The organism is Pseudomonas sp. B16(2017), from assembly GCF_002113205.1.
GTDB lineage: Bacteria > Pseudomonadota > Gammaproteobacteria > Pseudomonadales > Pseudomonadaceae > Aquipseudomonas > Aquipseudomonas pharyngis.
On sequence record NZ_NEKA01000003.1, the window covers coordinates 1 to 56,398 of the forward strand.

At 61.4% G+C, this 56,398-nt stretch carries 53 protein-coding genes (1 of these 53 cut by a window edge); 20 read left to right on the top strand and 33 right to left on the bottom strand.

Annotated features, from left to right (window positions below; all coding sequences use genetic code 11):
• Positions 1–284: 284 nt before the first annotated feature.
• The 9 genes from CAG25_RS05275 to CAG25_RS05315 form a co-directional block, all read right to left on the bottom strand.
• Positions 285–1,325, bottom strand: coding sequence for an AI-2E family transporter (locus tag CAG25_RS05275; protein WP_039772850.1), 1,041 nt, complete (start codon positions 1,323–1,325; stop codon positions 285–287).
• A 70-nt stretch (positions 1,326–1,395) separates the two neighbouring features.
• The gene (locus CAG25_RS05280) at positions 1,396–2,202 is read right to left on the bottom strand and encodes a DUF4892 domain-containing protein (protein ID WP_085610692.1); all 807 of its coding nucleotides are present in this window, start codon (positions 2,200–2,202) and stop codon (positions 1,396–1,398) included.
• 127 nt (positions 2,203–2,329) lie between these two features.
• Entirely contained in the window at positions 2,330–3,184 is an 855-nt protein-coding gene (locus CAG25_RS05285; protein ID WP_085610693.1) for an alpha/beta hydrolase, read from the bottom strand.
• Positions 3,181–3,987 carry an alpha/beta fold hydrolase gene (locus CAG25_RS05290; protein WP_085610694.1) on the bottom strand — a complete coding sequence of 269 codons (807 nt, stop codon included), beginning with the start codon at positions 3,985–3,987 and terminating at the stop codon, positions 3,181–3,183. The genes CAG25_RS05285 and CAG25_RS05290 overlap by 4 nt, the downstream gene beginning before the upstream one ends.
• 118 nt (positions 3,988–4,105) lie before the next feature.
• Positions 4,106–4,549 carry a hotdog fold thioesterase gene (locus CAG25_RS05295; protein ID WP_085610695.1) on the bottom strand — a complete coding sequence of 148 codons (444 nt, stop codon included), beginning with the start codon at positions 4,547–4,549 and terminating at the stop codon, positions 4,106–4,108.
• A gap of 31 nt (positions 4,550–4,580) precedes the next feature.
• Entirely contained in the window at positions 4,581–6,236 is a 1,656-nt protein-coding gene (locus tag CAG25_RS05300) for an AMP-binding protein (RefSeq protein WP_085610696.1), read from the bottom strand.
• Positions 6,237–6,317: 81 nt separating this feature from the next.
• Positions 6,318–6,770 carry a phosphohistidine phosphatase SixA gene (sixA, locus tag CAG25_RS05305; RefSeq protein WP_007957806.1) on the bottom strand — a complete coding sequence of 151 codons (453 nt, stop codon included), beginning with the start codon at positions 6,768–6,770 and terminating at the stop codon, positions 6,318–6,320.
• Entirely contained in the window at positions 6,767–7,114 is a 348-nt protein-coding gene (locus tag CAG25_RS05310; RefSeq protein ID WP_039772859.1) for a DUF4389 domain-containing protein, read from the bottom strand. Before CAG25_RS05310 ends, sixA begins: the two co-directional genes overlap by 4 nt.
• A gap of 18 nt (positions 7,115–7,132) precedes the next feature.
• A complete protein-coding gene (locus CAG25_RS05315; protein WP_085610697.1) occupies positions 7,133–8,158 on the bottom strand; it encodes an NAD(P)H-dependent glycerol-3-phosphate dehydrogenase in 1,026 nt (341 codons plus the stop codon).
• A 196-nt stretch (positions 8,159–8,354) separates the two neighbouring features.
• Here CAG25_RS05315 and CAG25_RS05320 point away from each other — a divergent pair, with 196 nt between their 5' ends.
• The 6 genes from CAG25_RS05320 (at position 8,355) to CAG25_RS05345 (ending at position 15,887) form a co-directional block, all read left to right on the top strand.
• Positions 8,355–10,478: a TonB-dependent siderophore receptor gene (locus tag CAG25_RS05320; protein ID WP_085610698.1), complete on the top strand. Its 2,124-nt coding sequence runs from the start codon at positions 8,355–8,357 to the stop codon at positions 10,476–10,478.
• Complete coding sequence (locus CAG25_RS05325) at positions 10,479–11,411, top strand: hypothetical protein (protein WP_064598631.1); 933 nt, start codon at positions 10,479–10,481, stop codon at positions 11,409–11,411.
• On the top strand, positions 11,408–13,309 hold the full coding sequence (locus CAG25_RS05330) for an ATP-binding protein (RefSeq protein WP_085610699.1): 1,902 nt from the start codon (positions 11,408–11,410) through the stop codon (positions 13,307–13,309). The genes CAG25_RS05325 and CAG25_RS05330 overlap by 4 nt, the downstream gene beginning before the upstream one ends.
• A gap of 247 nt (positions 13,310–13,556) precedes the next feature.
• Positions 13,557–14,072 carry a 3-hydroxyacyl-[acyl-carrier-protein] dehydratase FabA gene (gene fabA, locus CAG25_RS05335; RefSeq protein WP_003227150.1) on the top strand — a complete coding sequence of 172 codons (516 nt, stop codon included), beginning with the start codon at positions 13,557–13,559 and terminating at the stop codon, positions 14,070–14,072.
• Between the two features lie 11 nt (positions 14,073–14,083).
• The gene (gene fabB / locus CAG25_RS05340) at positions 14,084–15,304 is read left to right on the top strand and encodes a beta-ketoacyl-ACP synthase I (RefSeq protein WP_007957797.1); all 1,221 of its coding nucleotides are present in this window, start codon (positions 14,084–14,086) and stop codon (positions 15,302–15,304) included.
• A gap of 394 nt (positions 15,305–15,698) precedes the next feature.
• Entirely contained in the window at positions 15,699–15,887 is a 189-nt protein-coding gene (locus CAG25_RS05345; RefSeq protein WP_039772867.1) for a hypothetical protein, read from the top strand.
• Positions 15,888–15,985: 98 nt separating this feature from the next.
• Here the strand turns inward: CAG25_RS05345 and CAG25_RS05350 are convergent, their stop codons facing one another.
• The 7 genes from CAG25_RS05350 to CAG25_RS05380 form a co-directional block, all read right to left on the bottom strand.
• Complete coding sequence (locus CAG25_RS05350; RefSeq protein ID WP_011335479.1) at positions 15,986–16,528, bottom strand: DUF2058 domain-containing protein; 543 nt, start codon at positions 16,526–16,528, stop codon at positions 15,986–15,988.
• A 26-nt stretch (positions 16,529–16,554) separates the two neighbouring features.
• Positions 16,555–17,397 carry a nucleoside triphosphate pyrophosphohydrolase gene (gene mazG, locus CAG25_RS05355; RefSeq protein ID WP_085610700.1) on the bottom strand — a complete coding sequence of 281 codons (843 nt, stop codon included), beginning with the start codon at positions 17,395–17,397 and terminating at the stop codon, positions 16,555–16,557.
• On the bottom strand, positions 17,394–19,637 hold the full coding sequence (relA, locus tag CAG25_RS05360; protein WP_007957789.1) for a GTP diphosphokinase: 2,244 nt from the start codon (positions 19,635–19,637) through the stop codon (positions 17,394–17,396). Before relA ends, mazG begins: the two co-directional genes overlap by 4 nt.
• 88 nt (positions 19,638–19,725) lie before the next feature.
• Complete coding sequence (rlmD, locus tag CAG25_RS05365) at positions 19,726–21,111, bottom strand: 23S rRNA (uracil(1939)-C(5))-methyltransferase RlmD (protein WP_085610701.1); 1,386 nt, start codon at positions 21,109–21,111, stop codon at positions 19,726–19,728.
• Entirely contained in the window at positions 21,111–22,013 is a 903-nt protein-coding gene (gene cysM / locus CAG25_RS05370; RefSeq protein WP_085610702.1) for a cysteine synthase CysM, read from the bottom strand. Before cysM ends, rlmD begins: the two co-directional genes overlap by 1 nt.
• Before the next feature lie 169 nt (positions 22,014–22,182).
• The gene (locus CAG25_RS05375; protein WP_085610703.1) at positions 22,183–23,607 is read right to left on the bottom strand and encodes a sensor histidine kinase; all 1,425 of its coding nucleotides are present in this window, start codon (positions 23,605–23,607) and stop codon (positions 22,183–22,185) included.
• Complete coding sequence (locus CAG25_RS05380) at positions 23,594–24,316, bottom strand: response regulator transcription factor (protein ID WP_085610704.1); 723 nt, start codon at positions 24,314–24,316, stop codon at positions 23,594–23,596. Before CAG25_RS05380 ends, CAG25_RS05375 begins: the two co-directional genes overlap by 14 nt.
• A 216-nt stretch (positions 24,317–24,532) precedes the next feature.
• Here CAG25_RS05380 and CAG25_RS05385 point away from each other — a divergent pair, with 216 nt between their 5' ends.
• Both CAG25_RS05385 and CAG25_RS05390 read left to right on the top strand, forming a co-directional pair.
• Positions 24,533–27,286 carry a response regulator gene (locus CAG25_RS05385; protein WP_085610972.1) on the top strand — a complete coding sequence of 918 codons (2,754 nt, stop codon included), beginning with the start codon at positions 24,533–24,535 and terminating at the stop codon, positions 27,284–27,286.
• A gap of 83 nt (positions 27,287–27,369) precedes the next feature.
• Positions 27,370–28,359, top strand: coding sequence for a 2-hydroxyacid dehydrogenase (locus CAG25_RS05390; protein ID WP_085610705.1), 990 nt, complete (start codon positions 27,370–27,372; stop codon positions 28,357–28,359).
• A gap of 10 nt (positions 28,360–28,369) precedes the next feature.
• Here CAG25_RS05390 and CAG25_RS05395 read toward each other — a convergent pair whose 3' ends face one another.
• Positions 28,370–28,810: a hypothetical protein gene (locus CAG25_RS05395; protein ID WP_064598651.1), complete on the bottom strand. Its 441-nt coding sequence runs from the start codon at positions 28,808–28,810 to the stop codon at positions 28,370–28,372.
• A gap of 133 nt (positions 28,811–28,943) precedes the next feature.
• Here CAG25_RS05395 and CAG25_RS05400 point away from each other — a divergent pair, with 133 nt between their 5' ends.
• Both CAG25_RS05400 and CAG25_RS05405 read left to right on the top strand, forming a co-directional pair.
• On the top strand, positions 28,944–29,378 hold the full coding sequence (locus tag CAG25_RS05400) for a hypothetical protein (RefSeq protein ID WP_085610706.1): 435 nt from the start codon (positions 28,944–28,946) through the stop codon (positions 29,376–29,378).
• Positions 29,378–29,782, top strand: coding sequence for an META domain-containing protein (locus tag CAG25_RS05405; RefSeq protein WP_039772881.1), 405 nt, complete (start codon positions 29,378–29,380; stop codon positions 29,780–29,782). Before CAG25_RS05400 ends, CAG25_RS05405 begins: the two co-directional genes overlap by 1 nt.
• A 60-nt stretch (positions 29,783–29,842) precedes the next feature.
• On the opposite strand, the gene CAG25_RS05410 is transcribed toward CAG25_RS05405, so the two are convergent.
• Positions 29,843–30,310, bottom strand: a complete 468-nt coding sequence (locus CAG25_RS05410; RefSeq protein WP_085610707.1) for a TlpA disulfide reductase family protein — start codon at positions 30,308–30,310, stop codon at positions 29,843–29,845.
• Between the two features lie 114 nt (positions 30,311–30,424).
• On the opposite strand from CAG25_RS05410, the gene arsC reads away from it, so the two are divergent.
• Genes arsC through CAG25_RS05425 form a run of 3 tightly spaced genes read left to right on the top strand, consistent with a single transcriptional unit; the run spans position 30,425 to position 31,798 of the window.
• Complete coding sequence (gene arsC, locus CAG25_RS05415; RefSeq protein ID WP_085610708.1) at positions 30,425–30,778, top strand: arsenate reductase (glutaredoxin); 354 nt, start codon at positions 30,425–30,427, stop codon at positions 30,776–30,778.
• Positions 30,775–31,371 carry an NAD(P)H:quinone oxidoreductase gene (gene wrbA, locus CAG25_RS05420; protein WP_007957765.1) on the top strand — a complete coding sequence of 199 codons (597 nt, stop codon included), beginning with the start codon at positions 30,775–30,777 and terminating at the stop codon, positions 31,369–31,371. The genes arsC and wrbA overlap by 4 nt, the downstream gene beginning before the upstream one ends.
• Position 31,372: 1 nt before the next feature.
• Positions 31,373–31,798, top strand: a complete 426-nt coding sequence (locus CAG25_RS05425) for a DUF2069 domain-containing protein (protein WP_085610709.1) — start codon at positions 31,373–31,375, stop codon at positions 31,796–31,798.
• An 81-nt stretch (positions 31,799–31,879) separates the two neighbouring features.
• On the opposite strand, the gene CAG25_RS05430 is transcribed toward CAG25_RS05425, so the two are convergent.
• Positions 31,880–32,554 (bottom strand): DNA-3-methyladenine glycosylase I, encoded by a 675-nt coding sequence (locus tag CAG25_RS05430; RefSeq protein ID WP_039772888.1) that lies wholly within the window; start codon positions 32,552–32,554, stop codon positions 31,880–31,882.
• A gap of 68 nt (positions 32,555–32,622) precedes the next feature.
• Positions 32,623–33,447, bottom strand: a complete 825-nt coding sequence (ttcA, locus tag CAG25_RS05435; RefSeq protein ID WP_064598661.1) for a tRNA 2-thiocytidine(32) synthetase TtcA — start codon at positions 33,445–33,447, stop codon at positions 32,623–32,625.
• Positions 33,448–33,736: 289 nt separating this feature from the next.
• Here ttcA and CAG25_RS05440 point away from each other — a divergent pair, with 289 nt between their 5' ends.
• The gene (locus tag CAG25_RS05440; protein ID WP_007957761.1) at positions 33,737–34,339 is read left to right on the top strand and encodes a Yip1 family protein; all 603 of its coding nucleotides are present in this window, start codon (positions 33,737–33,739) and stop codon (positions 34,337–34,339) included.
• 160 nt (positions 34,340–34,499) lie between these two features.
• Positions 34,500–34,994 carry a SprT family zinc-dependent metalloprotease gene (locus CAG25_RS05445; RefSeq protein WP_007957760.1) on the top strand — a complete coding sequence of 165 codons (495 nt, stop codon included), beginning with the start codon at positions 34,500–34,502 and terminating at the stop codon, positions 34,992–34,994.
• A gap of 37 nt (positions 34,995–35,031) precedes the next feature.
• Here CAG25_RS05445 and CAG25_RS05450 read toward each other — a convergent pair whose 3' ends face one another.
• Entirely contained in the window at positions 35,032–36,213 is a 1,182-nt protein-coding gene (locus tag CAG25_RS05450) for a CaiB/BaiF CoA-transferase family protein (RefSeq protein WP_085610710.1), read from the bottom strand.
• Between the two features lie 145 nt (positions 36,214–36,358).
• Complete coding sequence (locus tag CAG25_RS05455) at positions 36,359–37,693, bottom strand: dicarboxylate/amino acid:cation symporter (RefSeq protein ID WP_085610711.1); 1,335 nt, start codon at positions 37,691–37,693, stop codon at positions 36,359–36,361.
• Between the two features lie 353 nt (positions 37,694–38,046).
• On the opposite strand from CAG25_RS05455, the gene CAG25_RS05460 reads away from it, so the two are divergent.
• Positions 38,047–39,045 (top strand): AraC family transcriptional regulator, encoded by a 999-nt coding sequence (locus CAG25_RS05460; RefSeq protein ID WP_085610712.1) that lies wholly within the window; start codon positions 38,047–38,049, stop codon positions 39,043–39,045.
• A gap of 159 nt (positions 39,046–39,204) precedes the next feature.
• Positions 39,205–40,266, top strand: coding sequence for a S8 family peptidase (locus CAG25_RS05465; protein WP_085610713.1), 1,062 nt, complete (start codon positions 39,205–39,207; stop codon positions 40,264–40,266).
• Between the two features lie 105 nt (positions 40,267–40,371).
• Here CAG25_RS05465 and CAG25_RS05470 read toward each other — a convergent pair whose 3' ends face one another.
• The 3 genes from CAG25_RS05470 to CAG25_RS05480 all read right to left on the bottom strand — a co-directional run bounded on the left by CAG25_RS05470 (position 40,372) and on the right by CAG25_RS05480 (position 43,102).
• Positions 40,372–41,718 carry an ATP-binding protein gene (locus tag CAG25_RS05470; protein ID WP_085610714.1) on the bottom strand — a complete coding sequence of 449 codons (1,347 nt, stop codon included), beginning with the start codon at positions 41,716–41,718 and terminating at the stop codon, positions 40,372–40,374.
• Positions 41,715–42,392 (bottom strand): response regulator transcription factor, encoded by a 678-nt coding sequence (locus CAG25_RS05475; RefSeq protein WP_039772894.1) that lies wholly within the window; start codon positions 42,390–42,392, stop codon positions 41,715–41,717. Before CAG25_RS05475 ends, CAG25_RS05470 begins: the two co-directional genes overlap by 4 nt.
• Before the next feature lie 104 nt (positions 42,393–42,496).
• On the bottom strand, positions 42,497–43,102 hold the full coding sequence (locus tag CAG25_RS05480; protein WP_064598671.1) for a hypothetical protein: 606 nt from the start codon (positions 43,100–43,102) through the stop codon (positions 42,497–42,499).
• Between the two features lie 142 nt (positions 43,103–43,244).
• Here CAG25_RS05480 and CAG25_RS05485 point away from each other — a divergent pair, with 142 nt between their 5' ends.
• A complete protein-coding gene (locus CAG25_RS05485; protein WP_085610715.1) occupies positions 43,245–44,036 on the top strand; it encodes a dienelactone hydrolase family protein in 792 nt (263 codons plus the stop codon).
• A gap of 152 nt (positions 44,037–44,188) precedes the next feature.
• A complete protein-coding gene (locus tag CAG25_RS05490) occupies positions 44,189–44,914 on the top strand; it encodes a 4'-phosphopantetheinyl transferase (protein ID WP_085610716.1) in 726 nt (241 codons plus the stop codon).
• 6 nt (positions 44,915–44,920) lie between these two features.
• Here CAG25_RS05490 and CAG25_RS05495 read toward each other — a convergent pair whose 3' ends face one another.
• Entirely contained in the window at positions 44,921–46,531 is a 1,611-nt protein-coding gene (locus CAG25_RS05495; protein ID WP_007957745.1) for an ATP-binding protein, read from the bottom strand.
• Positions 46,528–47,250, bottom strand: coding sequence for a response regulator (locus tag CAG25_RS05500; protein WP_064598677.1), 723 nt, complete (start codon positions 47,248–47,250; stop codon positions 46,528–46,530). Before CAG25_RS05500 ends, CAG25_RS05495 begins: the two co-directional genes overlap by 4 nt.
• A gap of 736 nt (positions 47,251–47,986) precedes the next feature.
• Here CAG25_RS05500 and CAG25_RS05505 point away from each other — a divergent pair.
• The gene (locus CAG25_RS05505; RefSeq protein ID WP_011335505.1) at positions 47,987–50,881 is read left to right on the top strand and encodes a ribonucleoside-diphosphate reductase subunit alpha; all 2,895 of its coding nucleotides are present in this window, start codon (positions 47,987–47,989) and stop codon (positions 50,879–50,881) included.
• A 708-nt stretch (positions 50,882–51,589) separates the two neighbouring features.
• Here CAG25_RS05505 and flgE read toward each other — a convergent pair.
• The 6 genes from flgE to CAG25_RS05540 form a co-directional block, all read right to left on the bottom strand.
• Positions 51,590–52,903: a flagellar hook protein FlgE gene (gene flgE, locus CAG25_RS05515; protein ID WP_039772113.1), complete on the bottom strand. Its 1,314-nt coding sequence runs from the start codon at positions 52,901–52,903 to the stop codon at positions 51,590–51,592.
• A 30-nt stretch (positions 52,904–52,933) separates the two neighbouring features.
• Positions 52,934–53,662, bottom strand: coding sequence for a flagellar hook assembly protein FlgD (gene flgD, locus CAG25_RS05520; protein ID WP_085610718.1), 729 nt, complete (start codon positions 53,660–53,662; stop codon positions 52,934–52,936).
• A gap of 15 nt (positions 53,663–53,677) precedes the next feature.
• Positions 53,678–54,121 carry a flagellar basal body rod protein FlgC gene (flgC, locus tag CAG25_RS05525; protein ID WP_007960329.1) on the bottom strand — a complete coding sequence of 148 codons (444 nt, stop codon included), beginning with the start codon at positions 54,119–54,121 and terminating at the stop codon, positions 53,678–53,680.
• A gap of 3 nt (positions 54,122–54,124) precedes the next feature.
• Positions 54,125–54,532 (bottom strand): flagellar basal body rod protein FlgB, encoded by a 408-nt coding sequence (gene flgB, locus CAG25_RS05530; RefSeq protein WP_007960328.1) that lies wholly within the window; start codon positions 54,530–54,532, stop codon positions 54,125–54,127.
• A 237-nt stretch (positions 54,533–54,769) separates the two neighbouring features.
• A complete protein-coding gene (gene cheR, locus CAG25_RS05535) occupies positions 54,770–55,597 on the bottom strand; it encodes a protein-glutamate O-methyltransferase CheR (protein ID WP_085610719.1) in 828 nt (275 codons plus the stop codon).
• 47 nt (positions 55,598–55,644) lie between these two features.
• Positions 55,645–56,398: the 3' portion of a chemotaxis protein CheV gene (locus CAG25_RS05540; RefSeq protein WP_011335509.1), read on the bottom strand. The gene runs 179 nt beyond the window's last position; only the last 754 of its 933 coding nucleotides appear in the window; the start codon falls outside the window, past its right edge; the stop codon is at positions 55,645–55,647.

Sequence of the window (56,398 nt, forward strand, 5' to 3'; positions counted from 1 at the left end):
CTTTATGAGGATGCCAGGAAAGCTAATCCGAGCCGTTGGAGCACTCGGACACGCAACTGGAAACTAGCTGATGCGGTGTATTTAAACCCAGAGCGCCCTAACTTTAAGGGCTCAACTGGCTAACAACGATTGGAACAAGGCGACAGGTGCCTTGACACGCACCGCGCTTGTAAAAAAGTGAGTCGCCGTAAGGGCGAAACCATAAGCCGCCGTTACCGAAGAAACGGATATGTACACAGTCAACCCAAAACCTGGTCGGCCCAAAGGCCGCCAAGTCCAAAGCCTCAAACCCGAGCCTGACTCTTACTCCAATCCGTCAACAAACTATAAGCAACAGCCAAAAGCGTAGGCCCAATAAACAACCCGATAAACCCAAACGCAATCAAGCCGCCAAACACCCCAAGCAACACAATCACCAACGGCAGATTCCCACCCCGGCTGATCAGATACGGCTTGAGCACGTTATCCACGCCACTGATGATGAACGTCCCCCAGATCCCGAGAAACACCGCCATCCCGTACTCGCCCTTCCAGGCCAGCCATGCCGTGGCCGGAATCCACACCAGCGGTGGCCCCATCGGAATCAGACTGAGCAGAAACGTCACGATCCCCAGCACCAGCGCCCCCGGCACCCCGGCAATCAGGAACCCGATCAGCGCCAGCACCGCTTGCGCCGCCGCTGTACCAATCACCCCGTTGACCACCCGTTGCACGGTACCGGCCACCAGATCGATGTAGTACCCGGCCCGGTCACCGATCAGGCGTTCCAGCAGACTGTGCACGAATGCCGCCAGGCGCGGCCCGTCGCGGTAGAAAAAGAACACGAAGACAATGCTCAGGGTCAGCTCGAGAATCCCGCTGCCGATCTGCGCACTGCGCGCCAGCAACCAGTTGCCGACCTGCCCCAGATAGGGTTTGACCGTCACCATCAGCGCCGCGCCCTGCTGATCGATGCTGTTCCAGATCCCCACCAGCCGTTCGCCCACCAAAGGCACGCCACCCAGCCAGCTCGGTGCCTCGGGCAGCCCGTCGACCTGCACATCCTTGATGAACGCCGTGGCATCACGCACGTGATCGGCCAGGTTAAAGCCGAGCCACACCAGCGGCCCCGCTACCAGCAACATCCAGCCCATGGTCAGAACCAGGGCCGCCAGCGATTCCCGGCCATTGAGCCAGCGGGTCAGCAAACGCATCAGCGGCCAACTGGCGAACGCCAGCACCGCGCCCCAGAACAGCGCCGACCAGAACGGCGCCATCACCCAGAAACTGGCACCAAACAGCACCAGCAACAGGATCTGCACCAGCAGACGATCATTATTGGGCATGTGAAATCTCGAAAAAAATCAGTCAGGCAAAGAGTAGGCGAACACGTCGAGCGTGTCCGCCAAAGACACCTTATCGCAACAGATCGATGCGCAGACCTTCGCCGTCGACACTGCCGGTTTCCATTCGCGCGGCGCGCACGCCCTGCCCGATCAGCGCCTGCCGCCAGGCCTCGGCTTTCGGCCCGGACACTGTCACCCGCAAGGTGGTGTCGAGGTTCAGTCCACGGGACAGCAAGCGCAGCCAGGTGTCATCCGGATCGCCGGCGAGCTTGGGAAAGTCCAGTTCGCCGGTGCTTTTCAGCTCCCGCAGCAGCGTGGCCGAAGTCGGCAGCAAGTCACCGAGCGGGGCCAGCGCCTCGAACTGTTCAACGTGCAGATAGGCTTTGCGATTGCCGCGGGTGATGCTGTACAGCGCCACCAGCGTGTTGTCGCGCGGGGCCGCGAGCCTCAGCAGCAGATAGGCCTGCTGCTCGTCGGCACCGTACAGCTTGGCGTTGCCGAACACCTCGTTGGCCCACAGGCTGCTCTCGCCGCAATCCCGGGCCTGGCACCAGAACAACAGCTGGGCCTCCTGCTTTTGCAGGGCTTCGCGGGCAAGGGTAAAGGCTTCGGTGGCGGAATGCTCCGGCGGTAATTCATAGGTCACCGAGGTGGTTTGCCCCCGGGCGCTGACCTGGCCGTCGAAACGCAATTGACCGCTGATCTTGCGGATCGAGCCGAGCGGGTAGATCCGCTCCAGCTCCACGGCGGGGCGATAGTCGACGATCTGCGCATCGGCCACACGCGGCACAATCGGCAGATCCTGACTGCCCGGCAGATCGGCAGCGATTAGAAAGGGACTGAAACAGCACAGCACCAGCAGACTGATAGATCGCATGGACAGGCTCATCGCAGGGACATGGCCTGGATGCCTTGGGGGCAGTTCGAAGTCGCAGCGGTGTAGAAATCCATCTTGGTTGTCTCCCATTTCAACCCGCCCAGCCTCGACAGTTGCCGGGAGCAAGTCAAGGAATGGCGAAGAACCGATTGAAACAGTCTGCGACAAGCTCGGCCCCGGCCTCATCGTTCAGGTGCAGATGGTGCCCGCCCGGCAGCTGTTCCCAGGCAAAGGGTAGACGTTCCAGCAGCTCGGGATGTTTGGCCAGCATGCCATCGGCGGCGACCACCAATTGTGCGGGGCAGGCAATGCGCTGCACGAACGCCATCGCCTGTTCCTGGGTCAGACGCAGCGGCGAAGGCAAAGTCAGGCGGTTGTCGGTGCGCCAGGTGTACCCACCGGGCACCGGCATCAGTCCGCGTTGCGCCAGCAGTTCGGCGGCTTCGCGACTGACCGCCACCAGCCCTTTCATCCGCGCTTCGATCGCCCGGTCGAGGGTGATGTAGACCGGTTTGCGCTTTTCCCGAAGATCGAGCTGCGCCTGTAAGGCCATGCCCATGCGCTCGGCGGCATTTTCGCCTTTGTCGGTAGGAGGAATAACCCCGTCGATCAACGCCAGATGGGTGATGCGTTCGGGCAACGACCCGGCCAACACCAGCGAAACAATGGCGCCCATGGAATGCCCGAGCAACCCGAAACGTTTCCAGCCCAGTTGCTCGGCAACCTGCAGCACGTCATGGGCGTAGTCCCACAGCGCGTAACCGGCGCCGTTCGGACGGTGCCCGGAATGCCCGTGACCGGCCATGTCCAGCGCCACGATGCGCAAGCCTTTGAGCTTCGGCGCCAGTCGGGCGAAGCTGTTGGCGTTGTCCAGCCAGCCATGCAGGGCGATTACCGGCACCCCGTCTTCCGGGCCGAACAGGTGCGCCGCCAGTTCGATATGCGGCAGGCTCAGGCGCACTTCTTCGACGGCCGGGTTCATGCGCAGTCCTTGTCTTGCCGGCGTTCCCAGCGATTGAACAGGTTTTTCAGTAATTGTGCGGTGTCCTGCGGACGCTCAAGCGGAAACATGTGCCCGCCGGGCACGGTCAGCGACTCGCCCTGAGGCAGGCGTGCGACAAATCGGGTGTGGTGGTTCATCACCACGCGGCTCTTGTGTCCACGTACCACCGCCAGCGGCACTTTCAATTGCCGGGTATGCGCAGGACTGGTGTGCGGCACGCCGCGATAGATGCTGATCTCGGTCGCAGGATCGAAGCGCAGGCGCAGCTTGTCGCCGACCTTGTGCAGACCGTGCTGCAAGTAGGCATCGAAACATTCCGGATCAAAGCTGCGGAACAGGGTCTTGCCAGCGAAATAACCACGGGCACTGTCCAGATCGGCAAATTCTTCGCGCCGTCCCAGCGTGCGGCCGGCCGGGGTCAGTTTGTCGATGAAACCAAAACGCTTGGCGGCCCGGATCACCCATTGATCGGTGCGGGTCAGCACCGGCGAGTCGAGCATCACCACGCCCCGATACAGTTCAGGGCAACGCAGCGCGGCGTGCAAATGCAGCATGCCGCCGAAGGAATGGCCCACGCCCCACACCGGCTCGTCTTGCTGTTGAAGATGATGGATGAGTTCATCGACCAGGTGATACCAGTTATCACCTGCCGGGAAACGCGGGTCATGGGCATGTTGTTCCAGATGCGCGACCCGGTACTCGGGCGCCAGCGCCGCGAACAGTTTGCCGTAGGTACCCGAAGGGAAACCGTTGGCGTGGGCGAAGAAGATCGGTTGCGACATACCGGCAAATCCAAGAGCGGAAAACAGGCGTTGATTGTCCGTAAGACCACGTCCTACAGCAATGACCGTAACTGCCAGGAATGATGACAGTCCGGTCAGGGCTATGACGCTGCGGCCATTAACGCGCTGGCGGTTGTTCTCCCAGCGGCACCACCGCCATGGTCAGGCGCGACACACAACTGGCCTTGCCTTCATCGCTGGTCAGGCGGATATCCCAGACGTGGGTGGTGCGGCCGATGTGGATCGGTTTGGCCACCGCCGTCACTCGTCCGCTGCGCAGGCCGCGCAAGTGGTTGGCGTTGATTTCCAGGCCCACGCAATAGAACTTGCTGGCGTCGATGCACAGGTAACTGGCCATCGAGCCGACCGTCTCGGCCAGCACCACCGAGGCTCCGCCGTGCAACAGGCCGTAAGGCTGATGGGTGCGATGGTCGATGACCATGCTGGCCGTCAGCGATTCCTCGTCGAAGGCCTCGAAGCGGATGTCCAGCACTTCGCCGATGGTGTTTTTCTGGATTGCGTTCAACTGCTCGATGTTCGGAGTGGTGCGCCACAAGGTCATCGCTGGCTTCCTTTGTTGTTTTGATCGACGCTCAATCCTGCCACAGCACCGCCTCGCTGCGCTCGCTCCATTCTTCGAAACGTGCTCCGTAGGTGTCTTCGATGATGTTGCGTTTGATCTTCAAGGTCGGCGTGAGGAAGCCGTTCTCCACTGCCCAACTGTCCTTGACCACCACCAGCCGGCGCAGGCGCTCGTGCTTGTCGAGGACGGCGTTGACCTCCTCCAGCAGTTTTTCCAGGCTCGAATGCAGCGGTGCGCGGGGCTCTTCCCGGCCCACCGCCGAGAGCACGCACAATCCCAGCGGCGCACTCAGGCCATCGCCGACCACGCAGACCTGTTCGATCCGCGAATGCACCGCCAGACGGTTTTCGATCGGCGCCGGGGCGACGTATTTGCCCTTGCTGGTCTTGAAGATTTCCTTGAGCCGCCCGGTCAGGCGCAAACGCCCTTCGGCGTCCTGTTCGCCCTTGTCGCCGGTGCGCAGGAAGCCATCTTCGGTGAGGGTCTCGGCGGTTTTCTGCGGTTCCTTGAAATAGCCGAGCATGTTCGCCTGGCTGCGCACCTGCACTTCGCCGGACTCGTCGATCCGCACTTCCACGTCAGGACACGGCCGGCCGATCCAGCCTTCCTTGTATTGCCCCGGCAGGCAGATGTGCGAATAACCGCAGCTTTCGGTCATGCCGTAGACCTCCAGCACGTCGAGCCCGAGTTTCTGATACCAGCGCAATAAGGTCAGCGGCACCGGCGCCGCACCGGACAGCGCCACGCGCAAGGCATCCAGACCCAATCCGGCCAGGACCTTGTGGCCGATCCGTCGGCCGATAAAAGGCAGACCGAGCAGCAAATCCAGGCGTTTCGCCGGGATCTTGCTGTAGACGCCCATCTGGAACTTGGTCCAGATCCGCGGCACACCGAACATCGCCGTCGGCCGTGCCCGCTTGAGATCGGCAAGAAAGGTGTCGAGGCTTTCGGCGAAAAACACCGTCTGCCCGGTATAGATCGACGCCAGCTCGACGAACATCCGCTCGGCGACATGACACAGCGGCAGATACGAAAGCAGCCGGTCGTTCTCATTGAGGCCGAACAGCTGCGTACCGCGCGTCGTCGCGAAGCCGAGGTTGGCAAAACTGTGCATCACGCCCTTGGGCAGGCCGGTGGTGCCGGAGGTGTAAATGATGGTCGCCAGTTGCTCGGCGGCGGGTCGCGGGTCGTCCTGGATCGGTGAGCTGCGCTGCAAATCATCCCAGTTGAAATCGAACGTGCCCGGCGGATGCAGCGGCAGGCTGACGGTGGTCAGGCCGGCCGGTATGCCCGCTGACATGCCCGGCCAGTCATCGAGTTTGCCGATGAACGCCAGCACGCTTTCCGAGTGGGTCAGCACCTGATTCACCGATTCGGCGGTGAGGTTCGGATAGAGCGGCACCGAAACGTGCCCGGCCATCCAGATCGCCAGGTCGGCGATGATCCAGTGCGCGCAATTTTTCGAGATCAGGGCGATGTGGCTGCCTGGCGGCCACTCCCGGGAGCGCAGCCAGTGCGCCGCGCAGCGAGCCTGATGGCCGACGTCGGCCCAGGTCAGTGTCTCGACCTGCCCGCCGCCGATCGGCTGCACCAGAAAACGCTGACGCGGGTGCCGGGCCTCGCGTTCGTAAAACACGTCCAGCGGCAAACGGAAGGCGGAAGACATTCGACTCGCTCCTGTTTTTTGGTCTGGAGCAAGCGTAGTCAACCAAGCAAGTGCTTGGTTGACTATTTCATACAAAAAATTTCAGGGATGTTTAAGGCTGTTGAGCGTCATCGAGCCGATCAGCAACTCGCTGTGTTCGAGCTCGGCCAGCCCGGCGGTGCTGACTTTTTCCGGTGGGTAGCCCGCACCGTGTTGCAGGTAGCTGAGCAGATTGCCCACCAGCGGATTGTGGCTGACCAGCAGCACGTTGCTCACCGACACCAGTTGCTCGGCCACGCGGTCCGGGTCAACTTCCGGGGTCAACCACTCGACTGTACGGATTTCCGGCTCGAAGCCGAGCGCCTCGCGCACCAGTTGCGCCGTCTGCTGCGCCCGCAGGTACGGGCTGGCGTAGATGGCAGTCAGCGGCTGGCCCATCAAACGGGCTGCGCTGCTCAACACTTCCTTGCGACCGTGGGCGGTCAGTTCCCGCTCGGAGTCGGGGCGCGAGCCATAGGGCTCGGCCTCACCGTGACGCAATACCCAGAGTTTCATAGCTTGGGTTCCTCATCCCGGGCCGGATGCGGTGCCGGCGCAACAACGTGTGGCGCTTCACCTTCCGGCGTACGCGGCGCCGGCCAGTCGGCGAACGGCCAGGGTTTCTGGTCGCTGTGGAAGCTGCCGAAACGGCCGATCTGCGCCAGAAACTGGCTCAGGCTGTCGCCGAAATTCATCAGGCTGGCGCTCGGGGCGCCATAGAACAAACGATAGATCAACTGCACCAGCACCACCGCGCCGAGGATGAACTGCGCCACCTGCCAGACCAGGATGTAAACAATCATCCACAACACCCGCAGGAGGATGGATTCATATTTGGCTTCGGTTTTCGGATCGTTCATGGCCTGCTCCCTGCTGAATCAGTTGAAACCACTGGTGGAAATAAAGTCGACATCGGTTTTCGGTTCGGCACGCATCAGCAGACCGATCACCTGCTCAAGCGTGCGCCCTTCGAACAGGATTGCATGCAATCCGGCGACCAGCGGCATGTACACGCCAACCTCCTGAGCCTTGGCCTTGAGCACTTTCAGGGTGTTGACGCCTTCGGCCACTTCACCCAGGCGCGACACCGCTTCGTCGAGGCTCAAACCCTGACCGAGGGCGAAACCGACCTGGTAGTTGCGGCTTTTCGGCGACGAGCAGGTGACGATCAGGTCGCCGACACCGGCCAGACCGAGGAAGGTCATAGGGTTGGCGCCCTGATTCACCGCAAACCGGGTCATTTCGGCCAGCGCCCGGGTAATCAGCATGCTCTTGGTGTTCTCGCCCATTTCCAGCGCCACCGCCATGCCGGCGATGATCGCGTAAACGTTTTTCAGCGCCCCGCCCAGCTCGACGCCGAAACGGTCGGCGCTGGCGTAGACGCGGAAAGTGCGGCCATGCAATGCGGCCTGCACGGCTTTGCAGAGTTCTTCGTCTTCGCTGGCGACCACGGTGGCGGTCAGTGCGTGCTCGGCGATTTCCCGCGCCAGGTTCGGCCCGGACAGCACGCCGATACGCGCCTGCGGGGCGATCTCTTCGAGGATCTGGCTCATCAGTTTGAAGGTGTGGGCTTCGATGCCCTTGGTCAGGCTGACCAGCATCTTGCCGCTCAGGCGTTCGGCGTGCGCTGCCAACACCGTGCGCAGCGCGCTGGACGGCAACGCGACGAAACACAAATCGCAGGCGTCGAGGGTTTCCTGCAGGTCGGTGACCGCAGTCACGCCCGGCAGAATCTTGATGCCTTTGAGGTAACGCGGGTTCTCGCGATTGACCCGGATGGCCTCGGCCTGCTCGGGGTCACGCATCCACTGCCGGACTTGATGGCCGTTCTCGGCCAACAGATTGGCCACGGCGGTACCGAAACTTCCGCCTCCCAGGACCGCAATCGGGCGCTGTTCAGTCATATGTAATCCGTTAATCCATACCAGTGGCGATGCCGGCATTATACGGAGCGTCCCCTTCTCGGACAGCCCCGGCGTCAATTACCCGCACTTGTAGGAAGAAGACCAATAAAACCGAGGAAAATGCCTGCAACGTGACTGGAAAAGTCGTCGACCTCGGTTAACATGCGCGCCAATTCTTTGCTATCAAGGCTGCGTCGTGTTTTCTGGCCCCCCTTCCCCGCGTTCGTCCCTGCTGCTGGCGCTGCTGTTCAGCCCGGTGCTGTTGGCGGACGACCTGTTTGTCGACAGTGAGGCCTTGCCGCAGATCCTGACCGCCACGCGCCTGAAACAGTCGCCGGCGGAAGTCCCGGGCAGCATGACCGTACTCGACAGCGAACTGATCAGCGCCAGCGGTGCCCGGGACATCAGTGAACTGCTGCGCCTGGTGCCAGGGATGATGGTCGGCAACATCAGCGGCAATCAGGCGGCGGTGAACTATCACGGGACCAACGCCAGCGAAGCCCGGCGCATGCAGGTGTTGATCGACGGCCGCTCGGTGTACCGCGCCGGTCTGGCGACCGTGGACTGGAGCGATATCCCGGTGGCCATGGAAGACATCGAGCGCATCGAAGTCTTTCGCGGCCCGAACACCGTCAGCTACGGCGCCAACGCGCTGATGGCGGTGATCAACATCATCACCCGCAACCCGGCGGACAGCCACGGCACACGACTGAAGCTGACCCGCGGCCAACGCGGCATCAATGATTTCTATGCCAGCCAGAGCACCGGCTGGAATGGCGGCGACCTGCGTCTGTCGCTGTCCGGCCAGGAGGACGACGGTTTCGACAGCGACCGCACCGGCGCCGACTACCGCGACAACCGCCGCTTGAACCGCTTCAACCTCGCGGTCAGCCAGACCCTGAGCGACAACCAGAGCCTGGACTGGCAGGTCAACGCCAAGGACGGGACCAATCAGCGGCCTTACACCTACCGCCCGGTGTTCTCCGGGATTACCGCTGCCGGGAACAATTCCGACGTGGTAGCCAAGGACTACGCCGGCTCGGTGCGCTGGAACCTCGACCTCAATCCCGATCACAGCCTTTACGTGCAAGGCTCGGCACAACACTGGGATCGCCAGCAGACCTGGCGCGCCTGTGACGCCGAAGTGTCGTTCAGCCCGCAATTGACCGAGCTGTGGCAACTTAACCCGAACTACACCGAGCGCCTGGCCCGCAACATGACCCTGTTCACCGGCCCCGGCGCCCCCGCCGGTACACCGCAGGAAATGACCCTGGCCAATCAGGTGCTGGATCAGTGGCGCAACGGCGCGCGCCAGACTCTGTGCGGTGACATCGACCAGAGTGCCCGGGAATCGCGCTACGACCTGGAGTTGCAGGACACCCTCAGCCTGTCCGATAGCCTGCGTCTGGTCAGCGGTCTGAACTATCGTTACGACCGTGCCGACTCCGAGACCTACTTCAACGGCACGCTGGACGACACCACCTGGCGCACCTTCGGCCAACTGGAATGGCGCGCCAGCGAACACTGGCTGTTGCAGGGCGGCGCCATGTTCGAAGACACGCAATTGATCGGCAGCTCGCTGACGCCCCGGTTTGCGGTCAACTACCTGTTCAATCCGCGGCACAGCCTGCGCGCGGTGTATTCGGAAGCCATCCGTTCGCCGGACATGTTCGAGAACAACGTCAACTGGAGTTATCAGGTGACCAACCTGCGGCCCGCCGCCTATGGCCAGTCTTCGGCCCGCTACTTCGTCAAGACCCGGGGCCCCGGCGATCTGGACCAGGAACACATGCGCTCGCGGGAACTGGGCTACAACGGCTTTTTCCCGGAATGGGGCCTGGCGCTGGACGTGAAGCTGTTCTACGACGAAATCACCGGGATGATCAGCGAGCCGCTGCGCAACAATCAGTACATCGCCAGCAACGCCAACGATTCGCGCTTTCGCGGCACAGAGACGCAAATGGACTGGCGCCTGAGTGCGGCCGACCGCTTGCGCCTGACCTACGCCTTCGTCGACGCCGAGGCGAGCAATCCGCTGGATCAGCAATTCACCGCGCGCAACAGCGGTTCGGCGGGCTGGCTGCGCGATTGGGGCCACGGCTGGAACAGCGCCCTCTTCTATTACGGTGACAACGCGCTCAACGGTTACCGCTTCGAGCGGGTCGACACGCGGATCGCCAAACGCATCGCCCTGGGCAAGGCCCAACTGCAACTGGCCGGCGTGCTGCAACAACGCCTCGACCATGAGCCGACCACCTTCGTCGACAACAATTACGACGAACGCCGCGTGGTGTATTTCAGCGCCGAGCTGGAGTTCTAGATGCGTTACGCCATGTCACGGAAGATGCCAACGCTCGGCCAATGGCTGGCCGGGCTCTGTCTGTTCCTGACAGCATGGCTGCATGGCGTGGCGGTGCAGGCGGCCGACATTCTGCTGACCGGCGCCGAGGAAAGCCCCGGTGTGCAGTCCTTCGTTCAGGCCCTGAGCGAACTGCGCCCCACCGACCGCGTGCATTTCCAGCCACTGGCCAGCCTGCCAGCACCGGGCAAGTTGCCATCGAGCCTGCGCCTGATCCTGCTCGATTTGCCGAGCCTCGACTGGCGCATGCAGGAAAGCCAAGGCCCCGCGACTTTGGTCCTGCGCATCAGCCGCTTGCAAGCCCGACAACGCTTCGGCGACGCGCAGCCACCCCACTTGAGCCTGCTGTGGGCCGATCCGCCGCTGAGTCGTCAGTTGCAACTGATCCGCCGGATTCTGCCCCAGGCCGGGCGCGTCGGCGTGCTGTTCGATCAGCACAGCGAGTTCCTGCTCAAGGAGCTGCAATCGGCCGCCCAGCCGCTGAATCTGCAAATCGTCCCGCAGCGCTGGGACAACACCCACGACAGCCGACCCTTGCAGACCGTGCTGAAAAACAGCGACGTGCTGCTGGGCCTCGACGACCCTGACCTGTACAACCCGAAAACCGCAAAAAACCTGTTGCTCAGCAGTTACTCTCGGCAACTGGCACTGGTCGGGCCGAATGTCTCGTTCGTTCGCGCCGGCAGCCTGGCCAGTACCTACAGCGATCAGAACGACTGGCTGGCCGTCCTCGACGAATTGCTGGACCGGCCACCGGCCACCTGGCCGCGCACGCTCTACCCCGGGCGTTTTAAAGTCTCAAGTAATGCGCAGGTGGCTCGTTCCTTAGGGATAGAACCGATCAATGAAGCGTCTGTCGCCGCAGAACTGGCCGAAGGAGAGCGCCGCCCATGATTTTCCGCCGTTGGGACATCAACACCCGCACTCAGTTGATCAGCCTGGGCCCTGCGCTGTTGCTGACCTTGCTGCTGATCAGCTTTTTCACCTTCGTGCGCATTCAGGATCTGCGTCAGGAGCTGAATCACACCGGCCAGTTGATCGCCAACCAGCTCGCACCGGCCACCGAATACGGGGTGATTTCCGGCAATAACGAAGTCCTGGAAAGCCTGCTCAAGGCCACGCTGGCCACGCCGAACGTGCGGTTTCTGGAAGTGCAGGACAGCGCCAACCGGATTCTGGCCTACGTCGAACAGCCGGCGGATGCGCACAATCGCCCGCATCAGGTCGAAGTGTTCCAGGCGCCGGTGCGGCTGCAACGCATCGCCCTGCACAACGATTTCTTTCAGGACGGCAAGAGCAGCCCCGGGGTGGCCAGCGAGGATTATCTGGGGCGGGTGATCGTCGGTCTGTCCAACGATGCCTTCAGTCAGCGCCAACAGGAGATCCTGCTCAAGGCCGGGATTCTGGCGTTGTTCGCCCTGCTCTTCACCTTTGTGCTGGCGCGGCGACTGGCCGGCAGCCTGTCGCAGCCGATCCGCGACATCGGCAATGCGGTCAAGGCGATTCAGGAGGGCGACTACAAGACCCCGCTGCCGATCGTCGATGACACCGAGCTGGGCGCACTGTCCCAGCACATCAACAACCTGGCCCAGGCACTGGAGCAGGCCAGCCGCGAACAGCATCAGGCGATGGCGCAACTGATCCAGACCCGCGAAGAGGCGGAAAAGGCCAACAACGCCAAATCGGATTTCCTGGCGATGATGAGCCATGAACTGCGCACCCCGATGAACGGCGTGCTGGGCATGCTGCAATTGCTGGAAACCACCGACATGACCGAGGAGCAGGTCGAGTACGCGGCGCTGGCTTCCGAGTCCACCGAGCACTTGCTCAAGGTGATCAACGACATTCTGGATTTCTCGCGCATCGAACGTTCGGAGCTGGAGCTGGAGCACATTCCGTTCAACCTCGCCGACCTGATCGGCGCCTGCGCCCATTCCTTCCAGCACAGCGCGGCGCAACGCGGGCTGGCCCTGCAGCTGCGGATCCCCGATGACATGCACGACTTGCAGGTACAGGGCGATCCGACGCGGATCCGGCAGATTCTGGTCAACCTGGTCGGCAATGCACTGAAGTTCACCGAGCAGGGGCGCGTCAGCATCGAGGCGCAATGGCAATCGCTGGATCACGAATTGCTGTGGTTCACCTGCGCGGTACGTGACAGTGGCATCGGCATTTCGCCGGAAAGCCTGGAGCTGATGTTCAACGCGTTCCAGCAGGCCGACAGCTCGATTTCCCGTCGATATGGCGGCACCGGTCTGGGCCTGCCGATTGCCCGCACGCTCGCTGAACGGATGGGCGGCACCTTGCGCGCCCAGAGTGAAGAAGGTCGCGGCTCGGTGTTCACCCTGGAAATACCACTGGCCCTATATAAGCAGACGCTGCCCGTGCTTGCCGCACCGCGCACATTGAACGGTGCAAGTCACGGCGAAGGCCGAAATGTGCTGCTGGTCGAGGACAACCCGGTCAACCAGACGGTGATCGAAGCGATGTTGCGCAGCCTGGGCTTTACCGTCAGCGTCGCCACCGATGGCGTGCAGGCGGTGCGCAGTGCCGGGGACAGCCGTTTCGAAGCGATTCTGATGGATTGCCGCTTGCCGCTGATCGACGGTTACGAAGCGACCCGGCGGATCCGGCAGCTGCCCGGCTGCGGCCAGGTGCCGATCATCGCCCTGACCGCCAATGCTTTACAGGGCGACCGGGAAAACTGCCTCGCGGCGGGGATGAACGATTACCTGGCCAAGCCATTCAAACGCAATGACCTGCAGCAGATTCTGCAGCGCTGGGTGCAGTAGAGAGGCCCTTTCGAGCATCTGCGACTGGCGTGAAAAGCGAAAGTGCGGCAGTCTTAGGCACCCGAACGGGCCTCAAAAGGGGCTTGATTAAAAATTTCAGTGCACAAGTGTACATTCATGTCCTTGGTGCTGTGACTTTCACCACAACGCAATAGTCTATGAGTAGGCTGCCGGTTCGAGGCATGAACGCGTCGATCGGCCGGGAAGATTTGCCCCACCTGCCGCATGGGATTATTGAGGAGCTCGCATGACCAAACAAAACGCCTTTACTCGGGAAGACCTGCTGCGCTGCAGTCGCGGTGAGCTGTTCGGCCCAGGTAACGCGCAACTGCCCGCCCCGAACATGCTGATGGTGGATCGCATCACCCTGATCAGCGAAGAAGGCGGCAAGTACGGCAAAGGTGAATTGGTCGCCGAGCTGGATATCAACCCTGACCTGTGGTTCTTCGCGTGCCACTTCGAAGGCGATCCGGTGATGCCGGGCTGCCTGGGTCTGGATGCCATGTGGCAATTGGTCGGCTTCTTCCTGGGCTGGCAAGGCCTGCCGGGCCGTGGCCGTGCGCTGGGTTCGGGCGAAGTGAAATTCTTCGGCCAGGTCCTGCCGACCGCCAAGAAAGTCACCTACAACATTCATATCAAGCGCGTCCTCAAGGGCAAGCTGAACCTGGCCATCGCGGACGGTTCGGTGACTGTCGACGGTCGCGAAATCTACACCGCCGAAGGCCTTCGCGTCGGCGTGTTCACCTCCACTGACAACTTCTAAGGGTTATTCGCATGCGCCGCGTCGTTATCACTGGTCTGGGCATCGTTTCGTGCCTGGGCAATGACAAAGAGACCGTCTCCGCTAACCTGCGTGCAAGCCGCCCTGGCATCCGGTTCAACCCGGAATACGCCGAAATGGGTCTGCGTAGCCAGGTTTCCGGCTCCATCGACCTCAACCTTGAAGAGCTGATCGATCGCAAGATCTATCGCTTCGTCGGCCACGCAGCGGCTTACGCCTACCTGGCCATGAAAGACGCCATCGCCGACTCCGGTCTGACCGAAGAGCAGGTGTCCAACCCGCGTACCGGCCTGATCGCAGGTTCCGGCGGCGCATCGACCCTGAACCAGATGGAAGCGCTGGACATCCTGCGCGAGAAAGGCGTCAAGCGCGTCGGCCCATACCGTGTAACGCGGACCATGAGCAGCACCGTTTCGGCTTGCCTGGCCACCCCGTTCAAGATCAAGGGTCTGAACTACTCCATCGCTTCTGCCTGCGCCACCAGTGCTCACTGCATCGGTACCGCCATGGAACAGATCCAGATGGGCAAGCAGGACATCGTGTTTGCCGGTGGCGGTGAAGAAGAGCACTGGAGCCAGTCGTTCCTGTTCGACGCGATGGGCGCCCTGTCCAGCAAGCGTAACGACACCCCGGAACAAGCTTCCCGCGCCTACGACGCCGACCGTGACGGTTTCGTCATCGCCGGTGGTGGCGGCATGGTGGTGGTTGAGGAGCTGGAACACGCTCTCGCCCGTGGCGCGAAGATCTACGCGGAAATCGTTGGCTACGGCGCGACTTCCGACGGCTACGACATGGTGGCTCCAAGCGGCGAAGGCGCGATCCGCTGCATGCAGCAGGCGCTGTCCACCGTCGACACCCCGATCGACTACCTGAACACCCACGGCACTTCGACTCCGGTCGGCGACGTCGCGGAAATGAAAGGTGTGCGCGAAGTGTTCGGCGACAAAGCCCCGGCCATCAGCTCCACCAAGAGCCTGTCGGGTCACTCCCTGGGCGCCGCCGGCGTTCACGAAGCGATCTACTGCATGCTGATGATGGAAGGCAACTTCATCGCCGGTTCCGCCAACATCGACGAACTGGACCCTGAAGTGGCCGATCTGCCGGTGCTGACCAAGACCCGCGAGAACGCCACCATCAACACCGTGATGAGCAACAGCTTCGGCTTCGGTGGCACCAACGCCACCCTCGTGCTGAAGCGCTGGGAAGGCAAGTAATTCCCTCCCGCTGAGCCGCACATGAAAACGCCCCGACTGGTTCGGGGCGTTTTTTTTCGCCAGCCATAAACACAACCTGCTGTGGGAGCGGGCTTGCTCGCGAAAGCGGTGGGTCAGTCGACAAAAATGTTGAATGTTAAATCGCATTCGCGAGCAAGCCCGCTCCCACAGGGTCGGTGTATTGCTTGAAAATCGCCGTCAGAAACATGAAGCTTTTGTCATGGAACTCAATGCCCTGCGACTGAATGTCGCGGTTTCTGCGGGCTCCAGCGCTGTTGCAGATTTCGCAAGAATACATTGCACGAATCGGGCGTTTACTTAGCAGGCTAACAAAATCTATAACAGAGTCCTGCACACGCCTTGCTGCAGATAACTTGAGATTTGGAGCTAGCAGATGACTGTAAAAGTAACTGAACGCGACGATTCACACATGTCCCATGAAGGCGTAGCCGCCGGCGTACGGATCTGGGATGTGCATCAACAAGACTTGCTGGTCGGCATGTTCCACAACGAGATCGACGCCCACAACTACAAGGCCGAACTGGAACTGCAGGAACAGCAGCGGGATCGGAAATCCGCCTGAAACAAAACCACAGCATTGAAAACGACAAACCCCGCCATGAGCGGGGTTTGTCGTTTTGGGGATTTCAGGGCCGCTTCGCAGCGCCCGGCGAGACCCGATTACCACATCAGATCATCAGGGATCACATAGGCCGCGTACGGATCGTCCTCGGCATTGACCTCTTCGACCTTCTCGTTGAGCTGGACGATGCGCTGTGGATCGCGCTCCTGAATCTTCAGGGCCGCCTCACGAGGAATCACTTCGTAACCGCCAGCGTGGTGCACGATCGCCAGCGAGCCGCTGCTGAGCTTGTTGCGCATCAGCGTGTTGACCGAGATGCGCTTGACCTTCTTGTCGTCGACGAAGTTGTAGTAGTCCTCGGTCGTCAGCTTCGGCAGACGCGAGACCTCGATCAACTGCTTGACCTGCGCGGCGCGGGCCTTGGCTTCCGCCTTCTCCTGCTGCTGGCGGTTCAGCTCCTGGTCGCGCTTGACCTTCTCGGCCATGGCTTCCTGGGCAGCACGCTGCTGGGAGTCGTCCAGTTCGATCTGACCTTTGTGGGCCAGGCGCTGTTGTTTCTGTTTGTCTTTGCTGACCTGCTTGGCCTGCTTTTGGTTGACCAGTCCTGCCTTGAGCAACTGGTCGCGAAGGGAAAGGCTCATTGATGCTTACTCACTTGGGCAACGGCTCAGCCACAGCTGGGCGAATTCTTTTCCTGACGTTTGGCTTCGCCCCACAGGGCGTCCAACTCTTCGAGGGTGCAATCTTCCATGGGGCGGTGGGTATCGCGCAATGCCTGTTCGATAAAACGGAAACGTCGTTCGAACTTGGCGTTGGCGCCACGCAATGCGGTTTCCGGATCGACCTTCAGGTGCCGGGCCAGATTGACCACCGAAAACAGCAGATCACCGATCTCGTCGGCCACCGCTTGCGGGTCATTTTCGGACATGGCTTCGAGCACTTCATCGAGCTCTTCACGGACCTTGTCCAGCACCGGCAAGGCATCCGGCCAGTCGAAACCGACCTGACCTGCGCGCTTCTGCAACTTGGCCGAGCGGGATAATGCCGGCAACGCAGCAGGCACATCGTCGAGCAGTGACAGTTGCTGCGGCTCGGTGGATTTCTCGGCGCGCTCCTCGGCCTTGATTTCCTCCCAGCGCTGCTTGACCTGCTCTTCACTCAGACGCGGCACGTCCAGCGACGCATACAGATCGCCAGTGGGGAACACATGCGGATGACGACGGATCAGTTTGCGGGTGATGCCGTCGACCACGCCGGCGAATTCGAATCGCCCTTCTTCCCGGGCCAACTGGCTGTAATACACCACCTGAAACAGCAGATCGCCCAACTCCCCCTGCAAGTGATCGAAGTCGCCGCGCTCGATGGCGTCGGCGACTTCGTAGGCCTCTTCAAGGGTGTGTGGAACGATGGTCGCGTAAGTCTGCCTGATATCCCACGGGCAACCATACTGCGGGTCACGCAGACGGTTCATCAGGTGCAGCAGGTCGTCAAGGCTGTAGGTCGGTTTCATGGAGTCCGGTTACGCCGCGTTTCGATAATGTTCGGCAACTGGGAAATCCGCCCCAGCAATCGCCCCAGCGCGTCCAGACCCGGAATCTCGATGGTCAGGGACATCAGCGCGGTGTTGTCTTCCTTGTTCGAGCGGGTGTTGACCGCCAGCACGTTGATCCGCTCGTTGAGCAGCACCTGCGAGACGTCACGCAGCAGACCGGAACGGTCGTAGGCGCGGATGACGATGTCCACCGGATAGGTGAGCACCGGCACCGGGCCCCAACTGACCTGGATGATCCGCTCCGGCTCGCGCCCGGCCAGTTGCAACACCGAGGCGCAATCCTGGCGGTGAATGCTCACGCCACGGCCCTGGGTGATGTAACCGACGATCGCATCGCCCGGCAACGGCTGGCAGCAGCCGGCCATCTGGGTCATCAGGTTGCCGACGCCCTGGATCTGAATGTCGCCGCGCTTGCCCGGTTTGTAGCCGGTGGCCTTGCGCGGAATCAGCTCCAACTGTTCGTTGCCGCGTTCAGGCTCGACCAGTTGTTGCGCCAGATTGACCAGTTGCGCCAGACGCAGGTCGCCGGCACCGAGGGCGGCGAACATGTCTTCGGCGGTTTTCATGTTGGCCTTGTCGGCCAGCTTGTCAAAATCCACCGCTGGCAGGCCGAGGCGATTGAGCTCGCGCTCGAGCAGGGTCTTGCCCGCCGCGACGTTCTGGTCGCGCGCCTGCAACTTGAACCAGTGCACGATCTTCGCCCGCGCCCGGGACGTGGTGACGTAGCCCAGGTTCGGGTTCAGCCAGTCGCGGCTCGGAGTGCCGTGCTTGCTGGTGATGATCTCGACCTGTTCACCGGTCTGCAGGCTGTAGTTGAGCGGAACGATGCGCCCGTTGATCTTCGCGCCACGGCAGTTGTGGCCGATTTCGGTGTGTACGCGGTAGGCGAAGTCCAGCGGCGTCGCGCCCTTCGGCAAGTCGATGGCGTGACCGTCCGGGGTGAAGATGTAGACCCGGTCCGGCTCGATATCGACCCGCAGCTGTTCGGCGAGACCACCGATGTCGCCCAACTCCTCGTGCCACTCGAGGACCTGACGCAGCCAGGAGATTTTCTCTTCGTAGTGATTGGAGCCGGACTTGACGTCGGTGCCCTTGTAGCGCCAGTGCGCGCAGACACCGAGTTCGGCCTCTTCGTGCATCGAATGGGTCCGTATCTGGACTTCCAGCACCTTGCCTTCCGGGCCGATTACCGCCGTGTGCAGCGAGCGGTAGCCGTTCTCTTTCGGGTTGGCGATGTAGTCGTCGAACTCTTTCGGGATGTGCCGCCACAGGGTGTGGACGATACCGAGCGCGGTGTAGCAGTCGCGCATTTCCGGCACCAGCACGCGCACCGCACGCACGTCGTAGATCTGGCTGAACTCCAGACCCTTGCGCTGCATTTTGCGCCAGATCGAATAGATGTGTTTGGCCCGGCCGCTGATGTCGGCTTCGACGCCGGTGGCCTGCAGTTCGTCCTTGAGCTGGGTCATCACGTCGGCGATGAAACGCTCGCGGTCGAGCCGCCGCTCATGCAGCAGCTTGGCAATCTGTTTGTATTGATCGGGCTCCAGGTAACGGAAGGACAGGTCCTCCAGTTCCCATTTGATATGACCGATGCCGAGTCGATGCGCGAGCGGCGCATAGATGTCGAACACTTCCCGAGCGACCCGGTTACGTTTTTCGTCGTCGGCGGTTTTCACCGCGCGGATCGCACAGGTGCGTTCGGCGAGCTTGATCAGCGCGACACGCACGTCGTCGACCATCGCCACCAGCATCTTGCGCAGGTTTTCCACCTGGCCCTGAGTGCCAAGCACCATCGACTGGCGCGGGCTGAGGCTGGCACTGATCGCCGCCATGCGCAGCACGCCGTCGATCAGCTTGGCGACCACCGGGCCGAAGCGCTGGCTGACCGCTGCGAGTTCAATCTGGCCTTCGCGTACGCCGCGATACAGAACCGCGGCAACCAGCGAATCCTGATCGAGCTTGAGGTCGGCGAGGATCTCGGCGATCTCAAGGCCCGTGCTGAAACTGCCGCTGCCTTCGGACCAGAGATTCTTCGCGGCATTGGATTGCTGCTCGGCCTGGCGAGCGTACTCGCAGGCCTCTTTCAAGGCTTCGCGATCCAGTGCCAGATCGACACTGACCGCGTGATCGAGCCAAGCCTCGAGATTGATACTGCCGTCAGTGTTGATCGGCTGGTGTGCTCTCACCTGTACCATCTTGCTTTACCTTCCCTACGACGCAGATTCAATGCGTCAAATCACTGACCGTCAATGCCCGTTCGCGCTCGCGGGGCCAAGGCGAGCGCTACGGACGACCAGTCGGATCAGACGAGCCATCCTGGCTCGCTTCAAATAACGCCATGGCCTCGACATGTGCCGTCTGAGGAAACATATCGAGAATCCCGGCACGTTTTAACCGGTAGCCCTGCTTGATCAATTCGACCGTATCGCGCGCCAGAGTTGCAGGGTTGCACGACACGTACACCAACCGTTTGGCGCCCAAGGCCGCCAGCTTGCGCACCACCTCGAAAGCACCGTCGCGCGGTGGGTCCAAGAGTACCGCAGAAAAGCCGTTTCCGATCCACTGGGCATCGGTCAAAGGCTGGGATAAATCGGCCTGAAAAAACTTTGTGTTATGCAAATTGTTGCTAGCGGCATTGGCCGCCGCGCGATCGACCATGGTCTGCACGCCTTCGACCGCCACCACTTCACGCGCGGCTTTTGCCAGCGGCAAGGCAAAGTTGCCCAGACCGCAAAACAGGTCGAGCACGCGCTCATCGCTCGTCGGTTTCAACCAGTCCAGCGCCTGGGCGACCATGGCCTCGTTGACCCCGGCGTTGACCTGGATGAAATCTCCCGGCCGATAGGCCAGTTGCAGGTCCCATTGTTCCAGGCGGTAACCGAGCGACTGTGCATCATCCACCGGCTGCGGTTCGCCTTCGCCATGCAGCCAGAGCTGCGCTTCATGGAATGCGCAGAAATCCTTGAGGATCGTCAGGTCGGCCTCGGACAGCGGCGCCATGTGACGCAGCAGGACGGCGAGTGACGAGCCGCTGAACAGTTCGACATGCCCCAGCGCCTGAGGCTTGCTCAAGCGCCGCAGCATCTCCGGCAAGCGGGTCATGATCGGCTGCAAGGGCTGTACCAGCACCGGGCATTCGCTGATCGCGACGATGTCCTGACTGCCGGCGGCACGGAAACCGACTTCAAGCTGTTTGGCCTTGCTGTCCCAGCGCACGGCGATCCGGGCGCGACGACGGTAGCCGAATTCGGGACCGGTCAACGGCGCCGCCCACTCCTCGGGCTCGGCACCGGCGACTCGCGACAACTGCTCGGCGAGCATGCGCTGTTTCAGGGCAAGCTGTTCGTTGTGGGGCAGATGCTGAACGCTGCAACCACCGCAACGTCCGGCATGCTGACAAGGTGCGGGACGACGCAATTGACTGGCGCTGAACACGCGCTCGGTACGCGCCTCGACCACTTTGCCGTGGGCGCCGAGCACCCGCGCTTCGACCTCCTCACCCGCCAGAGCGCCGAGGACGAACCAGGTTTTGCCTTCAAAAAACGCGATGCCGCGACCGTCATTGGCCAGGCGCTCGATGCTCAGGCGCTGTTTTTTGCCGGTCGGGATTGGCGCGGCCTTGCTGCCGCCGGTGGGCTGGAAGCGCAGGCCTCTCTCATGCTTGGCCATCAGTTGGGCGCGTCGAAAATGCCGGTCGACAGGTAACGGTCGCCACGGTCGCAGATGATCGCGACGATCACCGCGTTTTCAATTTCTTTGGACAGGCGCAGCATCGCTGCCACCGCACCGCCCGAGGACACGCCACAGAAGATGCCTTCTTCGCGGGCCAGACGCCGGGTGACGTCCTCGGCTTCGCTTTGCGCCATGTCGACGATGCGGTCAACGCGGTCGGCCTGGTAGATCTTCGGCAGGTATTCCTGCGGCCAGCGGCGGATGCCGGGAATGGCCGAACCTTCCATCGGTTGCAGGCCGACGATCTGCACGTTGTCGTTCTGCTCCTTGAGGTAGCGCGACACGCCCATGATGGTGCCGGTGGTGCCCATGGAGCTGACGAAATGAGTGATGGAGCCTTGGGTCTGACGCCAGATTTCCGGGCCGGTGGTGGTGTAGTGCGCTTCAGGATTGTCGCCGTTGGCGAACTGATCCAGCACCTTGCCACGGCCTTCGGCTTCCATCCGCTGGGCGAGATCGCGAGCGCCTTCCATGCCCTCTTCCTGGCTGACCAGAATCAGCTGCGCGCCGTAAGCGGTCATCGCCGCCTTACGCTCGGCGCTGGAGTTGTCCGGCATGATCAGGATCATCTTGTAACCCTTGATCGCGGCGGCCATCGCCAGGGCGATCCCGGTGTTGCCCGAGGTCGCTTCGATCAGCGTATCGCCTTCGTGGATCTGCCCGCGCAACTCGGCACGGGTGATCATCGACAGCGCCGGACGATCCTTGACCGAACCCGCCGGGTTGTTCCCTTCGAGCTTGAGCAAAAGGGTGTTGCTGGTGACACCGGGCAGGCGCTGCAAACGCACCAGCGGCGTGTTGCCGACGCAATCGGCGATGGTTGGGTACTGCAAGGTCATGGCGTTTTTCGCAATCCGGACAGCGGGGGCGCCTATCATACCGGCAAACCTGCGCAGGCCATATCACGCAAAGTGTGGTGCTTATGGTTTCTTGGAATAAGCAATAAAAGTCGCGCCAGTGGTGCGACTTTTAAATAGTGTCAGCAGCGCTGACACTTTCTTGTGCAGCTCAAACGATCTGCGGGCGGCTCATGTCCACTGTGGCAGCTGGCTTGCCAGCGAAAACGTCAGGACTGACAGCACTGTCATCCGCCACCAACCGCAGATTCAGTCGCAATCCCGATGGCCCGTTCTCGGCCCACAGGGTTCCGCCCTGGCGTTGCACCGCGTTCCTCGCGATGCTCAGCCCCAACCCAAAACCACCGTCCCCCGGCCGCGAGCCATCGAGTCGGATGAAGGGCGAGAAGATCCGCTCAAGGTCCGCTTCGGCCACGCCGCCGCCCTCGTCCTCCAGCCACAGGTGCCAGTAATCGCCATCCCGTCGACCGTCGAGCCGCACGATGCCGCCCGGTGGCGAATGTCGAATCGCATTGCGCAGAATGTTTTCCAGTGCCTGGGCCAGGGTGTTGAGATTGCCGCGCACCCAGCATGAGGCCTCCACCCCGCACTGCAACTGCCCCATCGGACAGCAGCTTTCGTAGCAGGCGTTTTCCGTGAGCATTTCCCACAGTGCCTGAATCTGGATCGCTTCGTCCGGCAACGGCGCGCGTTCGGTGTCGAGCCAGGCCAGTTGCAGGGTGTCCTCCACCAATCGCTGCATCACGTCGACTTCGCGACCGATACGTTCGCGCAGCGGTTGCAGCTGCTGCTCGCTTTCGCTGGCGACCCGCAACCGACTCAGGGGCGTGCGCAGTTCGTGGGACAGGTCGCGCAACAGTTGCTGTTGCAGGGCCACGGTGGATTGCAGGCGTTCGGACATCGAGTCGAAAGCACGGGCCAGTTCGCCAAGCTCATCGGGCCGCTGGGTGATGCCGCTCGACAAGCGCACATTCAATTGATCGGCACGCCACGCATTGGCCTGCTCGCGCAGATTGTTCAGCGGCACCACCAGCAGGCGATACAGGCCGACGCACAGCAGCAAGGTGAACAGACCTGGAATCACCCCGTTGGTGATGACCCGCCAGAAGACCCGGTATTTGCCCGGCAGAAATCGCTCGGGCAACTCGATCACCAGACTGCCGGCGGTCGGGTCAGTGGGAAATGGAACCCGCAGCCACGGCCGGCCCTTTTTGTGAATCGGCCAGTCAAGGCCGCGCAGGAAGGTCAGGCGTTGAAGCTCTTGAGCGTTCAACGGCTGGCTGCCCAGCGACTGCAGGTTGCCGCCGATCACGCCGACCCAGCCGGCTTCGCGCAACTCCATGCTCTGTAACCAGCTATCGATGCCATCGCGCCCGCCCTGCTGCCAGGCGCGCTCGGCCTCGGCGGCATAACGGCTCAACGTGCGACGGGCGTCGCCGGAGAGGAACTGGTTGCGCTGCTCCATGTACCGGCCCCAGGACCAGCTCAGCCAGATCATCAACAGACAGAACGCCACCAACAGGCAGGCGAGTTTCCAGAACAGCGAGTGCCGGCCCGGCAGGTCAGACACTTTCATCGATGGCACTCAGGACGTAACCCTTGCCCCACACCGTGCGCACTTCCCGCTCGGTGTAGCCGACCGACTTGAGTTTGCGGCGGATCTGGCTGATGTGCATGTCGAGGCTGCGGTCGTGGGCCGCATAGCCGCGTTGCAGAACGTGCTGATAAAGGAAGGCCTTGCTCAGTACTTCCTCGTCGTTGCGGTTGAGGGTTTCCAGCAGACGGTATTCGCTGCGGGTCAGGCCGGCCGGTTGATTACGGTAGAACACATCGCACTGCTCGTCGTCGAAACGCAGTCCGCCGACCGGCACCACCGGAGCGATGGCCGCCGGACGACGGTCGAGGGCGACCCGGCGCAGGATCGCTTCGATCCGCACATGCAGCTCGGCCATGCTGAAGGGTTTGGGTAGGTAGTCGTCGGCGCCGAGGCGGAAACCGCTGATACGGTCGGCCTCGGCACCCAGCGCCGACATCAGCAGCACCGGCGTGGAATGGCTCTGACGCAGTTGAGTCAGGACATTCAATCCATCCAGCCCCGGCAACAGAATGTCCATCAACACCACATCGAACGGCTGGCGCCGGGCAATGCTCAGGCCTTCGCTGCCGTTCTGGCACCAGGTCACCTGGAAGCCGCTGCGGCCCAGTTGTTCATGGACATAGGCACCGAGGACGGGATCGTCTTCGATGGAAAGAATGCGGGGTTGGCCAATAGAGACAGGAGTCATGACTATCTGCAAATAATTCTCAGTTGGGCGATTATTCAAGATTGCCCGGCGCCCGGCAACCCAAGCTTGACCTGTCGGACAGATGACCGGCCTGAGAGTGAACAACCACGACATCATTTTTCCCAAGATTGCCCGCAAGCAAATCGCTACACTGCGCCGATACCGCGTGCCGGACGCACGTGTGAGTCAACGATCAGCGGGATGCAGGAGAAAGGCGTGCTCAAGAAACTGGGAATCAAAGGTCGCGTATTGTTGCTGACCCTGTTGCCGACCAGCCTGATGGCACTGGTGCTGGGCGGGTACTTCACCTGGACGCAGCAATCCGACCTGCAAGCTCAACTGATGCAGCGCGGCGAAATGATCGCCGAGCAACTGGCTCCGCTGGTGGCACCGGCCATGGGCCACGGCGATGCCGAACTGCTCGAGCGCATCGCCACCCAGTCCCTCGAACAACCAGACGTGCGCGCCGTGACCTTCCTCGCGCCCGACCGCTCTCCTCTCGCCCACGCCGGCCCGACCATGCTCAATCAGGCGCCGAGCGGTGACAGCGCGCACCTGCTGCGACGCAGCGGCAACGATGCCACCCGCTATCTGCTGCCAGTCTTCGGCAAACACCGCAACCTCGCCGGCGAGCTGATCCCGCAAGAGTCCGACCGTTTGCTCGGCTGGGTCGAACTGGAGCTGTCGCACAACGGTATGTTGTTGCGCGGCTATCGGAGCCTGTTCGCCAGTCTGTTGCTGATTGGTGCGGGGCTGGCCGGCGCCGCGCTGCTGGCCTTGCGCATGGGCCGCACGATCAACCGCCCGCTGAGCCAGATCAAACAGGCCGTCGCCCAGCTCAAGGACGGTCATCTGGAAACCCGCCTGCCACCGCTGGGCAGTCAGGAACTGGATGAACTGGCGTCCGGCATCAACCGCATGGCCGGCACCCTGCAGAACGCCCGGGAAGAATTGCAGCACAGCGTCGATCAGGCCACCGAAGACGTGCGCCAGAACCTGGAAACCATCGAGATCCAGAACATCGAGCTGGACCTGGCCCGTAAAGAAGCGCTGGAAGCGAGCCGGATCAAATCCGAATTCCTCGCCAACATGAGCCACGAGATCCGCACGCCGCTCAACGGCATTCTGGGGTTCACCCACCTGTTGCAGAAAAGTGAACTGACCCCGCGCCAGCTCGACTACCTGGGCACCATCGAAAAGTCCGCCGACAGCCTGCTGGGGATCATCAACGAGATCCTCGATTTCTCGAAGATCGAGGCCGGCAAACTGGTGCTCGACCATATTCCGTTCAACCTGCGCGACCTGTTACAGGACACCCTGACCATCCTCGCCCCCGCCGCCCACGCCAAGCAGCTGGAACTGGTGAGTCTGGTGTACCGCGATACGCCGCTGTCGCTGGTCGGTGATCCGCTGCGGCTCAAGCAGATCCTGACCAACCTTGTGAGTAACGCGATCAAGTTCACCCGCGAAGGCACCATCGTCGCCCGCGCCATGCTCGAAGAAGAAAACGACGACAGCGTGCAGTTGCGCATCAGCATTCAGGACACTGGCATCGGCCTGTCGAACCAGGATGTGCGCGCGTTGTTCCAGGCTTTCAGCCAGGCCGACAATTCGCTGTCGCGCCAACCCGGTGGCACCGGCCTGGGGCTGGTGATTTCCAAGCGCCTGATCGAACAGATGGGCGGCGAAATCGGCGTCGACAGCACCCCGGGCGAAGGTTCGGAATTCTGGATCAGCCTGAACCTGCCCAAGACCCGCGACGATGCCGAAGACCTGCCCGCCGCGCCGTTGCTCGGGCGCCGGGTGGCGGTGCTGGAAAACCATGAACTGGCGCGCCAGGCCCTGCAGCATCAACTGGAAGACTGCGGCCTCGACGTCACGCCGTTCAACACGTTGGAAAGCCTGACCAATGGCGTTACCGGCGCCCATCAGACCGATCAGGCCATCGATCTGGCGGTGCTCGGCATCACCAGTAACGACATGCCGCCGGAGCGCCTCAACCAGCACATCTGGGACCTTGAGCACCTCGGTTGCCGGGTGCTGGTGTTATGCCCGACCACCGAGCTGACGCTCTATCACCTTTCGGTGCCCAACCCTCACAGTCAGTTGCAATCGAAACCGGCCTGCACCCGCAAACTGCGCCGGGCCTTGTCGGACATGGTCAACCCGCGCCAGCAGCGCAGCGAACCGGGCGAACCGTTGTCGAGCCGCGCGCCGAAAGTGCTGTGCGTCGACGACAACCCCGCCAACCTGTTGCTGGTGCAGACGCTGCTCGAAGACATGGGCGCCAAGGTGCTGGCCGTGGAAAGCGGTTATGCCGCAGTCAAGGCGGTGCAGAACGAAACCTTCGATCTGGTGCTGATGGACGTGCAGATGCCCGGCATGGACGGACGCCAGAGCACCGAGACGATTCGCCAGTGGGAAAGCGAGCGGCACTGCACGCCGCTGCCGATCGTCGCCCTCACCGCCCACGCCATGGCCAATGAAAAACGCGCGCTGCTGCAAAGCGGCATGGACGACTACCTGACCAAGCCGATCAGCGAGCGGCAACTGGCGCAGGTGGTGCTGAAGTGGACCGGCCTGGCGCTGCGCAATCAGGCGCCGGACCGGGGCGGTGAAAGCCTGCTGGGCAATCAGGAACTGCCGATTCTCGATCACGAGGAAGGTTTGCGCCTGGCTGCCGGCAAGGCGGATCTGGCGGCGGACATGCTGGCGATGCTGCTGGCTTCGCTTGAAGCCGACCGCGAAGCCATCCGCACCGCCCGCGACCATCAGGATCAAAACGGTCTGCTCGAACGGGTGCACCGCCTGCATGGCGCCACTCGCTACTGCGGTGTGCCGCAATTGCGCGCCGCCTGCCAGCGCAGCGAAACCCTGCTCAAGCAGCAGGACCCCAAGGCCTCGACCGCGCTGGACGAGCTGGAACGGGCGATCAATCGTCTGGCAGCCCAGGCGAAGATCAGCGCCTGATCCACGGCAATGCCGGTCAACGCCGACGCGGCTACAGTTGTCGCGGGTGAATTGCGCCCGCGTCGATGCTCCAGGAGGATTTCATGCGCACGATCGTTTTCAGCAGCCAGACCTACGACCGCGACAGTTTCCTCGCCGCCGACTGCCCGGCCGGGATCGAACTGCACTTCCAGCCGGCCCGGCTCAGCCTCGATACCGCAGCGCTGGCCGAACATCACGAGGTGGTCTGCGCCTTCATCAACGATGACCTGAGCGCGCCGGTGCTGGAACGTCTGGCGGCCGGCGGCACTCGCCTTATCGCCTTGCGTTCGGCCGGCTACAACCACGTGGATCTGACCGTCGCCAAACGTCTGGGGCTGGCCGTCGTGCGTGTACCAGCCTACTCGCCCCACGCGGTGGCCGAGCATGCGGTGGCGTTGATCCTCGCCCTCAACCGGCGCCTGCATCGCGCCTACAACCGCACCCGCGAAGGCGATTTCAGCCTGCACGGTCTTACCGGTTTCGATCTGGTGGGCAAAACCGTCGGCATCGTCGGCACCGGGCAGATCGGCGCGACCTTCGCGAAAATCATGCACGGCTTTGGCTGCGAACTGCTGGCCTACGACCCTTATCCGAATCCCGCCGTCGAAGCGTTAGGCGCGCGCTACCTGAGCCTGCCGGATCTGCTGGCACAGTCGCGGATCATCAGCCTGCACTGCCCGCTCAACGAACAGAGCAGACACCTGATCAACCGTGATTCGCTGGCGCACATGCAACCGGGGGCGATGCTGATCAACACCGGGCGCGGCGGTCTGGTGGACACGCCAGCGCTGATCGACGCCTTGAAGGACGGCCAGCTCGGTTATCTGGGACTGGATGTGTATGAAGAGGAAGCGCAGCTGTTTTTCGAGGACCGTTCCGACCTGCCGCTACAGGACGACGTGCTGGCGCGGCTGCTGACGTTCCCCAATGTGATCGTCACCGCGCATCAGGCGTTTCTGACCCATGAGGCGCTGGGCGCGATTGCCGCGACCACCCTGCACAACATCGCGACCTGGGCGGCGGGTGCGCCGCAGAACCAGGTCGAAGGCTGAACGATCGGACTCAGACCGGAGGCGGCGTCGGGGTAATCGCTACGCACAGGATCAACAGCGCCAGCCAGCCGAACCCCAGTAAACGCTGCTTGAGGGAGTGCCCGTTACGCAGCAGGAACCAGACAAACACCAGCGGCATCAGAAACGCCATGATCTTCAGCCAGCCTTCCACCGGGCGCGAGCCATCCGGGTTCAACACCGGCTCGACCGGCTGCGAACGACGGCGTCGCCCCGCAGCGGCCGGCATGATCTTCGGCCGCTCGGGTGCCGGCGGCGGAACATAAGCCTCGGGCACGGCCTTGTTGCGCGGCAGGCTGCCAAAGGAAATTGTCGACGTGCCCGTCTGGGCGTGCGAAGCAGGCGCCTCTGCCAGCGGGGCCCCGCAATGAATGCATGCCGTGGCTTCGGAGCTGATGCTCCGCTTGCATTCATAACATTCGATCAGCGCCATGTTCCGTTCCTTGAAAATGAAGGCGGCAGTTTGCCACGACTGCGGTGTCGATTTGAACCGGATCGAAGGTCGCACGCGCGCATCATTCTGCAATCAAGCCCGTGCTAGCATGTCGCGCATATTTGGAGGACCCATGGTCGAACACGATTTCCGCTACACCCTGATGAACCCGCAACACACCCTCACCGAATGCCGCGCCCTGGTTCCGGGCCGTTATCAGGTCACCGGCAACGGTGGCTCGATCCGCATCGGCGACGTGCTGGTCGTAACCCTCAAAGGCAGCAAGGACTTGTCCATGCGTCTGACCGTCGACACCGTCCGCCACCTGATCAACCCGCCGGGCCAATGGACCGCAATGACCACCGGCCCGGTGTTTGGTGAGCTGGCGATCCACACCTGGCAGGTCAACTGCGACAGCTGCGCCAGGGAGCTGAGCTTCGAATTCGCCGTGGACGCCAAGTTGGGCAAGCCTGCGGAAAAACCGGCCGCCACCGCACGCATCGCCGAGCTCGGCTGGAAAACCGTTGGCGACAAGCACCTGTGCCCGAAATGCCAGGAGCCGGCGTGATGAAACACCTGGCCCTGACCGCTGTTGTCGGCGCCGGCCTGATGGGTTGCGCCGCGGAGCCTGTGCAACTGCAACAGAACCGCAGCTACATTCTGGAATGGATCGGCGAGCGTCCGCTGATGGACTACAGCCACCTGACCGTGACCCTTGGCGATGATGGCCGGGCGTATGGCAATGGCGGCTGCAACCACTGGTTCGCGCCGTACACTCTGGAAGGCGACAAGCTGAGCTTCGGCAAGATCGGCAAGACCCGCAAACTCTGTGCCCCGGCGCTGATGGAGCAGGAGCAACGCTTCCTCCAGGCCCTGGAACACGTGGAACGCTGGGATATCTCGCCGATCGAGCAGATGCGTTTCTGGCCGGCTGAAGGCAAGCCGTTGCGCTGGTGGCTGGAAGAAGGCTGATCCTTCGAATCGTTCCCACGCTCTGCGTGGGAACGATCAGCGACGATCAGCCAAGGCGAATCAGTTGGTCGCCTGCAACGCCTCAAGCTTCGCCATCACCCCCGCCGCCGTCTGCTCACCCATCAGCTGCTCCCGCACCTTGCCCTTGTTGTCGATGATGTAGGTCACCGGCAAGGCCTCACTGCGCGGCAGTTCGAACAGTTCCGACGGATCCTGCGCCAGCACCGTGAATTTGATGCCCAGTTTTTCGCTGGCGCTCTTCAGCTCTTCACCCTGCACGTTGTCGAAGTTGACCCCGAACACGCCGATTTTCTTGCCCTTGAGCTCTTCGGCCAAATGATTGAGTTCCGGGATTTCCGTGCGGCACGGGCCGCACCATTCGGCCCAGTAGTTGAGCACGACCCATTGTTTGTCGAGGCGCTCGGACGCCACTTTCTGCCCGTTCTGGTCGATGCCGTAGTCGTTACCGCAGCCCCCCAGCATCAACGCCCCGATGATCGTCAATGCCGCTGCCAGTGCCCGTGTCATGTCGTGTTCCTTGTGAAAAATTGAATGCGCCTGCGACCCATCGCCTCCCAAGGTTCTGGATTGCGCGCTGCACAGTTAGAATAGCCGCCACTCTACGCAAGAAGCGACCCGCCCATGACCGATCTGACGCTTTATCACAACCCGCGCTGCTCGAAATCCCGCGGTGCGCTCGAACTGCTCGAAGCCCGTGGCCTGACGCCGAACGTGGTGCGCTACCTCGAAACCCCGCTGGACGCCGCGCAGATCAAGGCGCTGCTCGGCAAGCTGGGAATCAGCGCACGGCAACTGTTGCGCACCGGCGAAGACGAGTACAAGACCCTGAACCTGGCCGACGCCAGTCTCACCGAGCAGCAATTGATCGAAGCCATCGCGGCGCATCCGAAGTTGATGGAGCGACCGATTCTCGAAGCCGGCGACAAAGCCATTATCGGCCGTCCACCGGAGCAGATCCTGGAGCTGCTGCCGTGAGTGCGCCGTACATTCTGGTTCTGTATTACAGCCGCAGCGGCTCGACCAACGAGATGGCCCGGCAGATCGCCCGTGGCGTCGAGCAGGCCGGTCTCGAAGCACGCCTGCGCACCGTGCCGGCGATCTCCACCGAGTGTGAAGCCGTGGCACCGGACATTCCGGATGAAGGCGCGCTGTACGCCACGCTGGATGACCTGAAGAACTGCGCCGGTCTTGCCCTCGGCAGCCCGACCCGTTTCGGCAACATGGCCGCGCCGCTCAAGTACTTCCTCGATGGCACCAGCAACCTGTGGCTGACCGGCGCGCTGGTCGGCAAGCCGGCCGGGGTGTTCACCTCCACCGCCAGCCTGCACGGTGGTCAGGAAACCACCCTGCTGTCGATGATGCTGCCGCTGCTGCACCACGGCATGCTGATCACCGGCCTGCCTTACAGCGAATCGGCGCTGCTGGAAACCCAGGGCGGCGGCACGCCTTACGGCGCCAGCCATCACGCTGGGGCCGACGGTAAAAGTGGTCTCGATCAGCACGAAGTGGCGCTGTGCCGCGCCCTCGGTGCACGTCTGGCCAAGACCGCCCAGAAGCTGGGGAACTGAGATGGCCAAAAAGCCGAAAGTCCTGCCCGCCGTCGCATGGCTGGAGCCACGGGTGCGGGCCATGCGGGTGATCAGTCTGCTGTGCTTTTTCGGCCTGGCCGGACTGCTTGCCGCTTATTACCTGGTGTTCGCCGACCTGCACGGCGCGCGGCCGTGGGTGATTCTGCTGATCGAGCTGATCCCGTGGATCGTGCTTGCACCGGGCATGATCATGGGCAGCGCACGCGGGCATTCGTGGATGTGCTTTGTGGTGAACCTGTATTTCATCAAGGGCGCGCTGGCCGCATACGACCCGAGCCGGCAGCTGTTTGGCGTGCTGGAGATGATCGCCAGTCTGGCGGTGTTCTGCTCGGCGTTGCTGTATGTGCGCTGGCGGTATCAGCTGAATCGCAAACTGGCGGGCGAAGGCGAAGTCTCAGTCGCCTGACAGACCGCTATCGCTGGCAAGCCAGCTCCCACAGGTTTCTGGATCGTTCCCACGCTCCGCGTGGGAACGATCACTCTGAGCTCAATGATTGACGGTGTACGCCAGCATCATCGAGATCTGGCTCATCGGCCGTCCGCCACTCTCTTCATGCCACTGGTTGAACGCGTTCTGCACCGTCGCCAGATCCCGCAGGCTGGTGGGTGCCTTGTCGACGATCTTCTGTGCATTCAACGCCGCGACCACGTCGTAGCTCGGCACAAACGTATCCTTGCCGACCATCCGCAAAAACCGTGGCGCCGACAGCCCGCCCAATTGATGGCCGTGCTTTTTCAGGTAGGTCCACAAACCGACGATGTCGGTCACCGGCCAGTCGGCCAGCAACGCGCCGAAACTGCCCTTCTCTTTCTCGACGTCCAGAATGAATTGTGCATTGCGCGGCACGCTTTTCAGCTTGCCCAGATGACGGATGATCCGCGCATCCTGCATCAGCCGCTCAAGGTGTTCGGCACTCATCAGCACGACCTTTTCCGGGTCGAACTTGAAGAACACTTCTTCGAAGGCCGGCCACTTGGCGTCCACCAGACTGTGCTTGAGCCCGGCGCGAAATACCCGCAGGGCCATGGTCGAGAGATAACGGTCGTCGCTGATCTTGCGCAGTTGCGCCGGGGTCTTGGGAACGGGCAGATGGGCTTCCAGTTCAGCCGCCGAACCGAAGCGGTTCAGACAGTATTCGTGCAGCCACTTGTAGTCGCGCATGCCCTCTCCTAAAAAATGAATTGAAAACGGCGCCCGCGAGCGCCGTTTCTTTCGAGCGATCAGATCACTTACAGGTTCACCACATTGACGAAACGCGAAGCCGCCGTCTCGTCGATCTTCAGGCTGGTGAAGTCAAACAGGTTACGGTCAGCCAGTTGCGAAGGGATCACGTTCTGCAGGCTGCGGAAAATGCTTTCGGTGCGGCCCGGGGTCTTGCGTTCCCAGTCCACCAGCATTTCCTTGACCACCTGCCGCTGCAGGTTTTCCTGGGAACCGCAAAGGTTGCACGGGATGATCGGGAATTGCTTGAAGTCCGAGTAGGCCTGGATGTCTTTCTCGTTGCAGTAGGCCAGCGGACGGATCACCACATTGCGACCATCGTCGGCGCGCAGCTTCGGCGGCATGGCCTTGAGGCTGCCGTTGAAGAACATGTTGAGGAAGAACGTCTCGACGATATCGTCGCGATGATGACCGAGGGCCATTTTGGTCGCGCCGATTTCGTCGGCGAAGGTGTACAGCGTGCCGCGACGCAGGCGCGAGCACAGCGAGCAAGTGGTCTTGCCTTCCGGGATCAGTTCCTTGACCACCGAGTAGGTGTCCTTCTCGACGATGTGGTACTCGATGCCCAGCTCTTTCAGGTAGGCCGGCAGCACGTGCTCGGGGAAACCCGGCTGCTTCTGGTCCATGTTCACGGCGACAATCTCGAACTTGATCGGTGCAACCTTCTGCAGGTGCATCAGCACGTCGAGCATGGTGTAGCTGTCCTTGCCCCCGGACAGGCAGACCATGACCTTGTCGCCGTCTTCGATCATGTTGAAGTCGGTGACGGCTTCGCCGGCCAGGCGGCGCAGGCGCTTTTGCAGTTTGTTCTGGTTGACCGTAAGAGTGCCCATGACGCGAAATCCGTGAGGTGTGACGAAAGGCGGGCATTTTACGCAAAAACACTGGGCTTGTGGCCACAGGTTGTCGCCGCTCGCAGCGCCCTTCTACACAGACCTCGACGCGATTACCCCGAGGTTTTACAGCGCGATTTGCTCTAAGCCCCTATCACCTGTGCGGTTAAGACCTTTCTATACTGCGACATAAGGTCGCACACAATCTGAAGACCTGTATTTGCTCGGCCGCATTGGCCCGTAGGCGCTCCGCTGGGGGGCGATGGCAATAACGAGAGGAGTGACTGGCATGATCCATCACGTAGTGGGACTTTTTACCCACCCCGATCAGGAATGGAAGGAAATCCGTGGCGACCAGGAAGAAAGCATCAGCCACATGTACCTGACGCACACGCTGATTCTGGCGGCGATCCCCGCTGTTTCGGCATTTATCGGCACCACCCAGGTCGGCTGGGTGATCGGCAACCGCGCACCGGTGATGCTCACCGTCGAAAGCGCGTTGTGGATGACGATCATGTCTTATCTGGCAATGCTCGGCGGGGTCGCGGTCATGGGTGCCTTCGTGCACTGGATGGCCCGCACCTATGACGCCAACCCGAGCCTGGCCCGTTGCGTGGCATTTGCCACCTACACCGCGACACCGCTGTTCGTCGGCGGACTGGCGGCGCTCTACCCGCACATGTGGCTGGGGATGATCGTCGGCACGGCGGCCATCTGCTACACGGTGTATCTGTTGTATGTGGGGCTGCCGACCTTCATGAATATTCCGTCCGACGAGGGTTTCCTGTTTTCCAGCTCGGTGCTGGCGGTGGGTCTGGTGGTGCTGGTGGCCATCATGGCGTTTACCGTGATCGTCTGGGGACTGGGCGTGGGGCCCGTCTACACCAATTAGCAATCGGTTCATCCCGAGAAAAACAAGATCCGCCAACACAGGCCGCCGCAAGGCGGCCTTCTCGTGCCGGTTGAAAAAGAGCGACGACCATTCGGCAGTTCGACGATTCGCAACGCCCCGGGGTTGCGGCATACTCGACGCCTCTGGAGATCCATCAAGCATGCCCGAGCAACTCAATACCCGCGTCGAAGACTGTTTCCAACTCGCTGAATCCTTTTTCAAACGTCCCTTCAAACGCCCCGTGGTGAGCCTCAAGCTGCGCGGGCAAAAAGCCGGGGTCGCGCATCTGCACGAGAACCTGCTGCGCTTCAATCCGCAGCTGTACCGGGAAAACACCGAGCACTTCCTCAAGCAGACCGTGGCCCACGAAGTCGCACACCTGATCGCCCACCAGCTGTTCGGCGACCGCATCCAGCCCCACGGCGAGGAGTGGCAACTGATCATGCGCGGCGTCTACGAATTGCCACCGGATCGCTGTCACACCTATGAAGTCAAACGCCGCAGCGTGACCCGCTACATCTATAAATGCCCGTGTGCGGACAGCGATTTTCCGTTTTCGGCGCAGCGTCACAGCCTGGTCCGGCAAGGTCGGCGCTATTTGTGCCGGCGCTGTCGCAACACGCTGGTGTTCAGTGGCGAGATGCGGGTCGAGTAAGTCCCCACCTCGTTCCCACGCTCTGCGTGGGAACGAGCTACAAAACCACTTTCGCGGCACGTAGTTCGGCAATCCGCTCCGGGCTCAACCCCAACTCCGCCAACACCTGATCCGTATGCTGCCCCAGCGCCGCCCCGACATGTCGCGGCGCCGGCAATGCCTCGGAAAACTTCAGCGGGCAAGCGATCTGCGCCTGCGCCGAGCCATCGCCACGGGGCACCTGCGTCACCAGTTCCCGCGCCTGCAATTGCGGATGCCGCACCGCCTCGCCCAGGTTCAGCACCGGTTCGACACAGGCATCGATTCCGGCGAACAGCTCACACAGTTCGGCAAAGTCATGCTTCTCGAACTCGACCTTCAAGGCGTCCTTGAGCGCCCGCTGCTGTTCGGGTTTGGGTGACAAGCCCTGCGCCGCCAGTTCCGGCCGCCCCAGCGCCGCACACAGTTGCTGCATGAAGGCCGGTTCCAGACTGCCCACCGACATCCAGCGCCCGTCTCGAGAGCGGTAGTAATCGTAGAAACTGCCGCCATTGAGCATCTGCTCTTCCCAGCCCGGCTCTTCGCCGCAGGCCAGATACCCGGCTCCGGCCATGGCATTCAGGCTGAACGCGCAGTCGGTCATGCTCACGTCCAGATGGGTGCCCTGCCCGGTTTGCTGACGGGAAATCACCGCCGCCAGCAGACCGATCACCCCGTGCAGCGAGCCGCCCGCGACATCCGCCACCTGCATGCCCAGCGGCAACGGCCCCCTGTCGGCGCGCCCGGTGTAACTGGAGAGCCCGGCCAGTGCCAGATAGTTGATGTCATGGCCGGCGCGATCCTTGTACGGCCCGGTCTGGCCGTAACCGGTGATCGACACATAAATCAGCTTCGGATTGATCGCCTTCAGCGCCTCGTAACCCAGCCCCAGCCGCTCCATCACACCGGGGCGAAATTGCTCCAGCACGATGTCGTAATCCGTCAGCAACTGCTTCACCAGCTCCAGCGCTTCGGGCTGCTTGAGGTCCAGTGCCAGGCTGCGCTTGTTGCGGTTGAGATAAGCGTGACTGGCCGAGACGCCGTGATCGTGAGGCGGCAACACCCGCACCAGGTCGAGGCGGGTCGGTGATTCGATGCGCAGTACCTCGGCGCCCATGTCCGCCAGCAGCAGCGAGGCAAACGGCCCCGGCAACAGGGTCGAGAAATCCAGAATCTTCAGTGAGGCCAGCGGTGCAGACATGGGCATTCTCCATCAACGATGCATGCAGCCTAGGCAGCCCTCGGCGATGGGGCAATTACCGGATCCATCAGTTGCGCTGACCGTTGCGCTCAAACAGCAGACAAGAAAAAACCCGCCGAAGCGGGTTTTTCCATTCGAGCGATGCTTACTTCACATTGCTCGGGGTCGGGCCTTCGGCCAAGCCCAGGTCGTCTTCTTGACGCTCGTCAGAGATACCGCGACCGCCCGAGGCCAGCTCGGATTGCAGCACGTCGGTGTCCAGCTCCTTGACCCACTTGGCCACGACGATGGTCGCTACGGCGTTGCCGACCAGGTTGGTCAGGGCGCGGGCTTCGGACATGAAGCGGTCGATACCGAGGATCAGCGCCAGACCGGCCACCGGCAGGTGACCTACGGCCGACAGGGTGGCCGCCAGTACGATGAAGCCCGAACCGGTCACACCGGCTGCGCCTTTGGAGGACAGCAGCAGCACCAGCAGCAGGGTGATCTGATGGGTGATGTCCATGTGGGTGTCGGTCGCCTGAGCGATGAACACGGCCGCCATGGTCAGGTAGATCGAGGTACCGTCGAGGTTGAACGAGTAGCCGGTCGGGATGACCAGACCTACCACCGATTTCTTCGCGCCCAGACGTTCCATCTTGATCAGCATGCGTGGCAGCGCCGATTCGGAGGAGGACGTACCCAGTACGATCAACAGTTCTTCACGGATGTAGCGCACCAGCTTCAGTACGCTGAAACCGTGGGCCCGGCAGATCGCGCCCAGAACCACCAGCACGAACAGGATGCAGGTGATGTAGAAGCAGATCATCAACTGACCCAACTGCACCAGCGAGCCGACACCGTAGGCACCGATGGTGAAGGCCATGGCACCCAGCGCACCCAGCGGCGCCAGTTTCATGATCATGTTGATGATGTTGAACATGACGTGGGCGAAACGATCGATCAGGTCCAGGAGCGGACGACCGTACGAACCCAGGCGATGCAGCGCATAGCCAAAGATCACCGAGAACATCAACACTTGCAGGATGTCACCGGTGGCGAATGCGCCGACGATGGTGTTCGGGATCACGTTGAGGAGGAAGCCAACGATGCTCTGGTCTTTACTGGCCGTCACATAAGTGGCGATTTTCGAGGCGTCCAGGGTGGTGACGTCGATGTGCATGCCGGCGCCCGGCTGCACAACGTTGACCACGACCAGACCGATCAGCAGGGCAATGGTGGAAACGATTTCGAAGTACAGCAGCGCGTAGCCGCCGGTCTTGCCCACGGATTTCATGTTCTGCATGCCGGCGATGCCGCTGACAACGGTACAGAAGATGATCGGCGCAATGACCATTTTGATCAGTTTGATGAACCCGTCACCCAGTGGCTTGAGCGCCACACCGGTCTGTGGGTAGAAGTGACCGAGCAGGATGCCGATGGCGATGGCAACGATCACCTGGAAATACAGGGATTTGTACAGTGGCTGACGAGTCGTCATTGCAAAGTTCCTCAAGAGTACCGCGTGGCAACATCCATCTGTTGAACGCGACACCTGAATTGCGAACCCTCCTGCACTGGAGGGATTTGTTGTGTCGAACGACGCTTTCCCGGACCGGCTCGGCGCACGCTTCTGTGGCTCTTATCGCAAACGTCGTGCCACTTTGGTGCAAATCGCTGCAAGCCTTTTGATATCAGGGGATACGGGTTTTTCCGTGTCACCATTCGGTGACTCAAGTGTGGCGGATTTCCGCCAACTCGCCTGACCTCGTCCTACAATTTGGCGGAAATCCGCCTTGTTACCGATCAAAGGCAGCCGCTACCATCGGTCGCCAGAGGAAGGATCTGCCGCTCATGCGCGAACGCACCATCGCCAGTCACTTTGCCCGCGCCGCCCTCGGTGGCGCGCGGCGCTCGGGTTACGACTATTCGGACCTGCTGCAGCAACTGGGCATCAGCCCCGAACTGCTCGACGAGCCGCGCGCGCGGATCGCCCCGGAACAATTCACCCAGTTGATCCAGAACCTGTGGCTGGCCCTGGACGACGAATACCTGGGCTTCGGCAACGCACCGAGCAAACCGGGCAGCTTTGCCATGATGTGCCACGCGATCATTCATTGCCGCAGCCTGGAAAAGGCTCTGCAACGCGGCTTATTGTTTTATAGCCTATTCCCCGAAGCCCCGCGCCTGACCCTGACCCATGAAGACGAATGGGTGCGCCTGAGCCTCGACGATGCGCAATTGTGGGACCCGGATCACTTTCTCAGCGAGAGCCTGCTGGTGATCTGGCATCGCCTCGGCAGCTGGCTGATCGGCCAGCGGATTCGTCTTGAACAGGCGAGCTTCAGCTACCCGAAACCGGCGCACGGGGCGGAATACGATTTGCTGTTTTCCTGCCCGCTGGAATTTTCGGCAACGCAAAGCAGCCTGGTATTTCACAGCCGCTATCTGCACATGCCGCTGTTGCAGGACGAACGCACCCTCAAGCATTTCCTCGAACGCTCCCCCGCCGACCTGCTGTCCCGCCCGGACGACGGCAACAGCCTGAGCAGCCGACTGCGTCGCTTGCTCAGCCACGACAGCGCACGCTGGCCGGATCTGGAAGCCGTGGCCGCGCACCTGCACATCAGCCCGCAAACCCTGCGCCGGCATCTGCGCGAGGAAGGCACCAGTTTTCAGGAATTGAAGGATCAGTTGCGGCGGGACATCGCGATTTATCACCTGGGGCGGGCCGATCTGTCGTTGCAACAGATCGCCGAACAGCTCGGGTTTTCCGAGCCGTCGGCGTTTCATCGGGCGTTCAAGAAATGGACGGGACTGACGCCGGGGGCGTATCGAGCGCAAGAACACTGAAAAAGGTCATTCGCCATAGAAGGAAACAAACTGGGCACTTTGCCTCCCTGCTGAACCTTCCTTTCTGCTGATAGGGTTCCCCTTCAAGACAATCACCCTCCGCAACCTTTGCATCTGGCAGGAAGCCTGATGCGCACGGAGCTTCATGAAGGAACGACCATGCTTCAATCACCCATTGCAACCCTCACCACACTTGCTTTGCCATTCCTGTTGACGGGGTGCCTGGTAAATCCAGTACAGCCTTCCATTGATCCAACGCCGTACGAGACGCCGGAATATCGGGCTCAGAAAGCTCTCGCAATCGTTAATGCGTCGGCTCTCTATGCTCGTGGCGGCACCGGTCAGGACGTGGCTGTAGCCGTTGTCGACTCGGGTTTGAACGACAATCTGCCGGAGTTTCAGGGCAGGCTGAGGGATCCGGGATTCGATTATGTCGAAAACCGGGTCGGCACCTTCGACCGAATTGGTCACGGCACCCAAATGGCCGGCATTCTGGCGGCCAACAAGGACGACAAAGGCATGCACGGTATTGCCTTCGGCGCTCAGTTGATCCCTTATCGCTTCGGTGACGACAACGAACCATTTTTCTTTGATAGCGAGATAGCACAATCCTGGCAAGCAGGTTTCGACAAGGGCGCGCGGATCTTCAACAACTCCTGGGCCAACGCCATCCCGGCGACCGAGATCAATGAGGCGCGCTACAACCAGGTCATGCCGGAATCATTGGCCACAGCGCGGAATATGGTTCAGGAAGGGGCGGTCTTCGTGTTCCCGACCGGAAACGAGTTGAAACGGGAACCCTTGGCCGAACCTGGTTTGCCGCTCGCCCTGCCTGAACTTGAAAAAGGCTGGATCGCGGTGGTTGCCCTGAAGAGCGATGGCAGCACCATCAATGCGAAATCCAACTACTGCGGCGTGGCGGCAGCCTGGTGCATCGCTGTACCGGGCGGTGACTCAGGTTCCGACCAAGGCCTGTTGACCACCAACAAGAATGGTCAATACACCGAGACCGCTGGCACGTCGCCCGCTGCCGCGCTGGTTAGCGGAGCGCTCGCAGCTCTGCAAAGCCGCTATCCGGAACTCACGCCACAACAAGTCCGCGAACGCCTGCTGAGCACCGCGAACCGGACAGGCATCTATGCAAACAGTGAAGCATACGGTCGGGGCCTGCTGGATCTTGAAGCAGCTTCTCGCCCGGCCCCGCAGTCCATGGTTGATTGACGGGGCCGAGGCCGGCGAACATGAAGGGCTGACACGATAGCAGTGAAAGCAATGCGACTGATGTCATCGCCGATTTGCTGCCGACAGAGGCCAAAAAGTCAACGTTTAAATTGTCGGAAAGTGAATCCTGAACGCCGCCCCGCCCATCGGCGAATCACCCAGGGTCAGTTTCGCGCTGTAGCTCTCGATGATGTCCTTGACCACTGCCAGCCCGATCCCCTGCCCCGGATGCTGGCGATCCAGGCGTTCGCCACGCTCGAGAATCCGTGCGCGCTGATCAGGTGGTACGCCGGGGCCGTCGTCTTCGATGCACAGCTCCATTCCGGAATGGCTTTCGCGCACGCTGATGCGCACCTCGCCCAGGCACAGACGGTAGGCGTTTTCCAGCAGGTTGCCCATCATCTCCAGCAAGGCGCCCTGCTCGATCGGCACGTAACAGTGCTCCGGCAGATCGAAGGCGACGCGCACGTGTTTGTCGCGGTAGACCTTGTCCAGCGTGTCGCACAGGCTTTGCAGCACCGGGCGCAGGCGCACCTGATGGCGTACCAGACCGCTTTTGCGCAGGCTGGCGCGTTGCAACTGGTAGCCGATCTGCTGGCTCATGCGTTCGATCTGGGTTTGCAGCACCCAGGCCTGATCTCGGTCTTCGGGACGCTGGGCCATGTCTTCGCTGACGCCTTGCAATACCGCCAGCGGGGTTTTCAGACTGTGGGCCAGATCGTCGAGGGAGTCGCGGTAACGGCTGCGCTGCTGGCGTTCGCTGTGCAGCAGGCGGTTGAGGGAACCGGTCAGTCGCAGCAGTTCGCGCGGGTGTTGTTCACTGAGGCTTTCGAGGGTTCCGCCTTCGATTTCGTCAAGTTCCTGACTAAGCCGGCGCAAGGCTTTCAGACCCCAGGTCAGGCCGATCCACAGCAGCGCCAGCAGCACCAGCAATGCCGCGCCAAAACCGAGGTAGAGATTTTCCCGCAGGCCTTCGAGGGTGGTTTCGTATTCGCGCACCGGTTGCAGGGCCACGATACTGAAGGCTGCGCTCTTGCCGCCGAGCAGTTTGACTTCGACGTCATAGACGAAGAATTCCTGCCCGTTGGCTTCGCGGATCCGCGCGAACTCGTTGCCGAGGCCGTCGTAGCGCGGCGTGTAGTTGATCTTTTCTTCCTGGGTGCCCTTCGAACGCCAGACCAGATGCCCTTCGCGGTCATAGATGTAGCCGAGCAGGCGGTTGTCCGTGAGGTTGAAGCGCTCGTCGGGCAACTGCGCCGGCATCATCAAGCGGTTGTTTTCAACCCGCGCGGCAGAGATCAGCGTGGTGACGTCGGACGCCAGCCGCTGCTCGATCGAGTCCTGCAGCGCCAGGCTGAACGCGCCCTGCATCGCCGGGAGCAACGCGAGCATGAACAACACCGCCAGGGTGGTGGCGGCGAGCATCAGCCGGACGCGAAGGGAACGGATCAAGTGCAGCGCTCATTGAACAGGTAACCGAGGCCGCGCACGGTGTCGATCGGCTTGAACCCGGCCGGGCCTTCCAGCTTGCGGCGCAGACGGCCGACCAGCACTTCGATCACGTTCGGATCGCGCTCGTCGTCATCCGGGTACAACTGCTCCATCAGCCGATCCTTGGGCACCACTTGCTGGTGATGGCGCATGAGGTATTCGAGGATCCGGTATTCGTAGGCGGTCAGCGCCAGCGGTTGCTCATCGAGGCTCGCCTGCTTGCGATTCAGGTCCAGCAGCAACGGGCCGGCAACGATGGTCGACTGGGTGAAACCGCTGGAGCGGCGCAGCAACGCATTGAGCCGCGCTTCGAGCTCTTCGAACTGGAACGGCTTGACCACGTAATCGTCGGCGCCGGCGGCCAGGCCTTCGACCTTGTCCTGCCAGTTGCCGCGCGCGGTGAGGATCAGGATCGGAAAGGTCTTGCCGCCCGAGCGCAACTGGCGGATCAGGTCGAGCCCACCCATGCCCGGCAGGCCGAGGTCGATCACCGCCAGGTCAAAGTTGAATTGCCCGGTCTGGTACAACGCCTCTTCGGCGTTGGCCACGGACTCGACCACATGACCGCTCTCCGTCAGGCGGGTTTGCAGGTGATGGCGCAACAGCGCTTCATCTTCGACAACCAACAGTTTCATGACGCTCTCCCGGGTAAATCGACAACTCCAAAGGCTTTCGCCTCACATGGCTGCGCCGGATCGCCCCTCGAAGGACGACCCGGCGCGGGCCTGACGCCAGTCGCTTAGAAAGCGTAGTTGGCCGACAGGTAAGTCTGGGCGCTGCTGGTCAAATCCAGCGAGCCTTGCTTGCTGCCGCCGCTCTCTTTCATCTCGGTGCTGGCGTTGCTGCGCAGGTAACGGTAACCGAGTTCGACCGAGGTGTTCTGCGAGACTTGCTGCAGCACACCGAACTGACCGCCGACGGCGTAACCGATGTCGCTGTCACGGCTGTAGCCTGGCGAATCCTGGGTCAGCTTGGTCAGACCCGCCGTGGCACCGCCAAACAGCTTGGTGCTGCCGCCCACCGGGTAGAACAGATCGTAGCTGCCCAGCAGGTTTTCCTGGCGCAGTTTAATGCCATTGTGCGAGCCCGACACGTTGTCGTAGGTGGCGTAGTAGCGACCCTGGCTGTTTTGCTGACCCAGACGCAGGCCGTAGGTGTTGTTGCCGTCGATGGCCGCGGTGGCATCCGGGTGGCCGAGGTTGTCGTTCAGGGCGTTGGATTTCTTGATCTTGTCGCTGGTCTGGCCAAAGGTCAGGCCGGCGAAGTTGCTGGTGGTGTCGGCGTGGGCCGCGATACTGGCGCTCATTACAGTAAAAGCCAGCAGCAGTTTATTTAAACGAGTCATGGAGTTTCCTCTTTCACAGTGCTGTTTGGGTATGGCGCAAGGTTACTGAGCCTCCCCTGTACCGCCCCTGAACGCTCTCTGAACCTCGCCTGAATGAAATGAACTAGGCTGTTTTGACCCCTTATTGTCCGGAGACCCGATCATGCGCCTGCTATTGACCCTCGCCCTTCTCGTCTTCAGCAGCCTCAGCCAGGCTGCGATCAAGACCGAGGAAATCCCCTATCAGAGCGCCGACGGCACCAAGCTGATCGGTTATTACGCCTACGACGACGCGATCAAGGGCCCGCGCCCCGGCGTGGTGGTGGTGCATGAATGGTGGGGCCTGAACGACTACGCCAAGCGCCGCGCCCGGGATCTTGCCGGGCTCGGCTACAGCGCGCTGGCCATCGACATGTACGGTGGGGGCAAGAACACCGAGCACCCGAAAGACGCGATGGCGTTCATGCAGGCGGCCACGCAAAACGCCGATGCGGCCAGCAAGCGCTTTCAGGCCGGGCTGGATCTGTTGAAGAAACAGCCGCAGACCGACAAGGATAAAATCGCCGCCATCGGTTACTGCTTCGGCGGGGGCGTGGTGCTGAATGCGGCGCGTCAGGGTGTGCCGCTGGCCGGCGTGGTGAGTTTCCACGGCGCGCTGGCCACCAAGACCCCGGCTACGCCGGGCAGCGTGAAGGCGAAAGTCCTCGTCGAACATGGCGCGTTGGACAGCATGGTCACCCCGGACAACGTCACGGCGTTCAAGTCGGAAATGGACAAGGCCGGCGCCGACTATCAATTCGTCAGCCTCGACGGCGCCAAGCACGGTTTCAGCAATCCTGACGCGGATCGCCTGAGTCACGGCGATCACGGTGGCCCGGATATCGGCTACAACAAGGCTGCAGATGAAAAATCCTGGGCGGACATGCAGGCGTTTTTCAAGAAGATCTTTGGTTAGGCAGAGACATCGCGGCGCGGCCATCGCCAGCAGGCTGGCTCCCACATATGCATGGCGAGCGTTTGTGGGTGCCAGCCTGCTGGCGATGATCGCGCCGCCGATTTAAACCTTGCCACTACCCAGCCCTGACGCTTACCGGCAAAATGCCCGCCATGAATGCCAGCCCTTTCCTCCCCGCCTGCTGCACCCCGCTCGATGCCCATTGGCCACTGCCGACGGTGTTGCCCGAAACCGTATTTCTGAGCACCCATTTCGACCCGTCGCAACTGCTTGGCGATGACTTTCGTCGTAGCGCCATCGAGCCGCCGCCGAGCATTCAGCGTTCAGTGGCCAAGCGGCAGGCGGAATTCCTCGCCGGGCGGATTTGCGCCCGGGCCGCGTTGCAGCAATTGGAAGGCTCAAGCACTGTTCCGGCGATCGGCGAGGACCGTGCACCGGTGTGGCCGGCGCACATCTGCGGCTCGATCACCCACAGCACCGGCCGTGCGGCGGCGATTGTCGCCAACAAGCAGCACTGGCGCGGACTGGGCATGGACCTGGAAAACCTGCTCAACGCCGAACGCGCCGAACGACTGGCCGGAGAGATCCTGACCCCGCCGGAAATGCAGCGCATGGCCGCCGGCTCCCGAGATCAGATTGCGTTGTGGGTGACCCTGACCTTCTCGGTGAAAGAAAGCCTGTTCAAGGCGCTGTACCCGATCGTGCAGCAGCGCTTCTACTTCGAACACGCCGAAGTGCTGGAGTGGAATGAACAGGGTCAGGTGCGGTTGCGGTTGCTGACGGATCTGTCCAGTGAATGGCGCAACGGCACTGAACTCGATGCGCAATTTGGCGTGCAGGACGGGCAGTTGCTGAGTCTGGTCAGCATTCCTGCCTGAAGTTTTTTAGCGCCGCTCCTGATTCCTCGGCCAGCTCAGACTGAAACAAGCCCCGCCCAGGCTCTTGCTCTTGCCAATCAACGCCCGGCCATCGTGCCAGTGGATGATCCGCCGCACGATCGACAGGCCCAGCCCGTGCCCACCGGACGCCCGGGTGCGACTGTCGTCCAGGCGCAGGAACGGCGTGAAGATTTTCTCCCAGGCGGTTTCCGGCACACCGGGGCCGTCGTCCTCGACATCCACCCGGCAGCGCATTTGCCCGACCTGATAACTGACCGTGACCTTCGAACGCGCATGGCGCATGGCGTTGCTCACCAGATTCTGCAAGGCGCGGTGCAGGTAACGCGGCTCGGCCTCGACCCAGGCGTCATCGCAATCCGCTGCTGACAGGCACAGACCGCGTTGCACCGTGACTTCTGCACGCAGAGGCGCCAGCTCTTCGATCACCTGATTGACCAGCGCATCCAGGTCAATGCGCTGGAAGGTCAACGCCGGCGAGCCCTGCTCCAGCCGGGCGTACGTGAGCATTTCGTCGACCAGTTTGTCGAGGTCCTCGATGTCGTGGTCCATGCCCTCGCGGTATTTTTCCAGCGCCTGCGGGGTGGTGGCCGAGCCGATCATCTCCAGACCGAAACGCAGGCGCGCCACCGGCGTGCGCAATTCGTGAGACACCGCGCGCACCAGTTCACGCTGAATGGCGAGCAACTGCTGCAAGTGCTCGGCCATGCCGTTGAACGCCGCCGCCAGTTTGCCCACCGAGTCGGCACCCCGGGCCGGCACCCGGGTTTCCAGACTGCCCTTGGCGATGCGCGTGGCGGCAGCCTCGAGCCCGCGCAAACGCCGTTCGAGCTGCCGCACCAATAAATAGACGATCAGGCCGATCAGGGTCAGCCCGAGGGCCGCGATCAAAACCAGCCATTCCGGCGGGTACGGGTTCATCTGATACAACGGCCCGATTTCCAGCACCCACGGCGTGCCGACCATACCGGCGAACACCCGGATCGAATCGCCACCCTTGCCCAGCGCCATCACCGTATCGCCCTCGGACACCCGACGGCTCTGGTCTTCGTCCATGTCGGCATCGCTGACCGTGACCAGCCGCAAATCAAAGCCGAAGCCTTTGTCTTCCTTCAATTGCGCCAGCCGTTTGGGCTGCTCGCCCACCGGCACCCGCACCAGTTCATCGGCCAATAGATAAATGGTCGCCCGGGCCAGTTGCTCGCTGATCTGCTGCACCTCGCCCACCAGCACCAGTTGATCCTTGTCGCTGACCAGCCGATAGACCTTGGCCGCGTGCGGGCCGGTCTGTTCGACCAGCGCCTGGCCGCGCTGCACCCGGGTGCGCTGAGTCAGGTCGAGGTCGGTCTGGGCAAAGGTTTTCAGCGCCAGCGGAATCCCGAGCAGTCGCTCCCACACCAGCAAGGCGCGATGGCGCTCGGTCTCGTTCATCGGTTGCAGGTTGTCGGCCATCAGCGAAAACGTGCCGTGGGCCAGACGCTCGCGATACTGCTCGCTGCGCACCTGATTGAGCAGGTGCAGCGCAAGCACGCCGAGCACCGCCACCAGAATCAGCGCCGCGCACATGCCGCCATAGATGCGCAGGAAGATCGAATTCACAGCGGCAGGTCTGCGCAGGCTTCCGGCACGAACAGGTAGCCTTTGCTGCGAATGGTCTTGATCAGGCGCGGATGGTCGGGGTCGTCGCCGATCTTCGGGCGGATGCGCGAAATGCGCACATCGATCGAACGGTCCTGGCCGTCATAGCCGATGCCGCGCAACGCGGTGAAGATTTCTTCCCGGGACAGGATCCGTCCGGCGTTGGACACCAGCAGCCAGAGCAGATCGAATTCGGCACTGGTCAGCTCGATGCCACTGTCGCTGAGCCAGGCTTCGCGCAACGCGTTGTCCACCACCAGCGGGCCGAATTGCAACCGACGGGGATTGCCTGCCGATGGCTCCGGTGTGTCACTGCGTCGCAGCAACGCCTGGATGCGCGCCAGCAGCAGCCGTGGGCGCACCGGTTTGCACACGTAATCGTCGGCACCGAGGTCGAGACCGAGGATCTGGTCGGCGTCGTCAGTGCGCGCGGTGAGCATCAGGATCGGCCCGTCGTAGCGGTCGCGAACCTTGCGGCAAATGCTCAGGCCGTCTTCGCCAGGGAGCATCAGGTCGAGGATCACCAGGTCCGGCTGTTCCTTGATGATCCGCGCCGCCGCCAGTGCACCGTTGCCTTCGATCTCCACGCGCAATCCGTTGGCTTGCAGGTATTCCCGGGTCAGTTCGGCCAGACGCTGGTCATCCTCGACGATCAATACCTGCCAGGCTTCTTGCTCCACGAGTGACCTCTGCTTGCCGATGCTGCTTATAAAGGAAGGATCCTCCCGTCTTTTTGTCATCTTTAAGGAGGATAAGAATGCGTGCGCATGGGCCGATTGTATAAACGGCGAACAACCAGAACACAAGTCGGTAAATGCGTTCGGACAAGGCGGATTTTTGTGATAGGGTTCGCGCCCTCAAAATTCCGCCGCGGCATTTTTTTGCGGTGAAAAACAGTGACAGACGGTCTAGCTCAGCAGGTTCGCGGCCTACACGGGAATTCCTGGTTTCTTACACAATTTACGCACAGGTTTATCCACAGCTCGTACGTTGCAAGCCCCCTCGAAACGCATTATCTTGTAGCACGGCGCGAGGACAGACCCTACATATAGGGTTTTCCATTCCAGAGCCCAACCACATTTCGGACCTGAAACTCAAGTGCTTTATTGCCAGTTTCCGGTTGAACCAAGCAAGTTTTTCAAAGCCCAAACCGCACTTGCGGATGGCACCGTTTTTCAGGTTGGCAACGACCGGAACGGTACGGGTGTTGCAGTCATTACTGTCACCCTGGAAGTAATCCGGCTCGAGCCTTGGCTCGTGGCCGAAAACTTCGGCAAGGATGCGGCGTCATTAGCCTTTTTCCTACTGGTCCGAAGTTGTTATGCCCGACGCCCGTCGGTTGTAGTGCTTCGGACCAGAACGGTGAGCACCATGATGGTGCCCAAACAAACATAGAGAATGTGGAGATCACCCCCCATGCAAACCGACACAACTCGCGAGAACCCGCAGGGCACCTTGCCGCAGGCCGCCGATTCGAATTCGGATCTGGCTGCCACCGCGCCTGGCCAACTGCGTGTGATCAAGCGTAATGGCACTGTCGTTCCTTACACAGATGACAAGATCACCGTCGCTATCACCAAAGCGTTCCTCGCAGTTGAGGGCGGCACCGCTGCCGCTTCGTCGCGAATCCACGACACCGTTGCCCGCCTGACCGAACAGGTCACCGCGACCTTCAAGCGTCGCATGCCGTCGGGCGGCACCATCCACATCGAAGAAATCCAGGACCAGGTCGAACTGGCCCTGATGCGTGCCGGCGAGCAGAAAGTGGCTCGCGACTACGTGATCTACCGAGACGCCCGTTCCAAGGAACGCGCCACCCGCACCACCGCCGAAGCACCGGTACAGGCGCACCCGTCGATCCGCATCACCCGCGCCGACGGCAGCCTCGCGCCGCTGGACATGGGCCGCCTGAACACCATCGTCACCGAAGCCTGCGAAGGTCTGGCTGAAGTCGACGGCGACCTGATCCAGCGCGAAACCCTGAAGAACCTGTACGACGGCGTGGCCCTGAACGACGTCAACACCGCGCTGGTGATGACCGCCCGTACCCTGGTCGAGCGCGAGCCGAACTACTCGTTCGTGACCGCCCGCCTGCTGATGGACACCCTGCGCGCCGAGGGCCTGGGCTTCCTGGGCGTGGCCGAGAGCGCCACTCACCACGAAATGGCCGACCTGTACGCCAAGGCACTGCCGGCCTACGTCGCCAAAGGTATCGAGTTCGAACTGCTGAACCCTGTGCTGGCCTCCTTCGACCTGGAAAAACTGGGCAAGGCGATCAACCACGAGCGCGACCAGCAATTCACCTACCTGGGCCTGCAGACACTGTACGACCGTTACTTCATCCACAAGGATGGCGTGCGTTTCGAACTGCCGCAGATCTTCTTCATGCGCGTGGCCATGGGCCTGGCGATCGAAGAGAAGCAGAAAGAAGACCGTGCGATCGAGTTCTACAACCTGCTGTCCTCGTTCGACTACATGGCTTCGACCCCGACCCTGTTCAACGCCGGTACCCTGCGTCCACAGCTGTCGAGCTGCTACCTGACCACCGTGCCGGATGACCTGTCGGGCATCTACCACGCGATCCACGACAACGCCATGCTGTCGAAATTCGCCGGCGGCCTGGGCAACGACTGGACCCCGGTTCGTGCGCTGGGCTCGTACATCAAGGGCACCAACGGCAAGTCGCAGGGCGTGGTTCCGTTCCTGAAAGTGGTGAACGACACCGCCGTCGCCGTTAACCAGGGTGGCAAGCGCAAAGGCGCTGTCTGTGCCTACCTGGAAACCTGGCACATGGACATCGAAGAGTTCATCGAGCTGCGCAAGAACACCGGTGATGACCGTCGTCGTACCCACGACATGAACACCGCCAACTGGATCCCTGACCTGTTCATGAAGCGCGTCTTCGATGACGGCAAGTGGACCCTGTTCTCGCCGTCCGAAGTACCGGACCTGCACGACCTGACCGGCAAGGCCTTCGAAGAGCGCTACGAGTACTACGAAGCCCTGACCGAATACCCGGGCAAGATCAAGCTGTTCAAGACCATCCAGGCCAAAGACCTGTGGCGCAAGATGCTGTCGATGCTGTTCGAAACCGGCCACCCATGGCTGACTTTCAAGGATCCGTGCAACCTGCGTAGCCCGCAGCAGCACGTCGGCGTGGTTCACAGCTCGAACCTGTGCACCGAGATCACCTTGAACACCAACAAGGACGAGATCGCGGTCTGCAACCTGGGCTCGATCAACCTGCCGAACCACATCGTCGACGGCAAGCTGGACACCGCCAAGCTCAAGCGCACCATCGACGTCGCCGTGCGCATGCTCGACAACGTGATCGACATCAACTACTACTCGGTACCGCAGGCGAAGAACTCCAACTTCCGCCACCGTCCGGTCGGCCTGGGCATCATGGGCTTCCAGGACGCGCTGTACCTGCAGCACATCCCTTACGGTTCCGACGCTGCCGTCGAGTTCGCCGACAAGTCGATGGAAGCGGTCAGCTACTACGCGATCCAGGCTTCCTGCGACCTGGCCGACGAGCGCGGCTCGTACGAGACGTTCCAGGGTTCGCTGTGGTCCAAAGGCGTACTGCCACTGGATTCGCAACAGATCCTGATCGAAGCACGTGGCCAGAAGTACATCGACGTCGACCTGACCGAGTCCCTGGACTGGGCACCGGTTCGCGCCCGTGTACAGAAAGGCATCCGTAACTCGAACATCATGGCCATCGCACCGACCGCAACCATCGCCAACATCACCGGCGTCTCGCAGTCGATCGAACCGACCTACCAGAACCTGTATGTGAAATCGAACCTCTCGGGCGAATTCACCGTGATCAACCCGTACCTGGTTCGCGACCTGAAGGCTCGCGGCCTGTGGGACTCGGTCATGATCAACGACCTGAAGTACTACGACGGTTCGGTTCAGCAGATCGAGCGCATCCCGCAAGAACTCAAAGAGCTCTACGCGACCGCGTTCGAAGTGGACACCAAGTGGATCGTTGACGCCGCCAGCCGTCGTCAGAAGTGGATCGACCAGGCTCAGTCGCTGAACCTGTACATCGCCGGCGCTTCGGGCAAGAAGCTGGACGTGACCTACCGCATGGCCTGGTACCGTGGTCTGAAAACCACCTACTACCTCCGTGCCCTGGCCGCGACCAGCACCGAGAAGTCGACCATCAACACCGGCAAGCTGAACGCTGTTTCCAGCGGCGGCAACCACGGCGACGACTCGGTCCTGGCAGCCCCTGCCGGCCCGGCTCCAGTACCGAAGGCTTGCGCCATCGACGAGCCGGATTGCGAAGCTTGCCAATAAGCTGAGCTGAATCGGGCGTTGCGAAACGCCTGATCCGAGAAACCCCCGACAGACTTCTGGTTTGTCGGGGGTTTTCTTTTGCCCGCGCAAAAAGCAAAAGCAAAAGCCGCCCTCACCCTAACCCTCTCCCGGAGGGAGAGGGGACTGACCGAGGTGTTTTATAGAGATACGCCGACGTGAAATACCGAGGTGAACTTGGATTTTGAAACGCATACAACTCAACCCCTGCTTTCTCTGTTCCTGCTTTCTCTGTTCCTGCTTTCTCTGCTCCTGCTCCTGCTCCTGCTCCTGCTTCCACTTCCGCTGCTGCTTCTGCTTCCGCTCTCCACCACTCAACACGATGAGCGTTAGCTCGAGTACCGCTTTTGACGTGCCGGCCCCATCGGAAGGCTGAGTGGAGGGATTTATCCGGGGGTGGGAGCGCAGCGACCGTGCGGCGCAGCCGCATGCATCGAGAGGAGGTGCAGCGAAGCAAACCGTAGGCGATGCCCCCGGATGAATCCCGTAACGAAGGAACACCGAGCCAAAGCGAGGTGCCGAACGCCGGGGCCCAGCGTTTTGGTTACTTTTGGGCGTCTGCAAAAGTGACTCGCCGTAAGGGCGAAACCGCCAGCGGCAGCACCCGAAGCAACGGATAAACACCCCAACCCCCAGCCAAAAAAAAGCCCCTCAAAAAGAGGGGCTCCCGTACAAAACCAAACCCAGAAATCAGGTCATCTGAATAATGGTCTGCATGATAGTGCTCTGAGTCGAAATGGTCTTGGCATTCGCCTGATAGTTACTCTGACCCTTGATCAGATCAACCAGCTCATTGGTCAGGTTAACGTTGGACTCTTCCAGCGAGTTCGAAACAACCGAACCCAGCGTACCGGTTTCCGGTGCATCGTAGCCCGGGATACCCGAAGCGAAGGTTTCTTTCCAGCTGGTACCACCGATTGGCTGCAGGCCCTGCTCGTTGGTGAAGCTCGCCAGCGCGACCTGGCCGATGGCCTTGCTCTGGTTGTTGCTGAAGTTGGCGAACAGCGTACCGGTACCGTCGATGGTCAGGTTGGTGATCTGGCCAGTGGCATAACCATCCTGAGTCGGAATCGAACGCGCGGTGTCAGCGTTGTATTGAGTGGTCTTGGCCATCGAAATGGTAATGCCGGCCGGGTTAGCCGAAGCACCGTTGGCCGTCCACACGCCGTTGGTGACAGTGCCCGGTACCCAGCCAGTGAGTTTCAGGTCGCTGCTGATCACGGCAGGCGGAGTACTGACCTGAGTCAGCTTGCCAGTGGAGTCAAAGGTCATGGTCGATGCGACAGGCGCAGTGACTTTCGGATCGCTGCCGGTAGCATCCGGGTTGCGACCGTCCACCAGGGTGTAGACCTTCCAGGTGTTGGCGCCGGTCTTCACCATGTACTGATCCATGACATGGGAGTTGCCCTGGCTGTCATAGATCGGAGTGCTGAACGACTTGGTGTAGGTCGCGAGGTTGGTCGGGTCGAACTTGCCGGCCGCTACTGTGTCGTCGATCACCGGAGCCGTCGAGTTCAGGTTGATGGTCGAGGTCACCAGCGAGGTGGACTTCGGCGCCAGGTTCGAGGTGTCGATCTTCAGATCGGTCAACACGCCGTTGATGATCTTGCCGTTGGAGTCCACACCGTAGCCTTGCAGACGCGAGGTGTAGTCGGTGTTGGTGATGAAGCCGTCCTTGTCGACCTTAAACGTACCGGCACGGGTGTAGGAGATCGAACCGTTGTTGCTCAGGGTGAAGAAGCCCGAACCATTGATCCCCATATCCAGCACGTTGCCGGTGTTGTTGATGTCGCCTTGGGTGAACTGCTGGGAAACGTTGGCCAGACGCACGCCGTTACCAATGACCTTGCTGCCGCTGCCCAGACGAGTCGCCGAGTAGACGTCTTCGAATTCTGCGCGGGACGATTTGAAACCGGCGGTCGCGACGTTGGCGATGTTGTTGCCGGTCACGTCCAGTTGCTTGTTGGCTGCATAGAGACCGCTAAGGCCGATATTGAAAGACATATTCCACTCCTTTGTGCCGGTTAGTCGGCTCTATATACCAATGGTTTGTACTTTGGACAGGGCGACGGTGCCCTTGCCGGACAGGTTGAGCATCAGCTCGCCGCCGGTCTGGCTGATCGTCACGCTGGTGACCGTGGCTGGCAGATAGGTCGCCAGGTCGGTCGCGGTGCCGTTGATCGAGGCGTTGGCCTTGACGGTGTAGGTACCGGTTTTCACCAGGTTGCCGTCCTTGTCCTTGCCGTCCCAGGTGAAGCTTGCATCGCCTGCGGCGCGACTGCCCAGATCGATGGTGCGAACGGTGGCGCCGCTGCTGTCGGTGATGGTGACGGTACCGCCGGCAATCGACGACGGAACGGTGACCGAACCGGTCATGCCTTTGCTCGGATCGTCCAACTGAACCGTGTTGGTCTGCACAATCACATTGCGACCCACCAGCGACGACGCCTGCAGGGCTTGCGACGAGTTGTAGTTGCCGGCCAGCGAACTGACGGTGCTGTTGAGGGTGGTGATCCCCTCGAGGCTGCTGAACTGCGCGAGCTGGGCAACGAATGCGCTGTTGTCCTGGGGGTCGAGCGGGTTCTGGTTCTTCAGCTGAGTCACCAGCAGTTGCAGGAACGCGTCCTTGCCCAGGGCCTGGCCGCCAGTCGAGCTGTTGGTGGCCGAAGCGATGCCGCCGGCGGTGGTGCTACTGGTCTTCTTCGAAGAGTTGGCCAGTATGTCGTTCATCGTCAGGCTGCTGGTGGTATCAGTAACACTCATGGCAGTCGCCCCTTATTACTGACCGAGGGTCAGTACTTTCTGCATCATGGTCTTGGCGGTGTTCATCATTTCGGCGTTGGTCTGGAACGACCGGCTCGCGGAAATCATGTCAGCCATTTCTTCCACCACGTTGACGTTCGGGTAGTAGACGTAGCCCTTGGCGTCGGCCGCCGGATGGTTCGGCTCGTAGCGCGCTTCGAGGTTGCTCTGGTCTTCGACCACGCCCATCACCTGCACGCCCTGACCGGCCGCGTCCTGGTTCTGGAACAGCGAATTGCTGCCGCCGCTCTGGCCGCCCTGGAACATGGTGGCGAACACCGGGTGACGGGCGCGATAAGTCTGGTCGATGCTCGACGAGACGGTCTCGGCGTTGGCGATGTTCGAGGCCACGGTGTTGAGACGGGTGGTCTGGGCGCTCATGCCGCTGCCGGCAATGTTGAAAACGCTGGACAGGGACATGGATTACTCTCCGCGCAGGGCTGACACAAGCCCTTTGAATTTGCTGTTGAGCAGGGTGAAGCTGGCCTGGAAGCCGACGGCGTTTTCCGCGTAGTTCGACTGTTCCAGTTGGGCGTCCACGGTGTTCTGGTCGATCGACGGCTGCATCGGCGTGCGATACATCAGCGACTCGTCGCCATTGCCCAGACCTTCAGCTTCGATGTGACGGCTGTTGGTCATGTTCAGGGCGATGGTGCCGTTGGCGTTCTTCTGGCTCTGTGCTTCGAGCACTTTGGAGAACTCCAGATCCCGCGCCTTGTAATTCGGGGTGTCGGCGTTGGCGATGTTGTTGGCCAGCACTTCGGCACGCTGGGCGCGGAAGCCCAGAGCCTTTTCGTGAATGCCGAGCGCTTTATCGAAGCTGATGCTCATGTCGGGAACCTTCAGGTGACCGGATTTTTCGTAACTGGGTTATAGCAAGCGGCGTGCCAGTTTGAGAAAGCCCCGGATTACGGGGCTTTGCATGCAATCGGCAACACGGCAATGCCAGAAAAGCGGCAACCGGTTTCCGCCGGATGCCGCTTTTCTGCCGCCTGCCACCGGCAAAAACCTTCAGGCATAAAAAAACGGGAGCCCCTGAGGACTCCCGTTTTTTGTGTCGCCAGTGTTTCACTTCGCCTGGTAGATGATCCCCGGGCTGCACTGAACCATCTGGTAATGATCCGGCAGACCGTTCAGCGCTTCGGAAGCGCCAAGGAACAGATAACCGCCCGGCTTCAGCGTGCTGTGGATGCGCAACAGGATGTCCTTCTTCACCTCGGCGGAGAAGTAGATCAGCACGTTGCGGCAGAACACGATGTCGAACTTGCCAAGGCTTGCGTAGCTGTCGAGCAGGTTGAACGAGCGGAATTCCACCCGGTTCTTGATCGGCGCCTTGATCGCCCAGCGCCCCGGCCCTTTCGGGTCGAAGTAGCGCTGCAGACGATCGGCGGACAAGCCGCGGCCAATCGCCAGGCTGTCGTACTCGCCGGTCTTGCAGTTGGTCAGCATGCTGCCGGACAGATCCGTGGCAACGATCTGCACGCCCATCTTCAACTGACCGATGTTCGTCCGCTCGAACTCGTCGATCGACATCGACAGCGAGTAGGGTTCCTGACCCGACGAGCAGGCCGCCGACCAGATCCGCAGACGCTGGTTGGGAGCGGCCTTGATCGCTTCGGGCAGCACCTTGTTCTTCAAGACTTCAAACGGATAGGTGTCGCGAAACCACAGGGTTTCGTTGGTCGTCATGGCATCGACCACCTGCTCGCGCAAACCGCTGCGCGGCTGGGTCTGGATGCGCTGAACCAGCTCACCCAGGGACTTGATGCCTTGCTGCTCCATCAGTTTGTTGAGACGGCTCGAGACCAGATACTGCTTGTTTTCACCGAGCAAAATGCCACAGGCTTTTTCCAGGAAGACCCGGAACTGTTCGAAATCCAAATTACCCGTAGACAAATGATGCCGCCTCTTAAATCGTGTTGAACGCCGAGGGCAGAAGGCCCTTAGCTGATGTCTGCTGCTTTGATCCGGTCGACTACCCGGGATGCCAGGTCATCAGGACGGAATTTGGCCAGGAAGTCATCGGCACCGACTTTCTTGACCATCGCCTGATTGAACACACCCGACAACGAAGTATGCAGGATGATATGAAGCTTTTGCATGCGAGGGTCGCTGCGAATCTCGGCCGTCAGGGTGTACCCGTCCATCTCCGGCATTTCGATGTCGGAGATCATCATCAGGAACTCTTCTTCCGGCTTCTTGCCCTCGTCGACCAGCTTGCGCAGGTAATCCAGCGCCTGCCTGCCATCGTTCAATGCCACCACTTCGACACCGACCGTCTGCAGGCAACGCGTCACCTGCTTGCGCGCCACCGACGAGTCATCGACCGTCAGCACCCGCAGCGACAACGCCTTGCTCTGGGTCTCGACATCCACCACGCCGACCGAAATCGCTTCCGGGGTCGGCGCAACTTCCGCCAGCACCTTCTCGACGTCGATGATTTCGACTAACTGATTGTCGACCCGAGTCACAGCGGTCAGGTAGTGATCGCGTCCGGTGCCCTTGGGCGGCGGATGAATCTCTTCCCAGTTCATGTTCACGATACGTTCCACCGAGCGCACCAGGAAACCCTGGGTCTTGGTGTTGTATTCCGTGATGATCACAAACGGACTGTTCTTGTCTTTCAAAGCACCGGAGCCGGTCGCCATCGCCAGATCAAGAATCGGAATGGTCGCCCCCCGGATATTCGCCACCCCG

Excerpts from the sequence above, each read along its gene's own strand:
- CAG25_RS05315 (WP_085610697.1), bottom strand. The coding sequence starts at position 8,158 with ATGACTGAACAGCGCCCGATTGCGGTCCTGGGAGGCGGAAGTTTCGGT.
- relA (WP_007957789.1), bottom strand. The coding sequence starts at position 19,637 with ATGGTACAGGTGAGAGCACACCAGCCGATCAACACTGACGGCAGTATC.
- CAG25_RS05310 (WP_039772859.1), bottom strand. The coding sequence starts at position 7,114 with ATGAACGATCCGAAAACCGAAGCCAAATATGAATCCATCCTCCTGCGG.
- CAG25_RS05430 (WP_039772888.1), bottom strand. The coding sequence starts at position 32,554 with ATGCGCGACTACAAGTGGCTGCACGAATACTGTCTGAACCGCTTCGGT.
- CAG25_RS05280 (WP_085610692.1), bottom strand. The coding sequence starts at position 2,202 with ATGCGATCTATCAGTCTGCTGGTGCTGTGCTGTTTCAGTCCCTTTCTA.
- arsC (WP_085610708.1), top strand. The coding sequence starts at position 30,425 with ATGACCGATCTGACGCTTTATCACAACCCGCGCTGCTCGAAATCCCGC.
- CAG25_RS05425 (WP_085610709.1), top strand. The coding sequence starts at position 31,373 with ATGGCCAAAAAGCCGAAAGTCCTGCCCGCCGTCGCATGGCTGGAGCCA.
- CAG25_RS05325 (WP_064598631.1), top strand. The coding sequence starts at position 10,479 with ATGCGTTACGCCATGTCACGGAAGATGCCAACGCTCGGCCAATGGCTG.
- CAG25_RS05350 (WP_011335479.1), bottom strand. The coding sequence starts at position 16,528 with ATGAGCCTTTCCCTTCGCGACCAGTTGCTCAAGGCAGGACTGGTCAAC.
- CAG25_RS05465 (WP_085610713.1), top strand. The coding sequence starts at position 39,205 with ATGCTTCAATCACCCATTGCAACCCTCACCACACTTGCTTTGCCATTC.
- CAG25_RS05480 (WP_064598671.1), bottom strand. The coding sequence starts at position 43,102 with ATGACTCGTTTAAATAAACTGCTGCTGGCTTTTACTGTAATGAGCGCC.
- flgE (WP_039772113.1), bottom strand. The coding sequence starts at position 52,903 with ATGTCTTTCAATATCGGCCTTAGCGGTCTCTATGCAGCCAACAAGCAA.
- flgC (WP_007960329.1), bottom strand. The coding sequence starts at position 54,121 with ATGTCCCTGTCCAGCGTTTTCAACATTGCCGGCAGCGGCATGAGCGCC.
- fabA (WP_003227150.1), top strand. The coding sequence starts at position 13,557 with ATGACCAAACAAAACGCCTTTACTCGGGAAGACCTGCTGCGCTGCAGT.
- CAG25_RS05375 (WP_085610703.1), bottom strand. The coding sequence starts at position 23,607 with ATGAAAGTGTCTGACCTGCCGGGCCGGCACTCGCTGTTCTGGAAACTC.
- CAG25_RS05285 (WP_085610693.1), bottom strand. The coding sequence starts at position 3,184 with ATGAACCCGGCCGTCGAAGAAGTGCGCCTGAGCCTGCCGCATATCGAA.
- CAG25_RS05290 (WP_085610694.1), bottom strand. The coding sequence starts at position 3,987 with ATGTCGCAACCGATCTTCTTCGCCCACGCCAACGGTTTCCCTTCGGGT.
- CAG25_RS05275 (WP_039772850.1), bottom strand. The coding sequence starts at position 1,325 with ATGCCCAATAATGATCGTCTGCTGGTGCAGATCCTGTTGCTGGTGCTG.
- CAG25_RS05485 (WP_085610715.1), top strand. The coding sequence starts at position 43,245 with ATGCGCCTGCTATTGACCCTCGCCCTTCTCGTCTTCAGCAGCCTCAGC.
- CAG25_RS05460 (WP_085610712.1), top strand. The coding sequence starts at position 38,047 with ATGCGCGAACGCACCATCGCCAGTCACTTTGCCCGCGCCGCCCTCGGT.
- fabB (WP_007957797.1), top strand. The coding sequence starts at position 14,084 with ATGCGCCGCGTCGTTATCACTGGTCTGGGCATCGTTTCGTGCCTGGGC.
- CAG25_RS05405 (WP_039772881.1), top strand. The coding sequence starts at position 29,378 with ATGAAACACCTGGCCCTGACCGCTGTTGTCGGCGCCGGCCTGATGGGT.
- CAG25_RS05380 (WP_085610704.1), bottom strand. The coding sequence starts at position 24,316 with ATGACTCCTGTCTCTATTGGCCAACCCCGCATTCTTTCCATCGAAGAC.
- cysM (WP_085610702.1), bottom strand. The coding sequence starts at position 22,013 with ATGACCTTGCAGTACCCAACCATCGCCGATTGCGTCGGCAACACGCCG.
- CAG25_RS05490 (WP_085610716.1), top strand. The coding sequence starts at position 44,189 with ATGAATGCCAGCCCTTTCCTCCCCGCCTGCTGCACCCCGCTCGATGCC.
- CAG25_RS05440 (WP_007957761.1), top strand. The coding sequence starts at position 33,737 with ATGATCCATCACGTAGTGGGACTTTTTACCCACCCCGATCAGGAATGG.
- CAG25_RS05330 (WP_085610699.1), top strand. The coding sequence starts at position 11,408 with ATGATTTTCCGCCGTTGGGACATCAACACCCGCACTCAGTTGATCAGC.
- CAG25_RS05445 (WP_007957760.1), top strand. The coding sequence starts at position 34,500 with ATGCCCGAGCAACTCAATACCCGCGTCGAAGACTGTTTCCAACTCGCT.
- mazG (WP_085610700.1), bottom strand. The coding sequence starts at position 17,397 with ATGAAACCGACCTACAGCCTTGACGACCTGCTGCACCTGATGAACCGT.
- rlmD (WP_085610701.1), bottom strand. The coding sequence starts at position 21,111 with ATGGCCAAGCATGAGAGAGGCCTGCGCTTCCAGCCCACCGGCGGCAGC.
- CAG25_RS05505 (WP_011335505.1), top strand. The coding sequence starts at position 47,987 with ATGCAAACCGACACAACTCGCGAGAACCCGCAGGGCACCTTGCCGCAG.
- CAG25_RS05345 (WP_039772867.1), top strand. The coding sequence starts at position 15,699 with ATGACTGTAAAAGTAACTGAACGCGACGATTCACACATGTCCCATGAA.
- CAG25_RS05410 (WP_085610707.1), bottom strand. The coding sequence starts at position 30,310 with ATGACACGGGCACTGGCAGCGGCATTGACGATCATCGGGGCGTTGATG.
- CAG25_RS05400 (WP_085610706.1), top strand. The coding sequence starts at position 28,944 with ATGGTCGAACACGATTTCCGCTACACCCTGATGAACCCGCAACACACC.
- CAG25_RS05455 (WP_085610711.1), bottom strand. The coding sequence starts at position 37,693 with ATGACGACTCGTCAGCCACTGTACAAATCCCTGTATTTCCAGGTGATC.
- CAG25_RS05395 (WP_064598651.1), bottom strand. The coding sequence starts at position 28,810 with ATGGCGCTGATCGAATGTTATGAATGCAAGCGGAGCATCAGCTCCGAA.
- CAG25_RS05475 (WP_039772894.1), bottom strand. The coding sequence starts at position 42,392 with ATGAAACTGTTGGTTGTCGAAGATGAAGCGCTGTTGCGCCATCACCTG.
- flgD (WP_085610718.1), bottom strand. The coding sequence starts at position 53,662 with ATGAGTGTTACTGATACCACCAGCAGCCTGACGATGAACGACATACTG.
- CAG25_RS05450 (WP_085610710.1), bottom strand. The coding sequence starts at position 36,213 with ATGTCTGCACCGCTGGCCTCACTGAAGATTCTGGATTTCTCGACCCTG.
- CAG25_RS05390 (WP_085610705.1), top strand. The coding sequence starts at position 27,370 with ATGCGCACGATCGTTTTCAGCAGCCAGACCTACGACCGCGACAGTTTC.
- ttcA (WP_064598661.1), bottom strand. The coding sequence starts at position 33,447 with ATGGGCACTCTTACGGTCAACCAGAACAAACTGCAAAAGCGCCTGCGC.
- CAG25_RS05300 (WP_085610696.1), bottom strand. The coding sequence starts at position 6,236 with ATGTCTTCCGCCTTCCGTTTGCCGCTGGACGTGTTTTACGAACGCGAG.
- sixA (WP_007957806.1), bottom strand. The coding sequence starts at position 6,770 with ATGAAACTCTGGGTATTGCGTCACGGTGAGGCCGAGCCCTATGGCTCG.
- flgB (WP_007960328.1), bottom strand. The coding sequence starts at position 54,532 with ATGAGCATCAGCTTCGATAAAGCGCTCGGCATTCACGAAAAGGCTCTG.
- CAG25_RS05295 (WP_085610695.1), bottom strand. The coding sequence starts at position 4,549 with ATGACCTTGTGGCGCACCACTCCGAACATCGAGCAGTTGAACGCAATC.